At 65.9% G+C, this 57,055-nt stretch carries 50 protein-coding genes (2 of these 50 cut by a window edge); 20 read left to right on the forward strand and 30 right to left on the reverse strand.

What is annotated here, in order from left to right; translation table 11 throughout:
• Window positions 1–556, forward strand: the 3' portion of a protein-coding gene (locus QW868_RS06685; RefSeq protein WP_315736825.1) for a hypothetical protein. The gene continues 89 nt to the left of window position 1, outside the view; the window shows 556 of its 645 coding nt (coding positions 90–645); its start codon lies off the left edge, out of view; it ends in the stop codon at window positions 554–556.
• 83 nt (window positions 557–639) lie between these two features.
• On the opposite strand, the gene QW868_RS06690 is transcribed toward QW868_RS06685, so the two are convergent.
• Window positions 640–813 carry a DUF1328 domain-containing protein gene (locus QW868_RS06690; RefSeq protein WP_006614063.1) on the reverse strand — a complete coding sequence of 58 codons (174 nt, stop codon included), beginning with the start codon at window positions 811–813 and terminating at the stop codon, window positions 640–642.
• A gap of 291 nt (window positions 814–1,104) precedes the next feature.
• Between QW868_RS06690 and QW868_RS06695 the strand changes: the two genes are divergently transcribed.
• The 6 genes from QW868_RS06695 to QW868_RS06720 all read left to right on the forward strand — a co-directional run bounded on the left by QW868_RS06695 (window position 1,105) and on the right by QW868_RS06720 (window position 7,364).
• Window positions 1,105–3,675, forward strand: a complete 2,571-nt coding sequence (locus QW868_RS06695; protein ID WP_316230175.1) for an ATP-dependent helicase — start codon at window positions 1,105–1,107, stop codon at window positions 3,673–3,675.
• Window positions 3,676–3,789: 114 nt separating this feature from the next.
• Window positions 3,790–4,206 carry a hypothetical protein gene (locus QW868_RS06700; RefSeq protein ID WP_315736821.1) on the forward strand — a complete coding sequence of 139 codons (417 nt, stop codon included), beginning with the start codon at window positions 3,790–3,792 and terminating at the stop codon, window positions 4,204–4,206.
• Window positions 4,206–4,877, forward strand: coding sequence for an OmpA family protein (locus QW868_RS06705; RefSeq protein ID WP_316230176.1), 672 nt, complete (start codon window positions 4,206–4,208; stop codon window positions 4,875–4,877). The genes QW868_RS06700 and QW868_RS06705 overlap by 1 nt, the downstream gene beginning before the upstream one ends.
• 244 nt (window positions 4,878–5,121) lie before the next feature.
• Window positions 5,122–5,673, forward strand: a complete 552-nt coding sequence (locus QW868_RS06710; protein WP_315778758.1) for an Mpo1-like protein — start codon at window positions 5,122–5,124, stop codon at window positions 5,671–5,673.
• The gene (locus QW868_RS06715) at window positions 5,674–6,699 is read left to right on the forward strand and encodes an NAD-dependent epimerase/dehydratase family protein (RefSeq protein ID WP_315796305.1); all 1,026 of its coding nucleotides are present in this window, start codon (window positions 5,674–5,676) and stop codon (window positions 6,697–6,699) included.
• A gap of 41 nt (window positions 6,700–6,740) precedes the next feature.
• A complete protein-coding gene (locus tag QW868_RS06720; RefSeq protein ID WP_315796304.1) occupies window positions 6,741–7,364 on the forward strand; it encodes an isoprenylcysteine carboxylmethyltransferase family protein in 624 nt (207 codons plus the stop codon).
• Between the two features lie 5 nt (window positions 7,365–7,369).
• Here the strand turns inward: QW868_RS06720 and QW868_RS06725 are convergent, their stop codons facing one another.
• Together QW868_RS06725 and QW868_RS06730 are read right to left on the reverse strand one after the other, a co-directional pair.
• Window positions 7,370–8,416: an alpha/beta fold hydrolase gene (locus QW868_RS06725; protein WP_315736815.1), complete on the reverse strand. Its 1,047-nt coding sequence runs from the start codon at window positions 8,414–8,416 to the stop codon at window positions 7,370–7,372.
• A gap of 120 nt (window positions 8,417–8,536) precedes the next feature.
• On the reverse strand, window positions 8,537–9,271 hold the full coding sequence (locus QW868_RS06730) for a hypothetical protein (RefSeq protein WP_316230177.1): 735 nt from the start codon (window positions 9,269–9,271) through the stop codon (window positions 8,537–8,539).
• Between the two features lie 290 nt (window positions 9,272–9,561).
• On the opposite strand from QW868_RS06730, the gene QW868_RS06735 reads away from it, so the two are divergent.
• Window positions 9,562–10,482: an ABC transporter ATP-binding protein gene (locus QW868_RS06735; protein ID WP_315755102.1), complete on the forward strand. Its 921-nt coding sequence runs from the start codon at window positions 9,562–9,564 to the stop codon at window positions 10,480–10,482.
• Window positions 10,479–11,240: an ABC transporter permease gene (locus QW868_RS06740; protein ID WP_315736810.1), complete on the forward strand. Its 762-nt coding sequence runs from the start codon at window positions 10,479–10,481 to the stop codon at window positions 11,238–11,240. Before QW868_RS06735 ends, QW868_RS06740 begins: the two co-directional genes overlap by 4 nt.
• Window positions 11,241–11,266: 26 nt before the next feature.
• On the opposite strand, the gene QW868_RS06745 is transcribed toward QW868_RS06740, so the two are convergent.
• Window positions 11,267–11,617: a hypothetical protein gene (locus QW868_RS06745; RefSeq protein ID WP_315736808.1), complete on the reverse strand. Its 351-nt coding sequence runs from the start codon at window positions 11,615–11,617 to the stop codon at window positions 11,267–11,269.
• A 318-nt stretch (window positions 11,618–11,935) separates the two neighbouring features.
• Between QW868_RS06745 and QW868_RS06750 the strand changes: the two genes are divergently transcribed.
• Window positions 11,936–12,724, forward strand: coding sequence for a L,D-transpeptidase (locus tag QW868_RS06750; RefSeq protein ID WP_315755100.1), 789 nt, complete (start codon window positions 11,936–11,938; stop codon window positions 12,722–12,724).
• Window positions 12,725–12,777: 53 nt separating this feature from the next.
• Here the strand turns inward: QW868_RS06750 and QW868_RS06755 are convergent, their stop codons facing one another.
• From QW868_RS06755 to QW868_RS06770, 4 genes are all read right to left on the reverse strand, one after another.
• Complete coding sequence (locus tag QW868_RS06755; protein ID WP_315755099.1) at window positions 12,778–13,803, reverse strand: ABC transporter permease; 1,026 nt, start codon at window positions 13,801–13,803, stop codon at window positions 12,778–12,780.
• Between the two features lie 12 nt (window positions 13,804–13,815).
• The gene (locus QW868_RS06760; protein WP_316230178.1) at window positions 13,816–15,318 is read right to left on the reverse strand and encodes a sugar ABC transporter ATP-binding protein; all 1,503 of its coding nucleotides are present in this window, start codon (window positions 15,316–15,318) and stop codon (window positions 13,816–13,818) included.
• A 13-nt stretch (window positions 15,319–15,331) separates the two neighbouring features.
• Window positions 15,332–16,285, reverse strand: coding sequence for a sugar-binding protein (locus QW868_RS06765; RefSeq protein WP_316178606.1), 954 nt, complete (start codon window positions 16,283–16,285; stop codon window positions 15,332–15,334).
• A 497-nt stretch (window positions 16,286–16,782) separates the two neighbouring features.
• Window positions 16,783–19,062: a fused MFS/spermidine synthase gene (locus QW868_RS06770; RefSeq protein ID WP_316230179.1), complete on the reverse strand. Its 2,280-nt coding sequence runs from the start codon at window positions 19,060–19,062 to the stop codon at window positions 16,783–16,785.
• 200 nt (window positions 19,063–19,262) lie between these two features.
• On the opposite strand from QW868_RS06770, the gene QW868_RS06775 reads away from it, so the two are divergent.
• Window positions 19,263–20,864 (forward strand): NAD(P)/FAD-dependent oxidoreductase, encoded by a 1,602-nt coding sequence (locus QW868_RS06775; protein WP_316230180.1) that lies wholly within the window; start codon window positions 19,263–19,265, stop codon window positions 20,862–20,864.
• Between the two features lie 108 nt (window positions 20,865–20,972).
• Here QW868_RS06775 and QW868_RS06780 read toward each other — a convergent pair whose 3' ends face one another.
• Complete coding sequence (locus QW868_RS06780; protein ID WP_316230181.1) at window positions 20,973–21,860, reverse strand: IS1 family transposase; 888 nt, start codon at window positions 21,858–21,860, stop codon at window positions 20,973–20,975.
• 152 nt (window positions 21,861–22,012) lie between these two features.
• On the opposite strand from QW868_RS06780, the gene QW868_RS06785 reads away from it, so the two are divergent.
• Both QW868_RS06785 and QW868_RS06790 read left to right on the forward strand, forming a co-directional pair.
• Entirely contained in the window at window positions 22,013–22,609 is a 597-nt protein-coding gene (locus tag QW868_RS06785; protein WP_316230182.1) for a hypothetical protein, read from the forward strand.
• Complete coding sequence (locus QW868_RS06790; RefSeq protein WP_316230183.1) at window positions 22,609–23,697, forward strand: XRE family transcriptional regulator; 1,089 nt, start codon at window positions 22,609–22,611, stop codon at window positions 23,695–23,697. The genes QW868_RS06785 and QW868_RS06790 overlap by 1 nt, the downstream gene beginning before the upstream one ends.
• Here the strand turns inward: QW868_RS06790 and QW868_RS06795 are convergent, their stop codons facing one another.
• Window positions 23,698–23,928 carry an RNA-binding protein gene (locus QW868_RS06795; protein ID WP_316230184.1) on the reverse strand — a complete coding sequence of 77 codons (231 nt, stop codon included), beginning with the start codon at window positions 23,926–23,928 and terminating at the stop codon, window positions 23,698–23,700. It lies immediately after the preceding gene.
• A 259-nt stretch (window positions 23,929–24,187) separates the two neighbouring features.
• Here QW868_RS06795 and QW868_RS06800 point away from each other — a divergent pair, with 259 nt between their 5' ends.
• A complete protein-coding gene (locus QW868_RS06800; protein WP_316230185.1) occupies window positions 24,188–24,454 on the forward strand; it encodes a hypothetical protein in 267 nt (88 codons plus the stop codon).
• Window positions 24,455–24,546: 92 nt separating this feature from the next.
• Here the strand turns inward: QW868_RS06800 and QW868_RS06805 are convergent, their stop codons facing one another.
• Window positions 24,547–24,711 (reverse strand): Flp family type IVb pilin, encoded by a 165-nt coding sequence (locus QW868_RS06805; RefSeq protein ID WP_315736801.1) that lies wholly within the window; start codon window positions 24,709–24,711, stop codon window positions 24,547–24,549.
• Window positions 24,712–24,979: 268 nt separating this feature from the next.
• Between QW868_RS06805 and QW868_RS06810 the strand changes: the two genes are divergently transcribed.
• The 3 genes from QW868_RS06810 (at window position 24,980) to QW868_RS06820 (ending at window position 29,576) form a co-directional block, all read left to right on the forward strand.
• Window positions 24,980–25,876, forward strand: a complete 897-nt coding sequence (locus tag QW868_RS06810) for a 50S ribosomal protein L11 methyltransferase (protein ID WP_316230186.1) — start codon at window positions 24,980–24,982, stop codon at window positions 25,874–25,876.
• Window positions 25,877–26,355: 479 nt separating this feature from the next.
• Complete coding sequence (locus tag QW868_RS06815) at window positions 26,356–28,179, forward strand: aminopeptidase P family protein (protein ID WP_316178599.1); 1,824 nt, start codon at window positions 26,356–26,358, stop codon at window positions 28,177–28,179.
• 119 nt (window positions 28,180–28,298) lie between these two features.
• Window positions 28,299–29,576: a multidrug effflux MFS transporter gene (locus QW868_RS06820; RefSeq protein WP_316230187.1), complete on the forward strand. Its 1,278-nt coding sequence runs from the start codon at window positions 28,299–28,301 to the stop codon at window positions 29,574–29,576.
• A gap of 192 nt (window positions 29,577–29,768) precedes the next feature.
• Here the strand turns inward: QW868_RS06820 and ligA are convergent, their stop codons facing one another.
• From ligA to murC, 10 genes are all read right to left on the reverse strand, one after another.
• Window positions 29,769–31,916 (reverse strand): NAD-dependent DNA ligase LigA, encoded by a 2,148-nt coding sequence (ligA, locus tag QW868_RS06825; protein WP_315736794.1) that lies wholly within the window; start codon window positions 31,914–31,916, stop codon window positions 29,769–29,771.
• Window positions 31,917–32,025: 109 nt separating this feature from the next.
• Window positions 32,026–33,699, reverse strand: coding sequence for a DNA repair protein RecN (gene recN, locus QW868_RS06830; RefSeq protein WP_316230188.1), 1,674 nt, complete (start codon window positions 33,697–33,699; stop codon window positions 32,026–32,028).
• 125 nt (window positions 33,700–33,824) lie between these two features.
• On the reverse strand, window positions 33,825–34,715 hold the full coding sequence (locus QW868_RS06835; protein ID WP_315755090.1) for an outer membrane protein assembly factor BamD: 891 nt from the start codon (window positions 34,713–34,715) through the stop codon (window positions 33,825–33,827).
• A gap of 401 nt (window positions 34,716–35,116) precedes the next feature.
• A complete protein-coding gene (lpxC, locus tag QW868_RS06840) occupies window positions 35,117–36,076 on the reverse strand; it encodes a UDP-3-O-acyl-N-acetylglucosamine deacetylase (RefSeq protein WP_316227361.1) in 960 nt (319 codons plus the stop codon).
• Between the two features lie 345 nt (window positions 36,077–36,421).
• Window positions 36,422–38,260, reverse strand: a complete 1,839-nt coding sequence (gene ftsZ, locus QW868_RS06845) for a cell division protein FtsZ (protein WP_316230189.1) — start codon at window positions 38,258–38,260, stop codon at window positions 36,422–36,424.
• Window positions 38,261–38,350: 90 nt separating this feature from the next.
• Window positions 38,351–39,670, reverse strand: coding sequence for a cell division protein FtsA (ftsA, locus tag QW868_RS06850; RefSeq protein WP_315736788.1), 1,320 nt, complete (start codon window positions 39,668–39,670; stop codon window positions 38,351–38,353).
• Window positions 39,667–40,722, reverse strand: a complete 1,056-nt coding sequence (locus tag QW868_RS06855; protein ID WP_315771403.1) for a cell division protein FtsQ/DivIB — start codon at window positions 40,720–40,722, stop codon at window positions 39,667–39,669. The genes ftsA and QW868_RS06855 overlap by 4 nt, the downstream gene beginning before the upstream one ends.
• A gap of 273 nt (window positions 40,723–40,995) precedes the next feature.
• Window positions 40,996–41,997 (reverse strand): D-alanine--D-alanine ligase, encoded by a 1,002-nt coding sequence (locus tag QW868_RS06860; RefSeq protein ID WP_316230190.1) that lies wholly within the window; start codon window positions 41,995–41,997, stop codon window positions 40,996–40,998.
• A gap of 70 nt (window positions 41,998–42,067) precedes the next feature.
• Entirely contained in the window at window positions 42,068–42,991 is a 924-nt protein-coding gene (gene murB / locus QW868_RS06865; protein ID WP_316230191.1) for a UDP-N-acetylmuramate dehydrogenase, read from the reverse strand.
• 204 nt (window positions 42,992–43,195) lie between these two features.
• Complete coding sequence (gene murC / locus QW868_RS06870) at window positions 43,196–44,599, reverse strand: UDP-N-acetylmuramate--L-alanine ligase (RefSeq protein WP_316230192.1); 1,404 nt, start codon at window positions 44,597–44,599, stop codon at window positions 43,196–43,198.
• 67 nt (window positions 44,600–44,666) lie between these two features.
• Here murC and QW868_RS06875 point away from each other — a divergent pair, with 67 nt between their 5' ends.
• Window positions 44,667–44,900: a hypothetical protein gene (locus QW868_RS06875; protein ID WP_316230193.1), complete on the forward strand. Its 234-nt coding sequence runs from the start codon at window positions 44,667–44,669 to the stop codon at window positions 44,898–44,900.
• Window positions 44,901–44,958: 58 nt separating this feature from the next.
• A complete protein-coding gene (locus QW868_RS06880; protein WP_316230194.1) occupies window positions 44,959–45,696 on the forward strand; it encodes a carbonic anhydrase in 738 nt (245 codons plus the stop codon).
• A 4-nt stretch (window positions 45,697–45,700) separates the two neighbouring features.
• Here QW868_RS06880 and QW868_RS06885 read toward each other — a convergent pair whose 3' ends face one another.
• Window positions 45,701–46,360 (reverse strand): helix-turn-helix domain-containing protein, encoded by a 660-nt coding sequence (locus tag QW868_RS06885; RefSeq protein ID WP_316230195.1) that lies wholly within the window; start codon window positions 46,358–46,360, stop codon window positions 45,701–45,703.
• Window positions 46,361–46,375: 15 nt separating this feature from the next.
• Between QW868_RS06885 and QW868_RS06890 the strand changes: the two genes are divergently transcribed.
• Window positions 46,376–46,588, forward strand: a complete 213-nt coding sequence (locus tag QW868_RS06890; protein ID WP_315771391.1) for a hypothetical protein — start codon at window positions 46,376–46,378, stop codon at window positions 46,586–46,588.
• Here QW868_RS06890 and murG read toward each other — a convergent pair.
• The 8 genes from murG to QW868_RS06930 all read right to left on the reverse strand — a co-directional run.
• On the reverse strand, window positions 46,585–47,688 hold the full coding sequence (gene murG / locus QW868_RS06895; protein ID WP_316230196.1) for an undecaprenyldiphospho-muramoylpentapeptide beta-N-acetylglucosaminyltransferase: 1,104 nt from the start codon (window positions 47,686–47,688) through the stop codon (window positions 46,585–46,587). The genes QW868_RS06890 and murG overlap by 4 nt on opposite strands.
• A 44-nt stretch (window positions 47,689–47,732) precedes the next feature.
• On the reverse strand, window positions 47,733–48,884 hold the full coding sequence (ftsW, locus tag QW868_RS06900; protein WP_316230197.1) for a putative lipid II flippase FtsW: 1,152 nt from the start codon (window positions 48,882–48,884) through the stop codon (window positions 47,733–47,735).
• Between the two features lie 344 nt (window positions 48,885–49,228).
• Window positions 49,229–50,629 carry a UDP-N-acetylmuramoyl-L-alanine--D-glutamate ligase gene (gene murD, locus QW868_RS06905; RefSeq protein WP_316230198.1) on the reverse strand — a complete coding sequence of 467 codons (1,401 nt, stop codon included), beginning with the start codon at window positions 50,627–50,629 and terminating at the stop codon, window positions 49,229–49,231.
• A 109-nt stretch (window positions 50,630–50,738) separates the two neighbouring features.
• Window positions 50,739–51,845 (reverse strand): phospho-N-acetylmuramoyl-pentapeptide-transferase, encoded by a 1,107-nt coding sequence (mraY, locus tag QW868_RS06910; protein ID WP_315755076.1) that lies wholly within the window; start codon window positions 51,843–51,845, stop codon window positions 50,739–50,741.
• 196 nt (window positions 51,846–52,041) lie between these two features.
• Window positions 52,042–53,418, reverse strand: a complete 1,377-nt coding sequence (murF, locus tag QW868_RS06915) for a UDP-N-acetylmuramoyl-tripeptide--D-alanyl-D-alanine ligase (protein ID WP_316230199.1) — start codon at window positions 53,416–53,418, stop codon at window positions 52,042–52,044.
• On the reverse strand, window positions 53,415–54,875 hold the full coding sequence (locus tag QW868_RS06920; RefSeq protein ID WP_315796273.1) for a UDP-N-acetylmuramoyl-L-alanyl-D-glutamate--2,6-diaminopimelate ligase: 1,461 nt from the start codon (window positions 54,873–54,875) through the stop codon (window positions 53,415–53,417). The genes murF and QW868_RS06920 overlap by 4 nt, the downstream gene beginning before the upstream one ends.
• Before the next feature lie 70 nt (window positions 54,876–54,945).
• On the reverse strand, window positions 54,946–56,694 hold the full coding sequence (locus tag QW868_RS06925) for a penicillin-binding protein 2 (RefSeq protein ID WP_315778788.1): 1,749 nt from the start codon (window positions 56,692–56,694) through the stop codon (window positions 54,946–54,948).
• Window positions 56,691–57,055, reverse strand: the 3' portion of a protein-coding gene (locus tag QW868_RS06930) for a hypothetical protein (protein ID WP_315713444.1). 28 nt of this gene lie beyond the right edge of the window; the window shows 365 of its 393 coding nt (coding positions 29–393); the start codon falls outside the window, past its right edge; the stop codon is at window positions 56,691–56,693. Before QW868_RS06930 ends, QW868_RS06925 begins: the two co-directional genes overlap by 4 nt.

A 57,055-nucleotide genomic window follows, 5' to 3' on the forward strand; every position in this document is an offset into this window, starting at 1 on the left:
GTCCCGCGAGCTGTTGCGGCGGCAGGTGCAAATACAGGCGGCCAGCCTCGACCAGTTGCAAGAGCAGAGCAGCCACGACGCCATCGAGCGGGAGACCAGCCTGCGCAGCGCGATCGAGGATGTGCTGGCGCCGCTGGTCGAGCGTGAGCGTATCTCGCTGGATCTGGCGCAGCTCGCGAGCCGGCCCGGCCGGCGCCGCGAGCTGGTGCCGCTGCTCGACCGCATCGCCGAAGTCGGCCGCTTCCAGACCGTGCTGCTCACCAACGAGGAAGGCCTGCCGCTTGCGGCCAATACGACTGCCCACCGCACCGAGCAGCTTGCGGCAGCGGCGACGCGGCTTGCGCTGGTGGCGGAGAAGATCGCCGACGAGACCCACATCGCGCCGTTGTCGGTGATGCTGCGCGACGCCTCCGAGGCGACGACGCTGTGCCGGATCTTCCGCGTGCAGGACCAGACGCTCACTCTGACCGCGCTCTCCAACGATGCGCGCCTCGCCTCCGTTGCGCTCGATCCCGCGCTCGCCAAGGTGCAGGTCGCGCTGACTGCGCCGGCCTGACACCTCCCCAGAACGCAAAGGGCGCAGCACCTCTTGCGAGGCACTGCGCCCTTCGCCGACCTCATTGTCAGGGATGAGGCCGACTACACGCGGCTGCGGCCGCGGGCGAGGCCCACGACGGCCGAAACCAGAAACAGCACGATGGCGATGAAGAAGATGATCTTGGCGATCTCGATCGACGCACCAGCGATGCCGCCGAAGCCGAGGATGCCGGCGATCAATGCGATAACCAGGAAGGTGACAACCCAGCCTAACATGACACGACCTCTGTCTCTCGATTGCGGTTCAAAGCGACGCGGAGCTTGCGCCGTTGCCAGGACAATCGTGGCTCGGAACAAAGGTTCCGGGCGCGCGGGCCGCTAAAAATTCGCGATTGGCCGGAACAAACGCCCATGGAGGCTGGAGCGGCGTCCGTCTGCCCCGATTTAGGGCTGTAAAACGCCCCCGCCGGCCCCATATAGCCGTCAATCCCTGCTATGAGGGCTCCTTCCTGCAGACCTCGTGATGCCGTCGTATGATGCCATCAGAGGGACGAGACTGATTCGCTGATGACCGAGCCCAACCGCGTGAGCCCTTTTCCTGCGCCCGACCACCAGCCCGTCGCCGGCGGCATCGCCGCGCGCGCCCGCGCCGCCGCGACCGGTGGGGCGCGCTATCTGGCCGGCCTCAATCCGGAGCAGCGCGAGGCGGTCGAAACGCTCGATGGCCCGGTGCTCGTGCTCGCCGGCGCAGGCACCGGCAAGACCCGTGTGCTGACCACGCGCATCGCGCATATCCTGAGCCAAGGCCGCGCCCGGCCGAGCGAGATCCTGTCGGTGACCTTCACCAACAAGGCCGCACGCGAGATGAAGACGCGGCTTGCCGAGATGCTCGGACAGGCGGTCGAGGGCATGCCCTGGCTCGGCACCTTCCACTCGATCTCCGGCCGCATCCTGCGCAGCCATGCCGAGCTGGTGCAGCTCAAGTCCAATTTCACCGTGCTCGACGTCGACGACCAGATCCGTCTGCTGAAACAGTTGCTGCAGGCCGAGAACGTCGACGACAAGCGCTGGCCGGCGCGCATGCTGGCCGGCCTGATCGACGGCTGGAAGAACCGCGGCCTGGCGCCATCCCAGGTGCCCTCGGGCGAGGCCGCCGTGTTCGCCAATGGCAAGGGCGGCAAGCTCTATGCGAGCTATCAGGAACGGCTGAAGATCCTCAACGCCGCCGATTTCGGCGACCTGCTGCTGGAGAGCATCCGGCTGTTCCGCGAGAACCCGGACGTGCTGCGGCAGTACCAGAGTCGGTTCAAGTTCATCTTGGTCGACGAGTATCAGGACACCAACGTCGCGCAATATCTGTGGCTGCGGCTGCTGTCGCAGGCGCCGTCGTCCTCTGGTTCGTCATTGCCGGGCTCGACCCGGCAATCCATCGCGTCTTCGGAAGAAGATGGATCACCGGGTCACGACGCTGCGCGTCGGCCCGGTGATGACGAGACGGGTGTTGCTGCGCCCAGCCCCGCGTCTCCTCCCAAAAACATTTGCTGCGTCGGCGACGACGATCAGTCGATCTATGGCTGGCGCGGCGCCGAGGTCGACAACATCCTGCGCTTCGAGCACGACTTCCCCGGCGCCAAGGTCATTCGCCTGGAGCGCAACTACCGCTCCACGGGGCACATCCTCGCCGCCGCCTCGCACCTGATCACGCACAACGAAGGCCGGCTCGGCAAGACCTTGCACACCGAGGACGTCGAGGGCGAGAAGGTCACCGTCACTGGCGCCTGGGATTCCGAGGAGGAAGCGCGCGGCATCGGCGAGGAGATCGAGGAGCTGCAGCGCAAGGGCGAGCATCTCAACGATATCGCGATCCTGGTGCGCGCCTCCTACCAGATGCGCGAGTTCGAGGACCGCTTCGTCACGCTCGGCCTGCCCTATCGCGTCATCGGCGGCCCGCGCTTCTACGAGCGCGCCGAGATCCGCGATGCGCTGGCTTACTTGCGCGTCATCAACTCGCCGGCCGACGATCTCGCCTTCGAGCGCATCGTCAACGTGCCGAAGCGCGGGCTCGGCGACGCCACCGTGCAGATGCTGCACGACCACGCGCGCAAGCGCCGCATCCCGCTGTTCGAGGCGGCGCGCGCGGTGGTCGAGACCGACGAGCTGAAGCCGAAGGCACGCGGCTCGCTGCGCGGGCTGATCCTGCAGTTCGAGCGCTGGCGCGCCCAGCGGGAGGTCACGTCGCACACCGAGCTCGCCGAGATCGTGCTCGACGAGAGCGGCTACACCGAGATGTGGCAGAAGGACCGCTCGGCCGATGCGGCCGGGCGGCTGGACAACCTCAAGGAGCTCGTCCGCTCGATGGAGGAGTTCGAGAACCTGCACGGCTTCCTCGAGCACATCTCGCTGGTGATGGACCGCGAGGGCGCCGCCGACGAGGAAGCGGTGTCGCTGATGACCTTGCACTCGGCGAAGGGGCTGGAATTCGACAACGTGTTCCTGCCGGGCTGGGAGGAAGGGCTGTTCCCGAGCCAGCGTACGCTCGACGAGCAGGGCCGCGCCGGGCTGGAAGAGGAGCGCCGCCTCGCCCATGTCGGCCTGACCCGCGCGCGGCGTCGGGCAAAAATCTATTTCGCCACCAACCGCCGCATCCACGGCACCTGGACCACCACGATCCCGTCGCGCTTTCTCGACGAGCTGCCCGCGGCGAGCGTCGAGATCACCGAATCGAAGGGGGGCTCGGGCTGGGGCGGTGCGGGCGGCTACGGCCCGTCGCGCTTCGACAACGTGGAATCGTTCGGATCGAGCTATTCCACGCCGGGCTGGCAGCGCGCGCAGGCACGTCGGCCGGGCGCAGCGCGCGGTTCGTCGGAGGGCGGCTTCAAGGAAGAACCATCGCCGTTCTCAGGCCGTGATCCGTTCGGCGGTCATTTCGGCCGCGGCAAGCGCGGACCGATGACCATCGAGGGCGAGCTGGTGGCGAAATCCACCGGCACGACGTCGGAATTCACGCTCGACGACCGCGTCTTCCATCAGAAGTTCGGCTATGGCCGCGTCGTCAAGATCGACGGCAACAAGCTGACCATCGCCTTCGACAAGGCCGGCGAGAAGCACGTCGTCGACAGCTTCGTCCAGCGGGCGTGATCTGGCGCGACGGCCGCGCCGCCGGGCGGCCGTTGCCGCGCGTCGCAATCGAGCTTCACACTTCGCCGTTGTTTGGCCTTGACCATGGCAGCGTGCATCGTATGAGATGCAATCATGGTCCGAGGATACATTCTGTTGAGTGTTGCGGTCGCGCTGTGTGTGCCCTCGCTGGCGGCGGCGCAGACGATGAGCTTTGGCGACTCCGCGGGGCTGATCGCGTCCAGTTGCGGCGCTGACATCACCGCCAATTGCCGCGGCGTCAACCTCGACTCCAACCGCCTCAAGGAATGCCTCTCGCGCAACCAGGACGTGGTCTCCGCGCAGTGCAAGGCAACCTATTTCAAGGCGTTCGAGGCGATCCAGAAGCGCATCGCCGCGCGGGTCACGGTCGCCAATGCCTGCCAGCGCGAGATCGTCAAGCTGTGCGGCGGCTCCACGAAGGAGACCAGCAAATCGATCCCGTGCCTGATGACGACCAACGGTGTGAGCGCGCGGTGTCAGCAGGCGATGGGCGAAGCGGGGTATCGCTGATGCGGCGGGCAGCGAGATCACTGCTGTCAGGGCTGATCGCGGCTTCGCTGGCGGCCGCGAGCGCGCCCGTATGGTCGCAGGAGGTGAGTCGCGAGGACATCGTGCGCCAGCTCGGCCGCTTCGAAACCGCGCCCGCGCTGGATCTGCCGGCGCTGAAGCAGCAGACCCAGGAGCGCTCCAGGATGCGCGGGCGCAACGAGCCACCGCCGCAGAAGCGTCCGCCGATCGTGCCGGAGCTGATGAATCTGCCGGCCTTGAACGTCGACATCCAATTCGACGTGGACACGCCGATCGTGCGTCCGGAATCATACCAAGCCGTCGGGCGGATCGCCGATGCGATGGTGTATTCCGACCTCCTGCCCTACACGTTCCTGATCGTCGGCCATGTCGAAGCCAACGGCAAGCGCGAGTCGAATGTCATCCTGAGCCAGCGCCGAGCCGACGCGATCCGCGACATCCTGGCGAACACCTTCAAGATCTCGGTCAAGCGGCTGCAATCGATCGGACTTGGCGAGGAGCAGTTGCTTGACCCGTCCAAGCCGACCGCCGCCGTCAATCAGCAGATCCAGATCATTCCGATCGCAAAAACCGTCGAAGAGGCCGCAGCGCCACCTCCGCCCCCTGCTCCGGCGACGCCCAGCAGGCAGGGCCCCCGCAAGCATCGCAATTGACGCAATTGGGCCCTGCGCGGAGGCCATGAACCCGGAGCGCTGCCGGTGCGACTGTTGTTTCAGCAGGTTGCCGGTGCGCTCTCCGGCCGGCGCGAATGGAACCCGTTTTCAAGTCGGCGCTCTGCCCGGCGATGCGGCCGGGCCGCGATTGCCGGGTTTGTCGATGCAGCCGCTTGATGGTATAGCCCCCTCTTTGCGGCCGTCGATTGAGCGGCGGTCGATCTCATTGACGAGCGAGCCAGCCATGAACGCCATGTTCCGACGCCAGATGGTCGACTACGTCGAATATCATCGGGATCCGCGCAACGGCCTAATGCATGTGTTCGGGATCATCCTGTTGTTCCTGGGCGCCGTGCTGCCCCTGAGCTTGTGGCATTTCGACGCGCTCGGCATCCGGATCGGCCTCGGCGCCGTGCTGGCGCTGCCCGTCCTGCTCTACTGGCTGCTGCTCGATGCCGCACTCGGGGCCGGCATCCTCGCCTTCGCCGTGCTGTTCCTTGCTGCGGCCATGATGATCGCCGATCACGTCCATGGTGTCGCCTTCTGGGCGCTGTTTGCCGCGCTCATCATCTTCGGTTTCGTCTCGCAGGCCGTGGGCCACAAGGTGTTCGAGCGCAACAATCCATCTCTGCTGGATCATCCGGCGCATCTCTTTCTCGGTCCGATGTTCGTGATGGCGAAATTGTACATGGCGTTGGGTCTGCGGCCTTCGGTGGCCGACCTCATCGCGCCGAACTGGTCGCCGGATCGGCTCGCATCGGACCGGCTTCAAGGCGATCAGCACTCGCGTCCCTAAATGAAAGTCCTCGTCACCGGCGGCAGCGGTTTCATCGGCCATCACCTCGTCTCTGCGCTGACGACGCGGGGCGCCGAGGTGCGTGTGCTCGACATTCGCTGCCCCAGCCACATGATCGCTGACGTCGAGTACATCGAAGGCTCGGTGCTCGATGCGGGCCTGGTGAAGCAGGCGGTCGCCGGCGCGGATCAGGTCTATCATCTGGCCGGACTGCCCGGCATGTGGATGCCGGACCGCGAGGACTTCTTTCGCGTCAACTGCGTCGGCACCGAGACAGTGCTGGCGGCGGCGCGTGCCGGCCGGGTGCGCCGGTTCCTGCACTGCTCGACGGAATCGATCCTGTTCGACTATCCGGGCTCGACCGGCGCCGCCTCGGCGCCGACCGCACCTCCGGCCGACGCGATGCCGGGCGCCTATACGCGCTCGAAGGCGCTCGCCGAGGCTCGCGCCATGGCAGCCGCCGCGGACGGCTTCCCCGTCGTCGTGGGCACGCCGACGATGCCGATCGGCCCGCATGACAGCAACCTGACACCACCGTCGCAGATGCTGCGCCTCTTCCTGGACAGCCGGGTCCAGCTCTACCTCGACTTCATCGTCAACCTGGTCGACGTCCGCGACGTCGCGGCGGGCCTGATCCTGGCGATGGAGCGCGGCAGGGTCGGCGGCCGCTACGTGTTCGGCGGCGAGAGCCTGCGCCTCAGCCGCATCCTCGATCTGATGGCGACGATCAGCGGCCGCAAGCATGTCGCGGTCGCCGTGCCCGGCCGGCTGGCCGAGCTGTCGGCGGGCATGCTCGAGTTCGTTTCCGATCACCTCACCAAGCGCTGCCCGTCCGGCACCGCCGAGGGGGTGCGGATCGCCCGCGCGGCCTCGGATCTGTCGATCGACAGGGCCAAGCGCGAGCTCGGCTACGCCCCGCGCCCGATCGAGCCGAGCTTGCGCGAGACGATCGCCTTTCTGCTCGATTCCGAGCCGCGAAGGCGGCTCGACGACAAACAACACCCTTTTCGCACCGCGGCCGAATAGCTAAGAGCAGCCGGTCCCAGGTCTCACAACGGTTCCAAGACATGTCCGGCGATGCCAGCCCCATCTCGTCGTTTGCGTTCAGCGGATGGACCACCACTTGGCCCACCTCGCTGCTCGCCATCATCTGGCTGATCTGGCTCGCGAGCTGGGTCGGCGCCTCGTTCTGGTCGGGGCAGACCCGCAAGCATGTGACGGTGATCAAGACCAGCCGCTATCACGCGCTGATCGTGCTCGGCGGCATCCTGTTCACGCCGTGGACCTCGCGCCTGCTCGGCGAGAAGCCGTTCTGGAATCCCGGCGAGACCGGCGTCTACCTGCTGACCGTCGTGACCCTGGCCGGCATCGCCTTCACCTGGTGGGCGCGCATCCATCTCGGCCGCTTCTGGTCCAACGCGATCACCCACAAGGAAGGCCACAAGGTGATCGATACCGGCCCCTACGGCATGGTCCGTCACCCCATCTATACCGGGCTGATCCTCGGCATGATCGCCACCGGCATCGCGGTGGGCACGGTGACCGCCGTGCTGGGCGCCGTCCTGATCTCGCTCGGGATGGCCTGGAAGGCGAAGATGGAAGAGGTCTTCCTCGGTCAGGAGCTCGGGCCGGATTACGTCACCTACCGGCAGCGCGTGCCGATGATCATTCCGTTCCTGCCGCCGGGCTGAAGCGCTCAGCGCCTGACTTGGGCTTCTGACGGTAGCTGCGGCGGCTGGCTTGCCACCTGCGGCAGCAGATGGCGCGGCAGGATGATGCGCTGGCCGGGGACCAGCGGCTGGGCGGCGAGGCCGCGATTGGACTGCTGCAGAGCCCAGAGCGGAACGCGATAATTGGTGGCGATCTGGTCCAAGGTCTCGCCCGGCCGCACCGCCAGTGCAGTGCCGCTGTCCCACAACTCCACGGAGGCTTTCGGCGGCACCAAGTAGCGCAGCGGCACCGGGTCGGCCTCGGCAGTGGCCGAGGTCTGCGACAATTGGCTGATCATGGTGACCAATTGGGCGTGCACATCCTCCATCTTGTCGATGTTGATGTGCGTGACCTCGTCATGATCCTTCATGTCGAAGCTCGCATAATGACCGCGAAAGCCGGGCTCGGGCTTGACGTCGCCGCCGCCGAGAATGTTGTCGGACAGGAACAGGTTGATGAAGCGCTGCACGTTGGGCGGCACGCTCTTGGTCGCATGCGCCGGATCGACGGTGACGACGAGGGCAACCGGGATGTTCTGCTCCTGCAGCGTGATCGCGATGCGGACGCTGCACAGCCCGCCCATCGAATGGCCGATCAGCACGATCGGGCCCGGCTCCTGGCGGTAGTTCTTGGCCACCTGGAGCGCGATCAGGTCGCACAGCGTGAATTCATAGACACTGGCCCGGTAGCCGGCCTGCTCGATCTTTTCGGCCAGACGGTCCATCCCGGTCGAGAACAGCGGCCCGAGCGCGCCGCGGAACAGGTACACCCGCGGCGGCGGCAGCGGCTGGCTGATCTCGGGCGGCGCGGGGGGTACCGCGCGGATCGCCGCGGGGGTTGCTGCCGGGGATGCCTTGGCTGATCTGGTCGGCGCGGGGGCGGAAGCTGCACCGGGCTGGGCGGCCTGCGAGATGCTCGAGGCGGCAAGTCCGGCGAGGAGAGGTGCGGTAACGAGGATCGCGAGCAATCTCCTGCCGGCAGCCGCCTTGGCTGGGCCGAGCCACCGCCTCGCGATTCGCGCCACGCTGGTCATTCGCGCTCCCGGGAAAGCTCTCAAGCTCAGATCAAGCAGGGTCGTCTCCCCCCCTGCCATACCGCTTGTCGCCGCCGAATGGGAGCATTTTGGGGCGCGCGCCGGTGGCGCGGCCGCCTATTACCGGTAACCGGTGACGTTGGCAGCCCGCTGCGGGGCGGCCATGCGGGTCGGCGGCGCCGCCGCCGGGCGGCCCCGACCGCCGAACACCACCCCGTCGATGGCACCGATCACCTTCTGCTGCATAATCTGGTTCTTTTCGATCGTGACGTGGCCGACACCCGGAACCGACTGAACGTCGACATTCTCGAGCTTGCCGCGGAAGCCGTCGTCGCGGCGGACCGGCTCACCGGCGCCGCTGGCGATGTAGAAATTGATGTAGCGCTCGGCGTTGCCGCCGACGAGCTTGGTCTTGAACACCGAGTCGAGCCCGATCGCGAGCTTCACGGGCACGCCGAGCTGGCCGAGCTTGTTGATCATGTCAGGCAGCGCCGTCGCGCCCGAGGAATGGCCCACCAGGATGATGGTCTTGATCCGGCCGGCGCGATAGGCGGCCGCCGCCTCGTCGGCGAGCGACGACCACGACACGAAATTGGCGACCGTGTTCGGAATGCCCTGCGAATCCAGCTTGGCGGCGATGTCGTCGAGCCCGAGCGAGAAGATGTTGAGCACGCCGCGCAGCAGATAGACATGCGTGGTGCTGGCGGCACTCGCGGCCGCCGGGCTCGGCGCCGCCCGCACCGATCCGGTACCGAGCGGCAGAGCCAGCGCAACGGCCAGCGCCGCCATGCCAAAGCAGCGCGCCGAGAGGCTGCGCTTGCAGGTGGGTCGAACGGTGCTGGCGCGTGGCGTCATCGGTCCTTCTCCGCAGCGGAAATGTCGAGACGGCGCGACCGTACCCAAGATGCTCGCGGACGCAACATCGTCGGACATTGCGGGGCGCGTTCCTCCCCCAGACGTGGCTGCGCAGCAACACTCACCGGCGTCGGCCACGGAAAAGCCCAACAAGCGACACGATCGAGAGCGGCGCGCGCGATTGCGGTAGCGCACCGCCGTTCCTATCTGAGCGCTTCGCCCGCGCCTGCGCCCCCTCCTTCGCGCAGCTCCCTGCCCTTTTCGAATCCCTCGGATCGAATTCCCTCGTGATGCCTCCCGTCATTTCCGTTACCGGCCTGTCGAAGACCTATTCCTCGGGCTTCACCTCACTCAACAATGTCGATCTCGCGATCGAGCGGGGCGAGATCTTCGCGCTGCTCGGGCCCAACGGCGCCGGCAAGACGACGCTGATCAGCATCATCTGCGGCATCGTCAATGCGTCTACGGGCAAGGTCGCGGTCGGCGGCCACGATATCAACCGCGACTATCGCGCCGCGCGGGCGCTGATCGGGCTGGTGCCGCAGGAGCTGCACACTGATTCGTTCGAGACCGTATGGGCCACGGTCAGCTTCAGCCGGGGACTGTTCGGCAAGCCCAACAACCCCGCCCTGATCGAGAAGATCCTCAAGGACCTGTCGCTCTGGGACAAGAAGGACGCCAAGATCATCACGCTGTCCGGCGGCATGAAGCGCCGCGTGATGATTGCGAAAGCGCTATCGCATGAGCCGCAGGTGCTGTTCCTGGACGAGCCGACCGCCGGCGTCGACGTCGAGCTGCGCAAGGGCATGTGGGACGTCGTGCGCGAGCTCAAGGCCGCCGGCGTCACCATCATTCTCACCACGCACTACATCGAGGAAGCCGAGGAAATGGCCGATCGCGTCGGCGTCATCAACAAGGGCGAGATCGTCCTGGTCGAGGACAAGGCCAAGCTGATGGCAAAGCTCGGCCGGAAGCGGCTGAGCCTGCATCTGCAGCACCGGATCGAAGCCGTCCCCGAGGCGCTCGCGCCCTATGATCTCGCGCTGTCGGACGACGGCTGGCGGCTCGCCTATGACTACGATACCAAGGGCGAGCGCACCGGCATCACCAGCCTGCTCGGCGATCTCAGGACCGCTGGCATCCGCTTCGTCGATCTCGAGACCAAGCAATCATCCCTGGAAGACATCTTCGTGAGCCTGGTGCGGCAATGAATTTTCGCGCGGTCGCCGCAATCTACAAGTTCGAAATGGCACGCACCTGGCGCACGCTGCTGCAGAGCATCGTGTCGCCCGTCGTGTCGACCTCGCTCTACTTCGTCGTGTTCGGCGCCGCGATCGGCTCGCGCATCAGCCAGGTCGAGGGCGTCAGCTACGGCACCTTCATCGTGCCCGGCCTCGTGATGCTGTCGGTGCTGACCCAGAGCATCTCCAACGCCTCGTTCGGAATCTACTTCCCGAAATTCATCGGCACGATCTACGAGATCCTTTCGGCGCCAATCTCGCATTTCGAGATCGTGCTCGGCTATGTCGGCGCGGCCGCGACGAAATCCATCATTCTCGGGCTGATCATCCTCGCCACCGCCGGCCTGTTCGTGCCGCTGCACATCCAGCACCCGGTGTGGATGCTGGCGTTCCTGGTGCTGACGGCCGTGACCTTCAGCCTGTTCGGGTTCATCATCGGCATCTGGGCCGACGGCTTCGAGAAGCTGCAGATGGTCCCGATGCTGGTGGTGACGCCGCTGACCTTCCTCGGCGGCAGCTTCTACTCGGTGAACATGCTGCCGCCGACATGGCATTCGATCGCGCTGCTCAACCCGGTGGTCTACCTGATCTCTGGCTTTCGCTGGAGCTTCTACGAGATCGCCGACGTCAGGGTGGAAATCAGCGTCGGCGTGACGCTGCTGTTCCTGGCGATCTGCATGGCGATCATCTGGTGGATCTTCAAGACCGGATACCGGCTCAAGCATTGAGCCGGCATCGGGGGCGGCGTTCCAGCTCAGCGGTAGCAGTGGAAGCGGCCGTAGCCATCGCGGTATCCCCGGCAGTGATAGTGCCGGTGGTAATAGGAGCGGTGTGGAATGCCGAGCACGCCCTCGACGGCGCCCACGGCTCCGCCGACACCCGCACCGACCGCGCCTCCGACGACGCCGCCGACCGGGCCGGCGATGCGGTTGCCTTCGTGGGCCCCTTCATGGGCGCCACGGATGATGCCCTGGGCATGGGCGAATTGCGGCAGCGCCAGCCAGGCCAGCGCCAGGATGACCAGTGCGAGCGCGGCGAGCAGATAGGTCAGCTTCTGCGGCGCGCGATCGTCGAGCACCGCCGTCTTGGCCTTCATCGTCAGCATTTTGAATCCTGGAAACCGCATGGAGGAATCCTTGAAACGCGGATGCGGCCAAAAAGTTGCGCGGTCGTGACGAATTGGACCGATTAGAGAGGTCCTAAGCGCCGGAATGAAAGGCCATCCGCGGGTCGCGAAAATGTCAGCGCCGATGAACGCGGGGAGCCTTTGTCCGGTCCCTGCCCGCCATTAAGGTTGAGGGGCCCTCGGCTGGAACAAAGCCCGCAATTCCGACATAGTGCAGGCCGAGGCGATGACCTGGGCGTTGTCGAAGTCCCGTTTGAGGTCTCTCCACAGTCGAGGGCCCTGGAGGCCAGAGGTTAGATGCGTACCATCCTTTTTGCAGTTGCCGGCTTCGCCTTTCTGTCGGCCACGCCAGCTCTGGCCAAGATCGACATCACCGTCGACAAGAACAACCAGATCATGACGGTCGCCGTCGATGGCGTCGAGCGCTACCGGTGGCCGGTCTCGACCGGCATTCCCTCGCGCGAAACGCCCAATGGCTCGTTCCGCGCCTTCCGCATGGAAGCGGATCATTTTTCCAAGGAGTTCGACGACGCGCCGATGCCGCACTCAATCTTCTTCACCAAGGTCGGCCACGCCATTCACGGCACCGATTCGGAGGGCCGGCTCGGCACCCCCGCGTCTCACGGCTGCGTCCGGCTGTCGAAGGCGAATGCCACGACGCTCTACGACCTGGTGCAAAAGGACGGCGTGCTCAACACCACGGTGACCCTGACCGGCTCGGCCGAGGTGGCGCTGGCGCGCAATCCACGCCGCGGCACCGCTGTTGCCCGCCGCGACGTGCCGCAGCAGTATGACGACAGTGGCGAGCCGGTCGTGCTGACGCCGCAGCCACAGATGCTGCCGGGACGCCAGGTCGTTCCGCAGCAGCGGCCCGATGACGGCTACATCTATCCCGCCGACGGCAGCGACAACGGCGTGCGCTATCCGGCGCCGCGCGGCACGGCACGGCGCGTCTACGACGCTCAGGCCTATCCGCAGCAGCAGCAGTACGATTACCAAAACGGCAATCCGAGCTATGCGCAGCCGCGCTATTACCAGCCGCGCTCTTATTATCAGCCGCGCGGCTACTACACCTATCAGGACTGATCGCGCATTGATCCTCGCGGCCGGGCGCTGTTACGCAGCGCATCGGCGCCTCCTCACTCGGCGTTGACCCGCTCGAGCGAGGCGGACGCGCGATCGGCGCTGGCCTGCCCGCGGGCCGTCGGCATGCGCGTGCGCCGCTGCACGAAATACTGATCGGCCAGCACGCCGATCAGGATCACCGTGCCCATCACGGCGAAATTGAGCGAGCTCGGGATGCCCAGCAGATTGACCAGGTTCTGCAGCATCTGCAGCAGGATCGTGCCGAGCACGACGCCGATGACCGAGCCCTCGCCGCCGCGCAGCGAACAGCCCCCGAGCACCGCCGCGGCGATCGCATAGAGCTCGTAGAACGAGCCGTGCACCGCCGGCGAGATCGAGCGGGTGTACATCGCGAGCAGGACCGCGGCCAGCGCTGTCAGCCCGCCGCAGATCACATAGGCCGCGATCGTGACCCGATCGGACCGGATGCCGGAGTAGCGCGCCGCCTCCTCGTTCTTGCCGACCGCGTAGAAATAACGGCCGTACACCGAGCGGTGCAGCACCAACCAGGCGATGCCGGCCACGATGACGAGCGCCACGACGCTATGCGGCAGCGGAAAGCCGAGGACATCGGTGCGGCCGGCGGCCAGCCATTCCAGCGCCGGGAAGCTTGCGCCATAGCCGAAGCCGGCGGTGGCATCCTCGGTGTAGTAGCGCGCCGCGCCGCGATAGATCAGCAGCCCGCACAAGGTCACCACGAAGGGCTGGATGCGCATCTTGGTGACCAGCGTGCCATGGACCAAGCCGATGGCGATGCCGCCGGCGAGGATGAGGAACAAGGCAGCGATCCAGTCGACGTCCCGGTTGACGATGAGGTCGATGAACAGCACGCCAAGCAACGCGATCACCGAGCCGACGGCGAGCTCGATGCCGCCGACGATGATGACGAAGGCCTCCGCGATCGAGAAAATCCCGAACATGCCGACCTGGTTGGCGGTATTGGAGAGGTTGCCGACCAGCAGGAAGCGCGGGTTGATGAAGGCCACGACGGCGCCGACCACCAGGATCAGGATCAGCAGGCTGAGATCTTTCTTCTGCACGGGCGCCCTCGCTCAGACGGTATGGCCGACGGCGAGCTGAAGCACGTTGTGCTCGCTGAACTCGTTGCGGGCCAGGAAGCCCGAAATCATGCCTTCATGCATCACTGCGATCCGGTCGCTCACCCCGATCACCTCCTCCATGTCACTCGAGATCATCAGGATCGCGACGCCGGAATCCGCCAGACGCCGCAGCATGTCGTAGATCTCCTGTTTGGCGCCGACATCGATGCCCCGGGTCGGCTCGTCGAAGATCAGGACCTTTGGCCGCATCGACAGCCATTTGGCGAGCACGACCTTCTGCTGGTTGCCGCCGGACAAGGTGCCGACCGAGACCTTGACGTCGGACGCCCGGATCTTGAGCCGTTCGCGCTGCCGATCGGCATTCTCGGTCTCACGCCTGATGTCGACAAGTCCAAAGCTGAGATAGGAGGCGAGATCCGGCAGCGAGATGTTCTCGGCGATCGACAGGTCGAGCAGCAGGCCGCAAGCCTTGCGGTCTTCCGGAATGAGATAGATGCCGCGATCGATCGCCGCGCGCGGCGTCGAGATGCGGATCGGCTCGCCCTCCAGGCTGATGCCCCCGGCCAGCAGCGGCTCGACGCCGAAGATGCCGCGCGCGAGCTCGGTGCGGCCGGAGCCGACGAGACCTGCAAGCCCGAGGATCTCGCCGCGCCGGAGCTGCAGGCTGACGGCCTGGTTGGGATAGGTCGCGGTCACGGCCTCCACCACGTCGAGCACGGCTTCGCCGGGCGGCGCGGCCGGCGGCACGTAGAGCGACCGCAGGTCCCGGCCGATCATCAGCCTGATCATCGCGGCAGGACTGAGCTCGTCTTGCGCAAGCGCGCCGACCATGCGGCCGTCGCGCAGCACAATGGCGCGATCGGCGCATTGCATGACTTCGTTCAGGCGATGCGTGATGAAGATGACGCTGACCCCGTCCGCCTTCAGGCCGGCGATGACCTGCATCAGCCGCTCGGTTTCCGACAGCGTCAGGCTGGAGGTCGGCTCGTCCATGATGACGCAGCGCGCGTCGAGCGACAAAGCCTTGATGATCTCGACCAGCTGGCGCTGCGCCAAGGACAGCTCGGCGAGCGGCGTATCCGGCTCGAAATCAGCGGCGAGGCGCGCGATCAGCGGACGCACCTTGGCCCGCAGCGTCTTGCGGTCGATCAGCCGCAGCGGGCCGCCATAGACCGGCTCGCGGCCGATGAAGACGTTGCCTGCGACATCGAGATTGTCGAACAGGTTCAGCTCCTGGTGGACGAAGGCGATGCCGGACGCGATCGCGTCCGCCACCGTGTAGCTGGTCCGCGCCACGCCATCGATCCGGATCGTGCCGCTGCTCGGCTCCACCACGCCGCCGAGCACGCGCATCAAGGTCGACTTGCCGGCGCCGTTCTCGCCGACCAGGGCGATCACCTCGCCGGGCGCGACCGACAGGCTGGCGTGGTCGAGCGCGACCACGCCAGGATAGGTCTTGCCGATGTCGATCAGCTCAAGGAAGGGCTCGCGCACGCCGGCCGTCGCGTCACTTCTTCAGCATCTGCTTCATCTGCGCCATGAAATCGTCGACGTTCGACTTCTCGATCACCTTGCCGGGTACGATGATGATGCCGTTGGCCGGAACGCCGGACTTGTCGCCCTGCACGACCTTCGCCATCAGCTTCATGCCCTGATAGCCCCACTCGAACGGCTGCTGCACCACCGTGCCCTCGATCGCGCCGTCCTTCACGCCGCCAAGCGTGATCGGATCCTCGTCGAAGCCGATGACCTTGATCTTGCCGAGCTTGCCGGCCTCCTTCAGCACCTCGTAGATGCGCGGCGTGTTGTAGGAATAGAAGCCGACCAGGCAGCTGACGTCCGGCATCGCCGCCAGGATGTCCTCGACATTGCGCTTGGCCCGGGTCTGGTCGATCTCGTCGCCGCGCACGTCCACCAGCTCGACCTTCGATCCCTTGATGGTCGCCTTCACGCCTTCGATGCGCTCGCGGGCGTTGTCAGCCCCGAGCAGGCCGACGAAACCGACGCACTTGCCGCCATTCGGCAGCGCCTTCAGCATCAGCTTGCCGGCATCCTTGCCGAGCTCGGTATTGGAGGAGCCGATATAGGCGATGCGCTTCGATTGCGGAGCGTCGCTGTCGGTGGTGAAGAGCACCGTCTGTGCGGCAATCTTGTTGAGGTGCTCAGTCTGGTTCTTCGGATCGACGGCGCTCACCATGATTCCGGCAGCCCCGGCCGCGACGAGGTCATCCAGCATCCGCTGCTGCACGGCGGCTGCCGCCTGCTCGGGATATTTGAGCTGCAGGTTGTAGTTGGGCAGCTCGCCTTGCGCCTTCTTGACGCCAGCTTCGGCGATCTTCCAGAAGTCGGACGCGCCGTTGACGACGAAGGCGAGGACCTTCTTGTCCGCGGCTCCCGCGGAGCCGAGACCGAGCGCCATCGACAACAAGGCAGACGCACCGGCAATCCAAAGACGCTTCATTGAACCCCTCCCATGTGAAGCCGGCCTGCTTTGATGCGGCCGGCATTTTGTAGTCGAACGATATCTAGTCGCGAACTCGTCCGAACCGCTGGCTCCGCCCGGACGAACAGCACCTCGATCTGGACAGCGTCCGCGCGATCGTTCGCTCAGGGCGAGACGACCAGACCGGTCCCTCACCGCTCAGTTTGCGATCCAGCTCGACTGCGCGTGCGTGCCCCAACCCACCCATTCGAAGACGCGCAAAGTACCGACTTCAAATGAGGGGCGCACCTCAAGGTAGCATGGTCATGACGGGCACGCAACAGAGGCCCACGCAGAAAGCGCGTAACCACTGCGTTTTGCGATGCGGTACAGCAAAGTCGGCGATCAGACGCTCGAGAAATCGATGCGGCAATGCAACCGAGGCCCGCCACTGACGAGGCGCGCACCTCTTTGGGCGCAGACGCCATCATCGCGGCGATCCGGGCCCGGCGACGTCGAACGGCGGCAGTGCCCTGTTACTCGCCGTCGCGCAGCCGCCGATACACGGCGCCGAGAATGTTCGAATAATCGTCGGTCCAGACCCGCTCGCCGTCGGTCGGCTCGGTTTCGGTCCACTTGTCCGAGGAGGCCAGCTTGCCGACGTCGGCGTCCTCGCGCGCGCTGATGACGACGTCGGTGGAGAAGATGTACTCGTCGTCGCGGCCGGAGTCCTCGTTGTAGACCCAGCTCTTCAGGTCGTTGGCGTCGGCGATGCCGACGACGACGCTCTCCAACTCCAGATGCCGATTGGAGACGTGCATCACGACGGCGCCCTGCGGCGCCAGCTTCGCCTTGTAGATCGCCATCGCCTCCTCCGTCGCCAGATGGATCGGAATCGCATCCGAGGAATAGGCATCGACGATGATGAGATCGTAGGCGCCGTCCGGCTCCTTGGCGAAGGTCAGCCTGGCATCGCCGATGACAGGCTTGAAGTCCGGCGCGCAGTTCCTGATGTAGCTGAAATATTTCGGGTCGCTGGCGGTATCGACCATGGTCTGGTCGATCTCGAAGAAATTCCAGCTCTCGCCGGGCTCGGCTGCGCAAGTGAGCGTGCCGGCGCCAACGCCGATCACGGCGACCTTGAGCGGCGCGCCCTTGCGCTCGCGGATCGCGGTGATGGCGCGGCCGATGCCGCCGTCCTTGTGATAGTAGGTGATCGGCTCGGGCCGCCCCGTCACCTTGGAGCCGTCGGCGTTGAGATATTTCTGCGCGCCGTGGATGGTCGTGCCATGCATCAGCACGTGATAGTGCCCGTCGGAGGTCACCACGATCTTGTGCACGCCGAAGAAGCTGCGCACCGTCTCGACGCGGCCGTCATCGGCCGGATAGGCGCGGATCAGGACGAGCGCGAGCGCGGCCGTCGCGAACACCTTCCAGCGGCCACCGTTCAGCAGCAGAGCGAGCAGCACGGCGAGCACGCCCACGGCGCCCGCGACATAGACGCGGTGGTCCTCGAGATAGGTCGTGAGCTTGCCGGTCATTCCGGCGGGCACCAGCAGCGCGAGGGCAATGACCGCGAGCAGGAGCCAGTACCAGCGCGTGATCCGTGGCAAGCGCTCATTGGCCGCCGGCCGGCACAGCGCCGCGAGCGCCAGCAGGATCGGATATTCGGCAACCCATGAGAAGGTGAAGGGGGCGATCAGGCCGGCGAACAGGCCGCCGACCATGCCGCCGAACGACAGCGCGACATAGAAGCCGGTGAGATACTTGGCCGGCGGGCGCGTGCGCGCGAGCTCGCCATGGCAGGCCATGGCGATGATGAAGAAGCAGAGCTGATGGCCGCCGAGCGTGAGCGCGAGATTCTGCTCGCCGCCAAAAGCGAGCAGGACGACGACGCCGGCGATCGCAAGCGGCTGCAGCGCCAGCATCCATTTGTGCGGCAGCAGCGGCCGCGACTGGAACACCAGCACCCAGGTCAACAGATAGAGCGACAGCGGCAGCACCCATAGCAAGGGCGCGGCCGCGACGTCGGTGGAGATATGCGCCGTCACCGCAATCAGCAGGCCGGAGGGCACCGCGGCCAGGAAGATCCAGCGCAGACGCAGCAGCCAGCGTGGCGCCGGGGCATTGCTGTCCCCGGTGTGCAGCAGGCTCGTGACGATCACCGGCGACCGCAGCAGCAGGACGCCGCAGCCGGCGATCAGCGCGATCAGGAGGCCATAGCCGCCGGTCCAGATCAGGTTCTGCACGCGCAGGCTGAAGATCGGCTCGATCAGCAGAGGATAGGACAACAGCGCCAGGAAGCTGCCGATGTTCGACGATGCATAGAGGAAATACGGGTCGGGCGCGGCCGGATGACCTGAGCGCACGAACCACGCCTGCAGCAGCGGATTGTTGGCAGCGAGCGCGAAGAACGGCAGGCCGATCGACACGGTGAACAGGCCGAGCAGCCAAAGCCCGTAACCGGAGCTGGGCGGGTCGCCCCAGCTGCTCGCGATCGACAGCGGCAACGTCAGGATGGCGAAACCGAGCAGCAGCAGATGAATCGCGATCGGGAGCACCCGGCTGGGCAGCTGGGTGAGAAAATGCGCATAGGCATAACCCGCGAGCAGCAAGGTCTGGAAGAACACCATTGCCACCGACCACACCGCCGGCGAGCCGCCGAGCCGCGGCAGCACCATCTTGGTGAACAGTGGCTGCACCGAGAACAGCAGCAGCGCGCTGACGAAAATTGCGGCGGTATAGACGACGAGCACCAGCCGGTTGCGTGCGGCAGAGGGCTGAGCGACGGCGGCGGGCGAGGCGATTGAGGTCATGACAACTCCGGCAGCGGCGCGGCCGGCATCAGATGCCAAGACCGGACCGCGATGAGCAGACGAGACATAGCGGATCGCAGGGCGGTATGGCGAGGAGCTGAGGCAAAATGGAGTTCCCCTTGACGTCGCAGCCGTCCGGCGCGACAGCACCAGCCGAGGTTCCCGGTGCGGGTCATTGAACAGGGCTTTTTGAAGCTGACATGAATGAAACCGAGGTCATCATCATCGGTGCCGGCCATAATGGCCTGACCTGTGCGGCCTACCTCGCGATGGCGGGCCTGCGCGTGCATGTGGTCGAGCGCCGCAAGGTGGTCGGCGGCGCCGCGGTCACCGAGGAGTTTCATCCGGGCTTCCGCAACTCCGTCGCGTCCTACACCGTGAGCCTGCTCAATTCGCGCGTCATCTCCGACCTGAAGCTGCACGAGCACGGGCTGGAGATCGTCGAGCGCCGGGCGCAGAACTTCCTGCCCTCGCCCGACGGCCGCTATCTGCTGACGGGCGAGGGTCGCACGCTGGCTTCGGTTGCGCGGCTGAGCCAGCGCGACGCCGACGCGATCGGCCCGTTCTCGGCACGGCTCGAGGCCATCGCGGACGTGCTGCGCAGCCTCGTGCTGCGGGCGCCACCGAACCTGGTCGCCCAGTTCGGGCTGTCGGCGATCCGCGAGGCCTTCAACGCGCTCGGCACCGCCAACACCCTGCGCGCACTGTCGCTGGAGCAGCAGCGCGATCTGCTCGACCTGTTCACGCGCTCCGCCGGCGAGATGCTCGACGAGATCTTCGAAACCGACCTGGTGAAGGCGCTGTTCGGCTTCGATGCCATCGTCGGCAACTATGCCAGCCCCTACGCCGCCGGCTCGGCCTATGTGATGTTGCATCACGCCTTCGGCGAGGTGAACGGCAAGAAGGGGGTCTGGGGCCATGCGATCGGCGGGATGGGCGCGATCACGCAGGCGATGGCCGGGCGCCTGAAAGAGCTGGGAACGCTGGTCGAGGTCGAGGCCGGCGTGCGCGAGGTGATCGTCGAGCGCGACCGCGCGGTCGGCGTCGTGCTCGAGGATGGCCGCACCATCCGCGCCCGCCATGTCGTCGCCAACGTGAACCCGAAGCTGCTCTATACGCGCCTGGTGCCGGCCGGCGCCGTGCCCGCGCCGTTCCTGAGCCGCATCAGGAACTGGCGGTGCGGTTCGGGCACGTTCCGCATGAACGTGGCGCTCGACCGGCTGCCCTCGTTCAGCGCGCTGCCGGGCGACGGCGACCATCTGTCCGCCGGGATCATCCTCGGCCCGAGCCTCGGCTACATGGACCAGGCCTATCTCGACGCGCGGGCGCATGGCTGGAGCCGCGATCCCGTGGTCGAGCTGCTGATTCCCTCCACCCTCGACCCGACGCTGGCGCCCGCAGGGCAGCACGTCGCCAGCCTGTTCTGCCAGCATGTCGCGCCCGAGCTGCCGGACGGCCGTTCCTGGGACAATCATCGCGACGAGGTCGCCGACCTCATGATCGCGACCGTGGACCGTTATGCACCGGGCTTTGCGGCCAGCGTGCTCGGCCGGCAGGTGCTGTCGCCGCTCGACCTCGAACGCGAGTTCGGGCTGATCGGGGGCGACATCTTCCACGGCGCGCTGACCCTGAACCAGTTGTTCTCGGCCCGCCCCATGCTCGGTCACGCCGATTATCGCTCGCCGCTGAAAGGGCTCTACCATTGCGGCTCGGGCAGCCACCCCGGCGGCGGCGTCACCGGCGCCCCCGGCCACAATGCGGCCCAGGCGATCCTGGCGGACCATCGCGCTTTGTTCGGCTGAGGATAAGGGGTGGAAAGGCGCGGCACACCCGTGTGGACAAGCGGTGGATCAACCGCCAAAGAAGCAGTGCACGGCCGTGTGGATATGCTGTGGACCCGGGGTAGTGTCTCAGTTTGAAATTTCTTCGGTTTCGCGCTTCTTGTAGGGACCGCGAACGGCCGGGACCGGGTTGGCCGCGTCGACCAGCGCAACCACGTCCGTCATCTTCATGACGCGGTCGATCAGGCCAGCGGCCATTGCCGGAGTAGCGCCAAGCGTCTTGTGGACGCGGCAGAAATTGTAGAACACGAAGTACAGCGCCAGCGCATGGCAGTGGTTTTCGAACTTCTTGCTGAACGCATTGGTGAGGCGGGTAAACCGGCGCATCGACATGCGCATGGTCAGGTTCTGGCGCTCGGCAAACGACGTGTTGATAAGGTCCGGGTCCGGCTCGCCCATGATCGCCTGCTTGACGGCGCCGATGCAATTTGGCGGGCTATAGCGGCCAGCGCCAGCGTAGTCCGTAGCGAAAATCTTGTTCAACATCGCATAGTCGGCATCAAAATCGACGGCTGCCACGGCCTTCAAATAGGCCTTGTGGCCGTCCGTAGTGAGCTGGACGCGGTTGGCAAGTCTGGCCTTCAAGTCCCCCATGAAGGCGATGCCAGTGTGCTGGCTGCGGTCACCAACGTGCCACGACACGATCAGCTTGGAGTCGGCATCGATGGCCGTCCACGTCCAGACGTCGCCAGCCTCCTCAGGGGCGGCCTTGGCGAACTTGACGTTCTTCTGCTTGGCATAGGCAAACGACCAAATCTCGTCGCACTGGACGGCCTTGGCCGCCACGCCGCGCACCGTCTTGTCGTGGAAGGCGGCGCAAGCCAGCCCGGCGTCGATCAGCAGCTTGGAAACCGTGTTGATCGACACGCCAGTCGCCCACGAAACCGAACGCATGGACGAACCTTCGCAGAGCACCTGGAGGATTTGAACGCGGGTCTGGACGGGCAGCTTGTTCATGCCTCGATTATCTGAACTTTTATGCTTAGCGTCAAGAATATTTTTCAGGATAAAGTACCTGTTTTTATAGGCTTGGATAAGATCATGAAAAAAATACGTAGACAATGTCGTCTCAGTTCCCTATACGATGGGTGCGCTGAGAAAGGTGTCTTATGACGACAGAAGACGACGCCAGGAAAGTGCTTACGGCGGAGCGCGCCGCCAGGGTCTACCGGGCCGTCCGGCAGGCGTGGGATGACGTGCAGCAAGACATCGCTCGTTATCCGCATTGGCCTCGAACCCGGGCTGGAATGGTCTTCGAGCGCCTCAAGATCAGGCTGCAGGAGCAGTTCGCCACAGATACCGGCGTCCACTTCACATTTGCGGATGAGACCATGAAGATGGTCTTCGACGGCAAGTTGGTGGCGCGGTGTAAGAAGGCTGACAGTCGGGGACTTGGCCACAACGTTCCCACCGGCGCGAACGATCTGTTCCTCGATCAGCAGACGTCGCTTTTCGACCCTCAGGACAAAATTGAGATCGTCTACGTCCTGAACTTGTATGCCACCGACATCAAGCAGATCTTGGTCCAAGCTCGCGATGGCGACGTTCGCCTGTGGGCTTACGAGATCGACGACGCGGCACTCGGCACGTCGGCGCCGGTTACACCGCTGCCCACGCCGCCCGCGCCGCCGTCAACGTCGGCTGACGATCTTGTGCAGCCGCGCGTTAAACCGATCGTTAAAGACGAATCAGATAAGAACCAGTAATGGCCGAATATGTGAACAGCGGGCTGCTGCGCGTCGCGCGGCAGCGATTGGGATTCTCGCAAGGAGAAGCCGCAGACCGGCTGGCCGTGCCGCAGGTTACGCTGTCGCGTTATGAAAATGCCGTGGCGTCTCCGCCCGATGAATTCATCGCCCGGGCGGCATCGATTTACGGAATGCCAATCGAATTCTTCCGCCAACCCGACGCGGTCTTCGGACCGCCCGTCAGCGTGCATCCGATGTGGCGGAAAAAGGCCGACGTCACGGTGCGCGACATCGACAAGATCATCGCAGAGATCAATATTCGAGCACTTCAGATCCGGCGCCTTTTGAGTGCGGTCGAGTACACTCCGCAATCGGATATCCCCCGTCTCGATCTTGATGATTACGACGGAGATATCGAACGGATTGCCGGATTGGTGCGCGCTCACTGGCTCTTGCCGAATGGCCCAATTGAGAATCTGACCGCCGCTGTGGAGCGCGCTGGCGCCGTCGTCATATATTCCTCCATGGGTGGATCGTCCGTCAGTGGCGTCACGGTGTCCGTGCCGGGCCTCCTGCCGGTGATTGTGCTCAACCGAGATCAGACAGGCGACCGCCAGCGCTTTACGTTGGCCCATGAACTTGGGCATCTCGTCATGCACAAGTTTCCCAGCCCGGACATGGAGACGGAGGCCAACAACTTCGCCAGCGCGCTTTTGATGCCGAAAAATGAGATCACGCTGGCTTTTCGCAGCCGAAAGATTGATATGGCCAGACTCGCGGCGCTCAAGCCAGAATGGCGCGTATCAATGCAGGCGCTGCTGTACCGCGCTCAGTCACTTGGTCTGATTGAAAAGCCTGCCGCCGGTTGGCTTTGGCGAAAATTCGCTATGGACCGGACAAAAACACGCGAACCATCTCACCTGGATTTTCCGCCCGAGCAGCCCGGTGTAATAAATCGAATGATCCGGCTGCACCTCGACAATTTTGGGTATTCAACTGGCGAATTGGCCAAGATCATTCACGCGAACGACAATATGCTGAACGAGTATTATGACCTGACGGCCGGATCGCCAGTGCAGGGGATGAAGCTTCGCGTCGTTCGGTGATTACTTCTTCCAGCGCTTGGCAGCGGCCTTCTTGGCGATCTCGGAGCGTTTCTCAGCCGACATACCCTCAGCGCGCTTCCTGCCGCCGATGCGCCCCAGCGCCACAGCGGCGGCATTCTTGCCGTCCTCCGTGGTGATGTCATCAATCTCGCCGGTGGCGATCTTGGCGATCATGATGGCGTTGCCGATGGCGTCGGCGGGACGCTTCTCGCCCTTAGGGCCTCGTGGCATTCGGCATCTGCTTTCGAATATACGCGTTAGCCCATAGCAGGCTTGAATTGGCTCGTTCCCACATTCCGATGGTGCTGCCGGTCGCATTCGTACCGCCGTTCATAATGGCGTCACTTCAGCACAGCAATTGACCGTCGATTCAACAACAGCCTGCGTTGATTGGCCTTCAGAATAGATTTTGCCAAAGACATGGGAACTTCGTCGATAGCGCCCCTTAAATATGATAATGCTTAGCGGTAAGCTTCGCAAGGGAGGGGGCATGCGTTTCAATTACGAACTAGCAGCGAATATCACGGACTTGATTGTATTCACGATGCAGTTTGTATCAGCCGTTATGGCTAGCAGAGCTGCGATTACATGGTATCACGCCTCCATAGTCGAATTGCCCGTCAAGCAAGCGGAATGGAACGCTAAAGCTGCCAAAGCAGCCGCTACCTCCGCATCGTTACAGGGGACCGCGCTACTACTGAGCGTTCTTCAGCGAATGTTTCAATATGGCGCGCTCCGCCACGCGATTTCAAACTGAGACACTTCCGGACCCGGCGTTCGATACGCCCTCTCAAAGCAGAAAAACCGGGCGCTGAGGCCCGGTTCTTCGAGAACGCCGTGTCAGGCGGATTACTTCAGCGACGTGTTGATCGACTCGAACTTGCTGCTGAGCGAGCTGCCCAGGCCGTTGACTGCGGCAATGATGGCCAGCGAGATGCCGGCTGCGATCAGGCCGTATTCGATGGCGGTGGCGCCAGATTCATCACGCAAGAACTTCAGCAGAGTGGTCTTCATCTGAACCTCGTTTCCCAACCCAGGAACCGAGGATCATCCGGTTCCCATGACGAGAAAATTAGGCGGCCAGAACCTAAAGTTGAGATAAGGCGCTCTGTTCAAGTTGCAGAGATTCTTTGCGGGAATTGAATCACAACTTTTACGCCGCCCCGCCAGCGGCAAGATACAACCGTTGAATGTTCCAACCTGGCAGATTTCCGGTCCTATCGCTTGCGTTGGCAGACAAATCCCTTAACCACGCCGTCAAATCTCGCCAGGATCCACCTTGATGACCTCAACGACCACGCCCGCCACCCACAAGGCCAGCTTCACCGTTGCCGATGAAGCGACCGCGCGCCCGGCCGTCGACGTCCTGACCGAGGTGTTCTTCGAAGGTGATGCCGCGGTCGCGGCCTTCGAGCGGCCGGACGGCCGCTGGGACGTGACGGTTCATTTCGCCGATCCGCCGGATCAGGCGCTGGTGCGGGAGCTCGTCGGCGGGGCGGCGGGCCCCAACGTAGCCCAGACCCTGGCATTCGAAGTCGTCGAGGCCAAGGACTGGGTCAAGGCCAGCCTGGACGACCTCGTCCCGGTGCCGGCCGGCCGCTTCATGGTCCATGGCAGCCATGACCGGCAGCGGGTGCCCGGCAACAAGCTCGGGATCGAGATCGAGGCGGCGCTCGCCTTCGGCACCGGTCACCACGGCACCACGCGCGGCTGCCTGCTGCTGCTCGATCACGTGCTCAAGACCCGCGCGCCGCGACGGGTGCTCGACCTCGGCACCGGCACCGGCGTGCTCGCGATTGCCGCCGCCAAGGCAACGCACCGGTCCGTGCTGGCGAGCGACATCGATGCGCCCTCGGTCATGGTGGCGCGGCAGAACGCCCGGCTCAACGGCGCAGGCCCCCTGGTCCGGGTCATCCGAGCTACCGGCTTCGCCGCCGCGGACTTTGCCCGGTGCGGCCCGTTCGATTTGGTGCTGGCGAATATCCTGGCCAACCCGCTGCGCCAGCTGACCGCGCCGATGCAGCGCCACCTCGCGCCCGGGGCCTTCGTGATCCTGTCGGGCCTGTTGACCCCGCAGGCACGCGCCGTCTGCGCCGCCTATCGTGCCCGCGGCCTGGTTCCGGTCCGGCATTTGAGAATCGAGGGGTGGAGCAGCCTGTTGCTGCAAAAGCAGCAGTGAGGCGGATCAGCTCATGGCATGGATCGAACCTGCACGCTGGGTGCGGCAAGCTCGCGATTACGTCTTCGGCTGGCTCTGCTGGGAGGTGGAGTCGGACTGACTACGAGAGGCACGTCGAACGCGCGGCGCGACGAGACGATTGACGAGGTCCGCCAGCGCGCTGCGCGGCTTCTCGGCCGGTGCGGGCGCCGGTCCACTTGGCGCGGGCGCCGATAGTTTTTCGAAGGTAAAAGCAGGCATCGTGCATCCCCTCGCCGTTGAGTTGAGGCACTCCCCGGATCATGCGACCGTGGATGATCTTTACGATCGTGGTCGTCACGTCCATACGTTTCCTCGCCGCATCTCTTTCGGATGACCGGCATGCGACAGCAAATCTTTTTGCACAGGCGAATGCAAGGAGATTCTTCGTGCACTGCACTGTCTGCTGGAGGAGTATTCGTCGCCGACGCGGCAAGATCCACTTCTAAAGTATGAGACCGATGTTCGAAGCTCTGTTCCAGACGTTCGAAGAACCCGAAACCGGCGTGGCGCTGACCGCGCGGCTGGCTGCTCTCCGCGAGGAGCTGGCACGGCGCAAGCTGACCGGCTTCATCGTGCCGCGGGCCGACCAGCAGCAGAACGAGTATGTGCCACCGTCGGAGGAAAGGCTGGCGTGGCTCACCGGCTTCACCGGATCGGCCGGCCTTGCGATCGTGCTGCCGCAGGCCGCCGCGATCTTCGTCGACGGCCGCTATACGCTGCAGGCCGGCAAGCAGGTCGACGGCAAGGCCTGGACCGTGGAATCGCTGATCGAGCCGCCGCCCGAGAGTTGGTTGACGCGACACCTGCAGAGCGGTGACCGCGTCGGCTTCGATCCGTGGCTGCATACGACGGCCGCGGCCGAACGACTGGCCGCCGCCTGTGCCAAGGCCGGCGCGGAGCTGGTGCCGGTCGAGAGCAACCCGGTCGACAGCATCTGGACCGAACGCCCGCTGCCGCCGCTCGGCGCCGTATCCATCCACGGCGCCGAATTATCCGGCGAGAGCGAGGCGGACAAGCTCGGCCGGATCCGCCAGGAGATCGAGCGGCTCGGCGTCGAGGCGCTGGTGCTGTCCGATTCCCACAACGTCGCCTGGACCTTCAACATCCGCGGCGCCGACGTCTCGCACACGCCGCTGCCGCTGTCCTATGCGCTGGTGCCGAAGACCGGACGTCCGACCATCTTCATCGATTCCCGCAAGCTCTCGAACCTGACACGCGATCATCTCGAGCAGAGCGCCGAGGTGGCGGAGCCGGACGTGCTGACACCGCGCCTGACCGAGCTCGCGCAATCCGGCGCAGCCATCGCGCTCGACAGCGCCACGGCAGCCGATGCCCTGACGCGCCTGATCCAGGGCGCCGGCGGCAAGGCGGTGCGCGGCGCCGATCCGGTCAGCCTGCTCAAGGCCGCCAAGAACGCGGTGGAGATCGACGGCACGCGGCGCGCCCATCAGCGCGATGCGGTCGCGCTGGCGCGCTTTCTGGCCTTCATCGATCGCGAGGCGCCGAAGGGCACGTTGACGGAGATCGATGCGGTCGAGGCGCTGGAGAGCTTTCGCCGCGACACCGGCGCGCTCAAGGACGTGTCGTTCCCGACCATCTCGGGTACCGGTCCCAACGGCGCGATCGTGCATTATCGCGTCACCCGCAAGAGCAACCGCCGCATCATGCCGGGCGATCTGCTGCTGATCGATTCCGGCGCGCAATATCAGGACGGCACCACCGACGTCACCCGCACGATCGCCGTGGGCGCGCCGACTGAGGAGATGCGCGACCGCTTCACCCGCGTGCTGCGCGGCCACCTCGCAATCGCACGTGCGATCTTCCCCGACGGCGCTACCGGCGCCCAGCTCGACACCCTGGCGCGGCAGTTCCTGTGGCAGGCGGGCATCGATTTCGAGCACGGCACCGGTCACGGCGTCGGCAGTTATCTGTCGGTGCACGAGGGACCCGCGCGCATCTCGAAGCTCGGCACGACGCCGCTGAAGCGCGGCATGATCCTGTCCAACGAGCCCGGCTACTACAAGACCGACGCGTTCGGCATCCGCATCGAGAACCTCGAGCTCGTGGTGGCGAAGGACGTCGCGGGCGCGGAGAAGCCGATGAACGGCTTCGAGGCGCTGACCCTGGCGCCGATCGACCGCCGCCTGATCGACTTCGCCATGCTGACCGCCGAGGAACGGGCATGGCTCGACGCCTATCATGCCCGGGTCAGGGAAACCGTCCGTGCAGCGCTCGACGAGAACGACCAGCGCTGGCTCGATCAGGCGACTGCGCCACTGTAGCGATCCGCGCGCCCTGCTACCAACTGTCCCGCTGCCCGCATGGGCGCATGCCGAAACAGGCATTTCCGCGAAGCGGAAGGCCGCTACAGTCAGGGCGTTCACCTGATTTGAGCGGCACCATGCATGGAATGATCAGCAGACCGCCCGGGGCGGCGCCACCGCGCGCCGTCCCCTCGCGCACCGTGCTGGTCCTCCTGGTCGTCATGACCGGGCTGGCGCCGATCTCGCTTTACCTGCTGGTGCCGGCCCTGCCGCTGCTCGCGACCACGTTCGGGCGCGACGCCTCCGTCGTGCAGATGACGGTGTCGTTCTACATGGCCGGCATCGCGATCTCGCAGCTGCTGCTCGGGCCGCTCTCCGACCGCTTCGGCCGCCGCCCCGTGATGCTTGCAGGGCTCGCGCTGTCGATCGTCGCAAGCGTCAGTTGCATCTTCGCCGACACCCTGCCCCAGCTGATCGCGGCGCGCTTCTTCCAGGCGCTCGGCGGCGCCAGCGGCATGGTGATCAGCCGCGCCATCATCCGCGATCTCTATCCGCGCGAGCGCATCGGCGCGATGATCAGCCTCGTCGTCGCGGTCATGATGATCGCGCAGATGCTGTCGCCGCTGACCGGCGGCCTGATCGAGATCGCGTTCGGCTGGCACGCCATCTTCTACGTCGTCGCCGCGCTGTCGATCGTGACCGCGATCGCCGTGACCTTGACCCTGCCGGAAACGCGCCCTGCCCGCATCGAAGGCGCGAGCTTCCGCCACGACGTCGCCATGCTCGTCAGGAGCCGCGCCTTCCTCGGCTACATGCTCTGCCAGGTGCTGGCGTCGCAGATCATCTTCGCCTTCGCCGGCGGCGGGCCGTACATCGTCGAGGTGCAGATGGGCCGCTCATCGGCGGAGTATGGCGCGTGGTTTGCGACCACGGGCTTCGCCTATTTCGTCGGCAACCTGTTCTGCGTGCGCTACGCGCCGCGCCATTCGCTCGATCGGCTGATCTGGTTCGGATTGGGACTGCAGCTCACCAGTGCCGCGCTGAACTTCACGTGGAGCCTGTTCGGTTTCAACCAGGTGCCATCAGTGCTGTTCGGCACGCAGATGCTGCTGATGTTCGCCAATGCCGCCGTGATGGCGAATTCCGCAGCCGGTGCCATCAGCGTCCGGCCGGGCGCAGCCGGCACCGCTTCCGGCGCGATGGGATTCCTGCAAATGGGCGTGGGCGCGCTGACGTCGCAGCTCGGCGCCTGGCTCGGCGGCCATTTCAGCAGCACGCTGCCGCTGACATCGGCGATGCTCGCCCTGTCCCTCGCCTGCGCCTGCAGCATGATCTTCCTGGTCCCGCGCACGCAGATGAAGGTGACGAAGGAGCTGATCGAGACGGCGGAAGAGGACGAAGCCGGGGTAATGTGAGGGAGGTGCGAGAGCGACTGCACGACCGCGCGTCACTTTCGGCGTCATACCCGCGCAGGCGGGTATCCAGTAGGCCAAGGCGTCTCGGCCCTATGACAAATGCCTCTGGAATACTGGATCATCCGCTTTCGCGGATGATGACAACTGTTGGTGTCGCATCCAGCGTCTGTCGCAACCAACACTGCGGAGCAGCTACTCCCCGATCAGCTGCAGCCACTCGTCCTCGGTGAGCACCTGCACGCCGTGCTTTTGCGCGTCCTTCAGCTTTGAGCCTGCCCCCGGACCGGCGACGACGTAGTCCGTCTTCTTCGACACCGATCCCGACACTTTCGCACCGAGCCGCTCGGCAGTCGCCTTGGCCTCATCGCGCGTCATCTTTTCCAGCGTGCCTGTGAACACGACAGTCTTGGCGGCGATCGGCGAATTGCGCTTCGGCCTCTCCGCGTCGAGGATCTTGACCTCTTTCGTCAGCCGCTCGACGATGCCGCGGTTGTGGTCCTCGCCGAAATAGGCGGCGACGCTCTTGATCACGGTGTCGCCGATCTGGTCGAGCGCATCCATCTCCGCGATCGCCTCCTCGTCGCCATTGGCGACCTTGAGACAGGCCTCATGGAACGCCTCCCATGAGCCATAGCCCCGCGCCAGCGCCAGCGCCGTGGTCTCGCCGACATGGCGCATGCCGAGCGCAAAGATGAAGCGCTCCAGCGCGATCTCGCGCCGCGCGTCGATGGCATTGAAGAGATTGCGCACCGAGGTCTCGCCATAGCCCTCGATCTCCTCGAGCTTCAGCTTGCTGTTGCGTGCGGCCAGCGTGAAGATGTCGGCGGGCTCCTTGACCCAGCCCTGGTCGAAGAAGAATTGGATCTGCTTCTCGCCGAGACCATCGATGTCGAAAGCGCGGCGCGAGGCGAACAGCTTGAGGTGCTCGATCTTCTGGAATGGACAGGCGAACTCGCCGGTGCAGCGGGCGCGCGAGCCCTCCTCGCCGGTCGCAATCTCCTCACGCACGACGTCGGTATGCAGCGGACAAGGGCACGTCTTCGGGAAGTGGAATTCCTTGGCGTGCTCCGGCCGTTTGTCGATGAGGACGTCGACCACTTGGGGGATGACGTCGCCGGCGCGCTGGATCACGACGGTGTCGCCGATCCGGATGTCACGGCCCTCGCGCAGCACCTCGCCCTTGTTGCCGATCCCCTTGATGTAGTCCTCATTGTGCAGCGTTACGTTCTGCACGATGACGCCTCCGACACCGACCGGCTCAAGCTTGCCGACCGGCGTGAACGAGCCGGTGCGGCCGACCTGGATCTCGATGTCCTTGAGCACGGTCATGGCGCGCTCCGCCGGGAACTTGTGCGCGATGCCCCAGCGCGGCGTGCGCGACACGAATCCGAGCCGCTCCTGCCAGTCGATGCGGTCGACCTTGTAGACGACGCCGTCGATATCGTAGTCGAGCTCGGCGCGCTGCTCCTCGATGTGATGATGGAACGCGATCAGCTCCTCCACCGAGTGGCAGAGCCTCGTGAGCGGATTGGTGGTGAAGCCGCAGCGCTCGAACCATTTGATCATGCCGCTCTGCGTCTCCGCCGGCATCGCGCTCATTTCGCCCCAGGCATAGGCGAAGAAGCCGAGGGGACGCGAGGCGGTGATGGCCGGATCCTTCTGCCGCAGCGAACCTGCGGCGGAGTTGCGCGGGTTGGCGAAGATGGTGTCGCCCGCTTCCTTCTGGCGCTCGTTGAGCGCGAGGAAGGCCTGCTTGGTCATGTAGACCTCGCCGCGCACTTCGCAGATGTCGGGCAGGTTGCGGCCGTGCAGCTTGTGCGGCACGTCCTTCAGGGTGCGGATGTTGGCGGTGACATCCTCGCCCTCGGCGCCGTCACCGCGGGTCGCGGCGGTGACCAGCTCGCCGCCTTCATAGCGTAGCGACATCGACAGCCCGTCGATCTTCGGCTCGGCCGAGAAATCGATGCGATCGTCGGCAAGCTTGAGGAAGCGCGCGATGCGGCCGACGAAGTCGCGCACGTCCTCCTCGGCGAAGGCGTTGTCGAGCGACAGCATCGGCACCGCGTGCCGCACTTTCTTGAACCGGCCGGAGGGAGCCGCGCCGACCTTCTGTGACGGAGACTCGCTGCTGACGAGCTCAGGGAAACGCTTCTCGATCGCATTGAAACGGCGACGCAGCTCGTCATAGGCGGCGTCCGAGATCTTCGGCGCGTCATCCTGATAATAGAGCCTGTCGTGGGTCTCGAGCTCCAGCGCCAGCCGCTTCCATTCCACCTTGGCCTGGGCCTTGGTGAGATCGGCAACGTCGACGGGCTGCTTCGGTTTTGCTGTCTTGGGCATGCTGCGTACTGTCTGCTCGTCATGGCGGGACGGCCCGAAGGCCGCCCCGAAACGACGGTTTACACAATGCGCACGCCGGAGCCAAAAGCGTTCGGCCCGATCCCTCGGCTTACGCCGCCGCAGCCTCCAGCAGCCGGTCGGCGGCGGCACGGGCTTCGGCGGTGACCTCGGCGCCGGCCAGCATGCGGGCGATCTCCTCGCGGCGGTGCAGGGTGGCGAGCGTGTTGACCCGGGTGACGACACGCCTGCCGCGATCCAGCGCATCCTTGGAAATCAGGAGGTGCTGGTCCGCCCTGGCCGCGACCTGGGGCGCATGGGTCACGGCCATCACCTGAACCCCGTGCGCGAGCCGCGCCAGCCGGGCGCCGATGGCATCGGCGACCGCGCCGCCAACGCCGGTATCGATCTCGTCGAACACCAAGGTCGGCGCCGAGCCGCGGTCGGACAGCACGACCTTGAGCGCCAGCAGGAACCGCGACAGCTCGCCGCCCGAGGCGACCTTCATCATCGGGCCCGGCCGCGTGCCCGGGTTGGTCTGGACCCAGAACTCGACCCGGTCGATACCTTCCGGCCCCGGCGCTTCGGCGTCGCTGTCGACCTGGGTCATGAACTTGGCGCGTTCGAGCTTGAGCGGAGCGAGCTCGGCATGGACGGCCCGGTTCAGCTTCTCCGCCGACTTGGTCCGCGCCGCCGACAGCTTGGCCGCCGCCGCGGCATAGCGCGCATCGGCCGCCGCCGCCGCCGCTTCCAGCTTCTTCAACTGCTCGGCGCCGGCATCGATCAGGATCACATCGGCGGCATATTTGGCAGCCAAAGCAGCCAGACCGTCCACCGGCGTCGAATATTTGCGCGCGGCCGCGCGCAGCGCGAACAGCCGCTCCTCGATGCGCTCCAGCTCCAGCGGATCGAAATCGGTGGCCGCGAGCGCCACCGTCAGATGCTGATCGGCCTCCTCCAGGGCGTTGATCGCCGAATCGATCGCCTTCACCGCTGGATCGACCAGCGCGGGCGAGCTGACCGCGCGTCGCTCCAGCCGGCGGACCGCCGCAGCCAGCGCGGCAATCGGCGACTGGTTGCCGCTGACGGCATCCTGCGCGTCACGCAGATCGCCTGCGATCTTCTCGCCCTGCATCATGGCGGTGCGGCGGGCGGCGAGCTGCGTCTCCTCGCCCTCCTTTGGCGCCAGCTTCTTCAGCTCGTCCGAGGCATGCCGCAGATAATCGGCCTCGCGGGCCGCGCGCTCCATGCTCGCACGATGCTCATCGAGCGCCGTGACCGCGGTCCGGCGGGCCGCCCAGAGCGCCTCGACCGCGGCGACATCCTTCTCCAGGCCCGCAAAGGCATCCAGCAGCCGGCGGTGGGTGGCGGCATCGACCAGCGCACGTTCGTCATGCTGGCCGTGGATCTCGACCAGGGTGGCGCCGATCGCTTTCAGCGTCTGCACGCTGACCGACTGGTCGTTGATGAAGGCGCGGGTGCGGCCGTCGCCGTATTGAACGCGGCGCAGGATCATCTCGCCATCGGCATCCAGGCCGTTGGCGGCGAGGATCCTGGCGGCGGGATGATCCTTGCCAATCTCGAACACGGCCGTGACCTGCCCCTGGTCGGCGCCGTGGCGCACCAGGCTGGCGTCGCCGCGGCCGCCGAGAGCGAGAGCAAAGGCGTCGAGCAGGATCGACTTGCCGGCACCGGTCTCGCCGGTCAGCACCGCAAGTCCATGGGAAAATTCGAGATCGAGTCGTTCGATCAGGACGATGTCACGGATCGACAGTCGCGCCAGCATGGAACCGAAGTCCTTCGTAACGGGGCGGAACGCCCCTGAGCGAACGACTCGATGCTAGCAGCAAATAGAGAACAAAACAAGAATACAGAACAAAGCCAGACCGACGAGCCGATCTGGCCGACCGCTCAGCCCAGGCCCAGCTTCTTGAAGGCCCGGGAGATGTAGGAGCCCTTGTTCTCCTCGGGCTCGACGCCGCCCGACTTCACGAGATTGTAGGCGTCCTTATACCACTTGCTGTCGGGGAAATTGTGCCCGAGCACAGCCGCCGCGGTCTGGGCCTCGCCGACGATGCCGATCGTCATGTAGGCCTCGGTCAGGCGATACAGTGCTTCCTCGACGTGCCGCGTGGTCTGATACTGCGTCACCACCGCCTTGAAGCGGTTGATGGCGGCCGTGTAGTCGCGCTTCTGCATGTAATAGCGGCCGACATCCATCTCCTTGCCGGCGAGCTGGTCGCGGGCGCCCTCCATCTTGGCCTTCGCATTGGTGGCGTATTCGGAGGTCGGATATTTGCGTACCACCTCTTCGAGTGAGGCAATGGCCTTCTCGGTGCGGCCCTGATCGCGGCTGATGTCCGGGATCTGGTCGTAATGCGACGCGGCGATCAGGTATTGCGCATAGGCCGCGTCCGGGCTGCCCGGATGCAACGTCACGTAACGGGTGGCAGCGCCGATGCAGCCGTCGTAGTCGCCGGCCTGATAGGACGCGTAGGCCGACATCAGCAGCGACTTGCGGGCCCAGTCGGAATAAGGATGCTGGCGATCGACCTCCTCGAACTTCTTGGTCGCGCCTTTGACGTCCTTCTTCTCGTTCATCAGGAACAAGCCCTCATTGTAGAGCTTGTCCGCGGGCTCATCGACGAAGGTGTCGTCCTTGGCCAGGAATTTGTCCCAGAGTCCGCCGGTGCCGCAGCCGCTCAACGGCAGCGCCAGCAGGATCAGCGACGCGGCGAGGCGGAGCCGGCCGATGCTTGCTGCGGGATGACGGAGGTCGCGCGTGAGACGCTGTATCGACATGCTTCTTTGGAACCCGATGCCTGTGATCTGATCTACGCCGCGCACCATGAAGGTCGCTTCATGACCGCGAAGGAAGAGCCCCGCCAGTGGCACGCATCACGCGGCCCCGGCCTCTCTAGCCGAAAACACTTCATCAACCAACCGCATAGGAAGCCAATCCGCCCGGATTAAGGCAAGATCGAGGCTGCCGCCGTGCATCATGGTTATCGCTGAAGAAGCCGCGGGAAAACATCGAAATGCCGACAGCCCGTCCATGAGGAAGGATGCGGTCGGCAACAATCAATGACAAAAAATTCAGCGTACGAGATCTGCAGCCGAGCAAATACCGACAGCAGAATCGTGTTGCCCCATTGCGCCCCACGAGGGACGCTATCCGTTCGCTCGAGCCTCGCAGCAGGCGCTCAGGACACGTCCGGACCGTAGGCCGGGGCGACCATGCCACCGACCATGCCACCGACGGCGTCCGCGGCCACGCGGGGACGCCGCACGGTCTCGCCTTCGACGATCCGCCAGGCGGTGCGATCGGCCATCAGAGCGGTCAAGACCGCGTGGTTGAGCTTGTGACCGCCACGGACCGAACGATAGGTTCCGAGCATCGGCAGGCCGGCCAGCGCCAGATCACCGATCGCGTCCAGCACCTTGTGGCGGACGCATTCGTCCGCGTAGCGCAGACCTTCGGGATTGAGCAGACGGTCCTCGTCGAACACCAGCGTGTTATCGAAGGAGGAGCCGAGCGCGAAACCGGCGCTCCACAGCCGCGACACGTCGCTCATGCAGCCGAAGGTACGGGCGCGGGCGATCTCGCGGCGGAAGCGCTCGGGATTGAGTTCGAAATGATAGGCTTGGCGGCCGATCACGGGATTGGTGAAATCGATCTCGGCTTCGACCCGGAAGCCGGAGTTGTTGGGACGCAGCTCGCCCGTCGAGGCACCCATGGTCACCTGGACCGGCTTGAGCACCTGAATGTAACGCCGTGGAGCCGACTGATTGACGATCCCCGCCTGGTCGATGGCAGCGACGAACGGCGCAGCGCTACCGTCCATGATCGGTACCTCGGGGCCGTCGACCTCGATCAGGGCGTTGTCGACACCCATGCCGCGCAGCGCGGCGAGAACATGCTCGGCGGTCGAGACCAGCGGGCCGGTGCGGTCACCGAGCACCGTCGCGAGCTCGGTCGCGATCACTGAACCGAAGGAGGCCTGGACCTCGCGGTCGGCCCCATCGAGGCCGGTGCGGAGAAACACGATCCCTGCATCGATCGGCGCCGGGCCAATCGTCAGGCTGACAGGCGCACCAGAGTGGACGCCTACACCGGTGACGGTGGCTTGCGAACGAAGCGTTGTTTGCCGGCTGAATTTCATCGACGATCGCCCAAGACCCCGCCTGACCCTTCATCGGTCGCCCCTCGCGAACCGACTCACTTTCAGGCATCCCCAAGTCACGGCAGAACTTAACGAGAGCCCCAAAGAGCGCCAACTCACGCTTCTTTACGGATTGTTACCCCATCTCTGCCGTATTCGCGCCAACCCTTAACCAAACTGGAACGTGGCCTTAACCCTCCTGGTTCCCGATCTAAACACCGAAAGAATAATTAATCATTTAAAATCAGTTAGTTGAATGGCGATCGGCGCGCACCGGGAGGCCAAGGAAAAGGCCCGGCTCTCGCGAGCCGGGCCTGTTCAGCACCGTCAGGGCTGTAACAATTCTCAGGTTGCCTGCCGGCGGAGGAAGGCTGGGATATCCAAATGGTCGTCTCCCTGTGGCGCCGGGGACACAGGCGCGGGACGGCCATGGACATCCAGCCCCTGCGGCGCGGGACGGCGGGCATACTCCGAGACGGGCGATTCGTGGCTCGCAACCTGCTGAGCAACGTTCCGCTGCGGCTTCCGTTCCGGCAGGGGCGGCATCTGCGGCATGGCAGGACCCGCGGTCCGCACCGGCAGCAGAGGTTCGGCGTCCTCCTCCCGGCGGCCGAGACCGACATTTGCGAGACGCTGCAGCAGCGACATCCGGGTCTTCTGCGGATGCTCGTCGCCCTCGTCGCCCCTCGCCTGACGAATCTCGGCCTGGGCCGGCATCGGCAGGTCCTCGAACTTCGGCATGCGCGGCGCGCGAACCGGAACCCGCTCGGCGGCCTGCGGAATGAAGGTCTCGGGCAAGGCCGCCGGCTCGATCGGAGCCGCGCGCTGCGCCTCGGGCTCCGGGAACAGCGACGGCTTCTGTGCAATCGGGCGCACCGTCACATCGCCATAGGACGCTGCCTGCGCCGGGGCGGCCGACGGACCGGGCTCGCTTGCCATCGCGGCCGCGACGGCGGCCAGCGTATCGCGCTCGAGATTCGGCGCCGGACGCGGCGCAGGCGCCATCGGCGCGGGTGCCGGAGCGGCGACGGCCGGAGCCTGCGACGCCTGCTGCTCGAGCTTGGCGGCGCGTTCGGCCAGGCGCTGATTGTCGGCGCGCAGCCGTGCGGTCAGATCGGCGAGGCGGCTTTCAGGAAGACCCGCAACAGCGGTCGGGGCGGCGGCAATCGGAGCGACAGCCGCCGCCGGCTGTGAGGTCGTAACGTTCCGGTTGAACTGCGCCTGCTCGATGCCGGTGGCAACCACCGACACCCGGATCAGGCCGTCCAGCGATTCGTCGAAGGTGGCGCCGACGATGATGTTGGCGTCCTGGTCGACCTCCTCGCGGATGCGGGTCGCAGCTTCGTCGACCTCGAACAGCGTGAGGTCCTTGCCGCCGGTGATCGAGATCAGGAGACCACGCGCGCCCTTCATCGAGGAATCGTCGATCAGCGGGTTGGCGATCGCGGCTTCGGCCGCGGTCAGCGCGCGCTTGTCGCCGGAAGCCTCGCCGGTGCCCATCATCGCCTTGCCCATCTCACGCATGACGGCGCGGACGTCGGCGAAGTCGAGGTTGATCAGGCCTTCCTTGACCATCAGGTCGGTAATGCAGGCGACGCCGGAATAGAGCACTTGGTCGGCCATCGCGAAGGCGTCCGCGAAGGTGGTCTTCTCGTTGGCGACCCGGAACAGGTTCTGGTTCGGGATGATCAGCAGCGTGTCGACGACCTTGTGCAGCTCCGAGATGCCCGATTCTGCGGTGCGCATGCGGCGCGCGCCTTCGAAGTGGAACGGCTTGGTGACGACGCCCACGGTGAGGATGTTCATCTCGCGCGCGGTCTTGGCGATGACCGGAGCTGCACCGGTGCCGGTTCCGCCGCCCATGCCGGCGGTCACGAACACCATGTTGGCGCCCGAGAGGTGATCGCGGATCTCGTCGATCACCTCCTGTGCGGCGGCGGCGCCGACATCCGGCTGCGAGCCGGCGCCGAGGCCCTGGGTCACCTGCGTGCCCATCTGGATGATGCGCTGCGCCTTGGACATGGTCAGCGCCTGCGCGTCAGTATTGGCGACGACGAAGTCGACGCCCTGAAGGCCGGCCGTGATCATGTTGTTGACGGCGTTGCCGCCCGCGCCGCCGACCCCGAACACGGTGATCCGGGGCTTCAGCTCGTGGATATCAGGAGGGGTAATAGTGAGTGCCATGATTGCCTCTCGATCACGCGCGGGTGGGTTCGCCCCGGCCGCCGGCCGCGGTTGGTGTTGTTGGAAATCGCATGGGATGGGAACCGGTCATCAGAAGCCCTCGCGTAGCCATCGTCCGACCTTTCCGAAGTAGCCGTCGGTTCCTGTCCCGACCTGCCGCGTATGCCGCGGTTCGACATGTTCGAGGTGCGCGTATTGCGGATAGACCAGCAGCCCCGTCGGCACCGCGAAGGCGGCGTTCTTGGCCTCGTTGGGAAGACGGCCGAAGCCAAGCGGGCGGCCGACACGCACCGGGCGGTCGAGGATCCGGGTCGCAAGCTCGACCAGCCCCGTCAGCTGGGAGGCGCCTCCGCTGAGGACGACGCGCGCCTTGGGTTCTGCCGCAAAGGGCGAATCCTTCAGCCGGTCGCGGACCATTTCAAAAATCTCCTCTGCGCGGTGCCTGACGATGTTCGCGATGGTGGCGCGGGACACGATCTGCGGAACATCCCGCTCGTTGTCACCGGCCGTCGGAACAGACATCAACTCACGCGCGTCGGACCCGCCAGTCAGCACCGTGCCATATAACGTCTTGATTCGCTCGGCATCTGCAATGCACGCTGATAGTCCGCGCGCAAGATCCATGGTCACGTGGTGCCCGCCGAGCGCAAAACCGGAGGCATGGACGAAGCGGCCGCCGGAATAGATCGCGATCGTCGTGGTGCCCGCCCCCATCTCGACCACGGCAGCGCCGAGATCGGCCTCGTCGTCGGTCAGCACCGACAACCCGGCAACATACGGGCTTGCCGCCATGGCCTCGACGTTGAGATGGCAACGCTCCACCACGAGCATCAGGTTCTTGGCCACGGTGGCGTCGGTCGTGACCACGTTCATGTCGACGCCGAACTGCCGCGCCAGCATGCCGCGGGGGTCGCGGATGCCCTTCACGCCATCGAGCGTGTAGCCGACGGGCAAGGCATGCAGCACCGCGCGCCCGTCGCCGGTGGCGTGATGCATGCCGGTTGAGGTCACGCGGCTGACATCGGCCTGGGTCACGGCGCCGCCGCGAATGTCCGAGGTGGCCTCGATCAGATGGCCCATGACGCGGCCGCCGGCGACCGGCAGCAGCACGGACTCGACCCGCACCCTGGCCATGCGCTCGGCCAGCGCGACCGCCTGCCGCACGGCCTGCTCGCATTCGACGGGATCGACGACGGCGCCGGCCTTGACGCCGCGCGACTGGATCTGGCTGTAGCCGATCAGCTCGACCGTGTGGGTGCGGCCGCGCAGCGCGTCGCTCGGCGGCGCCGGCTTCAGCCGCGCGATCATGCAGGCGATCTTGCTGGTGCCGACATCGAGAGAGGCCACAAGCGCGGTGCGCTTCTGGCCCATCGGGCGCGTCTTCGGAGTCTGGCGATCGAAGCCGGTCATGCGTCACCGGCCTTCTTCTTGGACTTCTTGTCCTTGAACAGCTCGTCGTGCGCCTTCGCTGCGTCCTCGGACAGTTGCACCGTCAGGCGGTCCGGCAGCCGCAAGTCGATGGCGACGATGTCGCGTGAGAACAGCCGATCGTCCTGATCGAGCTGGGTCAGGGTGGCGAGCGCGTTGCCGACATCGTGCTCGGGCAGGCGAATGTCGAGGCCGTCCTTGGTACGCAGGTTCCAGCGCCGCTCGCCGACGAACACGGCGGCCTTGGTGACGGCGCGCACCTGCGGGTAACGGGCGAGCAGCGCCAGGAAATCGCGCGCGCGGCTCTCGGCCCCCTTGCCGACCACCAACGGCAGCGTCAGGAAACGGCGCGAGACGTATTGCTCGAGCACGGCGCCGTCATCGGCGATGACCGAGAGGCGGCCCTCCTGCTGCCAGAGCGCGAACGCCTTGCGCTCGACGACGTCGATCTGCAGCTGGTTCGGAAAGAACTTCTGCACCGTGGCGTCGGCGATCCAGGGGTTGGCCTTGAGCCTGTCGCGCACGGCGGCGGCATCGAGGAACAGCAGCGAGGAGCGGCCGGTGACGCCGCCGACGGCGAGGATCTCGTCCTGGGTGAGCTGCCTGCGGCCATTGATCGCCACGGCCGTGATGCGGAAGCCGGCCGCATTGGCCAGCGCATTGCGGGTGTCGGACAGGGCCGCGCTGACGTCCTGGGCGTGGCCGCCCTTGACGATGCCGAGCCAGACGCTGCCGAACAAGAGCACCACGGTCGCCACGGTGCCGAGCCGGCGCGGCAGATAGCGCTCGACGAGCTCGACCACGCGCGGCGGCGCCTCACGCTCGACCATCGGCGCGAGCGCGGCCTGCATCGGCGCAAGATCTCTTCGGGTCGACCGCCGGCCCAGAGGTTGCTTCGTGTATCCCCGCGCGAAGCGGACACGCGGAAGGCGGGCCGAGACATACTCGCGCAGCAGGATTGCCGCGCCAAGGGCAGCGGCTTTCAGGTTCGCTTGAGGCCTCTGCGATCGAGCGAGGCGTCCTGCACCATCCATTGCACGAGCTCATCAAACTGTTGCGCCCGCAGATACTCGCGGACCCGCGCCTGCGCTCCCGGCCGGCCGGACACTGGTGACGTCACGACCCGGCAGCCGAGCACCACTGAGGCGCCAGCGTTAACCTTCGGACGTCCTGGTAAACAAAAAGTAAAATCGGTCCGGGGAGACGATTTTTTTCTCCGATTTATGAGGACCTTGCCTGGAATTCTTAAGCATTTTACGGGTTACAGGAACCACCGGGGGACGCCGGGCCGGGTTCCTGCGGGGCGACTACCGAACGCCGAATCGACGGCTGCGCCCCTCCGCCAAGGCGATCTGCTGATTGAGGAAATCGACAAAAGCGATCCCGTGCGCCGCGAGCGCCTTGGGGTACAGCGAGGCCGCGGTCAGCCCGGGCAGCGTATTGGTCTCCAGATAAACGGGACCATTGGACGAGACGATGAAGTCGGTGCGCGAATAGCCACCGCAGGACAGCGCGCGATGCGCCTTGATCGCCTCCGTCTGCAGCGCGGCCGTCACCTCCGGACTGAAGCGGCCGGGACAGATCTCCTTCGTCGCCGCGGCGAGGTACTTCGCGAAATAGTCGAAGGCGCCGTCTGCGGGGAGGATCTCGATCGGCGGCAGCGCGATCAGCGCGCCATCGGATTGTTCGAGCACGCCGCAGGTCGCCTCCGTCCCGGTGACGAAGGGCTCGATCAGATACTCCTCGGTCGCGGCTGCCGCTTTGACGGCAACGAGGTCCTGGCTGGCGTTGACGAAGATCAGCCCGAAGCTCGATCCATCCTTCACCGGCTTGGCGATCAGCCTGCCGTAGCGCGCCAGCGCCGCTTCGGCGTCATCGAGCGCGACGCCCTCGGCCGCCGTCACCCCGCCGAGCACGGCGAAGCGCTTCGCCGCGACCTTGTCGAAGGCGAGGTGCGAGGCGGCCGAGCTCGAGCCGGTGAACGGCACGCCGCGAAGCTCGCACATCAGTTGAAGCTCGCCATTCTCCGCCCGGCCACCGTGGAGACCGAGCACCAGAACCCGATCCTCGGCCCTGGCGCGATCGAGAGCCTCGGCGAGCGTCCCGATCCGGGGGCCATCGGCGGTGAACGGCTCCTCGAACGGCTTCGCATGCGCCACCAGCGCCGTGCCGCTCGCCTGATGCACCGTGTCGTCGGCCTCCCAGAACCAGAGGTCAGCCTCGGGCAGCGCGGCGTGCAGGGCCTTCGCGCTGGCCACCGAGACCAGTCGCTCCTTGTTGGAGCCGCCGAACAAAATCGTGGTGCGCATCAATGTCTTCTCGGTTGATCTCACAACCGCAGTCGCGATTGCGCTGACGTCACTTGAGCAGGCGGGGCGATCAGCTCGCCTTGACTCCGATCCGCTTGATCTCCCACTGCAGCTCGATGCCCGAACTCGCCTTGACCCGCGCACGCACGGTCTCGCCGAGCGTCTCGATGTCCTCGGCCGTGGCATCGCCGGTGTTGATCAGGAAGTTGCAGTGCATTTCAGAAACCAGGGCGCCGCCGACCTTGAGGCCGCGGCAGCCCGCGGAATCGACCAGCTTCCAGGCAGAATGTCCGGGCGGATTCTTGAAGGTCGAGCCGCCGGTCTTCTCGCGGATCGGCTGCGCCGTCTCACGATGCGCCTGCACCTCGGCCATGCGCGCCCGGATCGCCTCCGGCGCCGACGGCGTGCCGCGGAAGCGCGCTGCCGTGAAGATCAGCGACGGATCGACGCCGCTCGCGCGATAGGTGAACTTCATCTCAGCATTGTTGAAGAGACGGGTCTCCCCGCTGCGGTCGATCGCAATCGCCTCGACCAGGATGTCCTTGGTCTCGCCGCCATTGGCGCCGGCATTCATCCGCAACGCGCCGCCGATCGTGCCGGGGATGCCGAACAGGAATTCGAGGCCGGCGAGATTGGCGGAGGCTGCGACCTCGGCCACGCGCTTGTCGAGCGCAGCCGTCCCGGCCGTGACGATGTCGCCTTCCGCCTTGACCTCACCGAACGCGCGCGGCGCCAAGCGGATGACGATGCCGGGCACCCCGCCGTCGCGCACGATGAGGTTGGAACCGACGCCGATGACGGTGACCGGCAGATCGGCTGGAAGCCGCCTCAGGAAATAAGCGAGGTCGTTGGCATCGGCCGGCGTGAACAACACCTGCGCCGGACCGCCGACGCGAAACCATGTGAGCGGCGCCAGGCTCTCATTGGCCAGCAGCCGCCCGCGCAGCTCCGGCATGGCCGCTTTGAGCTCGGGCGTGATGTCGGGGAAGGTCAAGGCGCGTCTCTCAGTTGCTGCCCGGCTTGGTCAGGGTCGACGCGGCCTCTCTGTTCCCTCCCCCCTTGTGGGGGAGGGTCAGGGAGAGGGGCGAGCCACAAGCGCCGGCGCGCGTGGTCCCCCCCCTCTCCACCTCTCCCCCACAAGGGGAGAGAGAGCAGAGCGTGCCGTGTGGCAGGGACCCGCTTCGTCAAGCTCACCTGGTCACCCCAGCGCCTTGAGCTCGTTGGGAAGCGCGTAGGCCCATTGCGTGATGTTGCCGGCGCCGAGGCAGACGACGAGATCGCCCGGCTTGGCGAGGCCCTTGACGATGCCGGCGAGGTCCGCGGCCTTCGGCAGCGGCACCACGTCGCGATGGCCGTGGGCGCGCAGGCCGAGCACGAAATGGTCGCGATCGACGCCCTCGATCGGCACCTCACCAGCCGGATAGACATCAGCGACGACGACGGCGTCGGCGTCGTTGAAGCAGGTGCAGAACTCCTCGAACAGCGACTGCAGCCTTGTGTAGCGATGCGGCTGCACCACGGCGACGATCTTGCCGTTGGTGGATTCGCGCGCCGCCTTCAGCACGGCCGCGATCTCGACCGGGTGATGGCCGTAATCGTCGATCACGGTCACGCCATTCCATTCGCCGGTGCGGGTGAAGCGGCGCTTGACGCCGCCGAAGCCGGCAATCGCCTTGCGGATGGCCTCGTCGGACAGGCCGAGCTCCCGCGCGACCGCGATGGCCGCCGTTGCATTCGAGGCGTTGTGCCGGCCGGGCATCGGCAGCGCGATGTCGGCAATCTCGTGCGTCGCGCCGCTCTTGCGATTGCGGAACACCACCTTGAAGCGGGAGCCGCCGCCCATCGGCGTGAGATCGACGAGGCGCACATCGGCCTGCGGGTTGACGCCGTAGGTGATGATCCGGCGGTCCTCGATCTTGCCGACCAGCGTTTGCACCACCGGGTGATCGATGCACATCACGGCAAAGCCGTAGAACGGCACGTTCTCGACGAAGGTGCGGAACGCCTCCTGCACGGCGTCGAAGGTCTTGAAGTGATCGAGATGCTCGGGATCGACATTGGTGACGATGGCGACATCCGCCGGCAGCTTCAGGAAGGTGCCGTCGCTCTCGTCCGCCTCGACCACCATCCACTCGCCGCCGCCGAGCCGCGCATTGGTGCCGTAGGCATTGATGATGCCGCCATTGATGACGGTCGGGTCGAGCCCGCCGGCATCGAGCAGCGCCGCGACCATCGAGGTGGTCGTGGTCTTGCCGTGGGTGCCGGCGATCGCGACGCAGCTCTTCAGCCGCATCAACTCGGCCAGCATCTCGGCGCGGCGGACGACGGGGATGCGCTGGGCGCGCGCCGCCATCAGCTCCGGATTGTCGCGCTTGATCGCAGTGGAGACGACGACCACATCCGCGCCGGCGACGTTCTCGGCCTTGTGCCCGACGCTGACGGTGATGCCCTTCTCGCGCAGGCGTGCGACGTTCGCATTATCCGAGGCGTCCGAACCCTGCACCGTATAGCCGAGATTGCACAGCACCTCGGCGATGCCGCTCATGCCGATGCCGCCGATCCCGACGAAGTGGATGGGTCCGATCTCGCGCGGCAGTCTCATGGGGCGTCTCGTCTCAAGGGTTCCGGGCGCCCGGCGGAGGGGCGCGACCGCGAATCATCAGCCCTTCTTGCAAGACATGACCGGCCTGGACAAGTCCGCCCGGGCCGTAAACATCGCCAAATTCGCAGGCGCCCGCCCGATTTTGGCCGATTTTGGCAGCCCCGCCGCCGCGATGGGCGAGCAGTTCCCGCCGGGGATGACCCCTTCACAAATTGTTAAGCGCGATCCCACGCAAACCCGTCCCAACGGGATACCTGCAATTTTTGCGCGTTCACCGCGTCAGTTCGCGTGGCATGGGTAGTGCCGCGGCCGGCGTGCCGGGCGCGCATCTTTCAACTCTTGATGGAGACACCCCGCCGATGTGCTCGCTGTGTGAACCGCAATCCCCCGTGTTGTCCCGTCGCCGGCTGCTCGGCGGCGGCGCAGTGCTGGCCGCCGCGGCGGTCGGCGCGCTTCCGGCCTTTGCGAAGGAAGCCAAGCAGACGAGCGACATCGCGACAGCCCCCAACGCGATCTCGCCGGACGACGCGATGAAGCGCATCGTCGATGGCAACGCGCGCTACGTCGCCGGCAATCTCGACAACAAGGATTTCTCGGCCGGCCGCGCGGCCCGCGCCGCGGCACAGTACCCGATCGCCGCGATCGTGAGCTGCGCCGATGCACGGGTCGCGCCGGAGCTGGTGTTCGATCAGGGGCCTGGTGAGCTGTTCGTGGTCCGGGTCGCCGGCAATTTCGTCAACGACGACGGTCTCGCCAGCCTCGAATATGGCGTCAAGTTCCTCGGCACGCCTCTCGTGCTGGTGCTTGGTCACAGCGGCTGCGGCGCCATCGATGCCACGATCAAGGTGCTCAAGGACGGCACCAAGCTGCCTGGCCACCTGCCCGCCCTGATCAATGCGCTCAAACCCGGCGTCGAGGCCGCGATCGCGAAGAAGCCGCAGGACCTGCTGGCCGAGGCCACCGCGGAGAACGTGCGCAACAATGTCCGGCGCCTGTCGACCGCCAAGCCGATCGTCGGCCGCATGGTCGCCGAGGGCAAGGTGAAGATCGTCGGCGGCATCTATGACATCGGCTCCGGCCGGGTCACGATGATCTGACGCGTCAAGCTGGCCGCAGCGCGCGATCCGCACGCGCGGCTGCGGCCGCGAGCCAGCACACCTGGTGGCAGAACCAGGCCTCCACGGAAGCCACGAAATCCGGCATCAGCGTCAGATGCCGGCGCCCGTCGCCAAAGCGCAGCAGACCGCGCTCCTCCATTGTCGCCAGCAGATTGCGGATATGGGAGCTCGAGACGCCCAGCGAGGTCGCAAGCTCCGCCGTCGAAATCTCGACGGCCTCGCGCCCAGCGGCGGAACGGGCGACGAGTGTCAGCGCCAGATGGATGCCGGTGTCGTGCTCGTCGGTCCAGGCGAGATCGGGAAATCCCGTCAGGGGCCGGTTGTCGCGGCAGAGCCAGCTCGCACATTGCCGGATCGTCTCCGCGTAGAACGCGGCGTCGTCCTGCAGACGAAGGCTCAGTCCGTCGGCATGCGTCAACCGCGCGTGGCAATCCAGATGCATGGCAAGCCAGCCTCGCAGACCCTCGAGGATGACGGCGCCTGGCACCAGATAGCGGATGCGGGCGTCCCCGGGATCGCGCTCGACGGTCACCAGCGACAGACCGCGCAACAGCGCGACGAACGCCGCCGTCTGCCGCGGTCCCGGCAGCCGCATCTGCAGGCGCGTCAGGGTCGGCCGCTCGGCCGGTTTGCGCGCCGACATGTGCATCATCACGATGTGCGCAGCAATTTCCGTCGGGGCGCGCTGACCGAACAGCTTGATCATCAGGCGCTGACCGCGCAGGGGCGCAATCAGCTGATCGCAAAATCCGACGAACACGGACACGAAGGACGGATGGCGTCGCAAACGCATCGGATGATCATCCGCCGCGATGGCGCCCTGGTCAGCGCTCCGGTTCGTCATCGCATCACCGCGCACTCGATCAACTAGAGCGCCGCCGTCCTGATCACGAGGTCGGCCAGCCGCTCGGCGGCATCGAGCCGCCCGGCCGCGCGCGCAGCTTGGGCCATCGCTGCGAGACGCGTGGGCTCGGCGGCGAGCGCCGAGATCTCGGAGGCCAGCCGGTCGGAGGTGAATTCGCTCTGCACGATCCGGATCGCGGCGTTCGCATCCGACAGCACGCCGGCATTGGCAAACTGGTCCTGGTCGATGGCGCCCGGCAGCGGCACCAGGATCGAAGGGCGGCCGATCGCGGCGAGCTCGGCGACGGTACCGGCGCCGGACCGCGAAATCACGAGGTGATTGGCAGCAAGCCGTGCCGGCAGATCGGTGAAGAAGGATTGCAGGTCGGCATTGATCTTGAGCCGGTCATAGACCGTGCGCACCCGCGCCATGTCTTCCGGCCGCACCTGCTGGGACAGCACCAGCCGTCCCCATAGCGCCGGCTCCAGCCGCTCGATCGCGCCGGGCACGATGTCGCTCATCACGCGCGCGCCCTGGCTGCCGCCGACCACGAGCAGCCGAAGCGGCCCGGCGGTCTCCGGCGCGACATAGGGCACGCTCGCGGCTTCGAGGATTGCAGGTCGCATCGGGGTGCCGACCGTGGTCGTCTTGCCGGCAAGCGCGGGATCGCGGTCGAGCACGCCCGGCAACGAGGTCGCGATCGCCTTCACATGCGCGGACAGGAAACGGTTGGCGCGGCCGAGCACGGCGTTGGCGTCGTGGATCAGGCTGGGCACGCCGGCGAGCCGCGCCGCCAGCAGCGGCGGCACGGTCGGATAGCCGCCGAAGCCGATCACGGCCGCGGGCTTGAGCCGCCGCATCAGGTTGAAGGCCGCGATGGTGCCGCTGCCGAGCAGCAGCGCGGTGCGCGCCAGCGCCAACGGCGAACGGCTGCGCACGGTCTCGCTCGGCACCACGTCGATCATGTCCGGGGTGAACAGGCCGCTGTATCGCAGCGCGCGCTCATCGGTGACGAGACGGACGCGATAGCCGCGCCTGATCAGCTCGACACCGAGCGCTTCAGCAGGAAACAGATGGCCGCCGGTGCCGCCGGCCGCGAGCAGAATGAGAGGCGCGGTTGAGGTCATGCGCTTGTTTACAGGCAATGTGCGGTCATTGCGAGCCAGGCGGCCTAGGCGTAATTGCGCAGCGCGCCGGCTGCGTCGCCGGCCTCGACCTCCATCCGCGGCCGCTGCCGCGTCAGCGCCAGCATCATGCCGACGCCATAGGCCAGCGACACGATCGAGGAGCCACCGTAGGAGATGAAGGGCAAGGTCATGCCCTTGGCCGGGATCAGCTGCAGGTTGACGGAGATGTTGATGGCCGCCTGGATGCCGAACAGAATCGCCAGACCCGAGGCCGCGAAGCGCGCAAAGCCGTCCTCGGTCGTATAGGCGCGCGACAGCGTGCGGATCACGATGAAGGCGAACAGCGCGACCAGCGCCAGACAGAGGATGATGCCGAACTCCTCGGCGGCGACCGCGAACACGAAATCGGTGTGGCTGTCCGGCAGGCTGCGCTTGGCGATGCCCTCGCCCGGCCCCAGCCCGAACCAGCCGCCGTTGGAGAACGCCTCCATCGCGGTGTCGACCTGGAAGGTGTCGCCCGATGCCGGGTTCATGAAGCGCTTGATGCGGCCGGCGACGTGCGGGACCAGCAGATAGGCGCCGAACAGACCAGCGGCCGCGGCGCCGGCGAGGCCCGCGACCCAGATCATGCGCATGCCGGCGATGAAGAACAGCGAGCCCCAGACCATCAGGACCAGCATGGTCTGGCCGAAATCCGGCTCCATCACCAAGAGCGACACGAGCATCATCAGCAGCACCAGCGCCATCGTGGTCGCCGGCATGTCGGGCCGCCGCGCCGATTCCGAGAACAGCCAGGCGGAAACCACGACGAAGGCCGGCTTCGCGGCCTCGGACGCCTGGATGTTGACGCCGATCAGCGTGATCCAACGCCGCGAGCCCTTCACCTCCGGCCCGATCGCGAGCGTCAGCACGATCAGCACGATGGCGACCGCGAACACCACCAGCGCACTGCGCCGGATCTGACGCGGCGACAGGAAGGAGACGCCGATCAGCACGATGAAGGACGGCAGCAGGAACAGGACGTGGCGGTTGAAGAAGTGGAACGGGTCGAGCCCGATCCGGGTCGCCACCGGAGGACTGGCCGCCAACGACAGGATCACCCCGCACAGCATCAAGGCGAGGATGGCGCCGAGCAGCGGGCGGTCCACCGTCCACCACCAGTCGGACAGCGGATTGCGTTCTTCACGTGAGAGCATCGGGCGTCCACCTGAGGCCTTATGAAATCAGCCCATTGGCGCCCAGGATGGTTATTGAAGGGTTAAGGATTCCTCCGCTGTCGTCCCGGACAAGCCGTGACGCGCCAGCGCGTCACGGCTTGTCCGGGACCCATACGCCGCGGCCATCGTGAACGGACAAAATGCCAACGACCCGCGTGCCTCAAACCGCTTCATGGGGGTATGGGTCCCGGCGTTCGCCGGGACGACACCGGTGTGTGCTGCTGCAGATGCGCGTCGTATCGTTCAAGCGTCCGGCCTGCTGAGCAAACACCGTCATCCTCCGCGCAGAGGAGAATCCAACACACCGTACCGTCGCGATGAAGCTACGCCACCGGCTTCACGCCCGGCAGAGCCTGCACCAGCTCGCGGAACCGCGTGCCGCGGATCTCGAAGTTGCGGAATTGGTCGAACGAAGCGCAGGCCGGCGACAGCAGGACCACGGCCTCCTTCAGGCCAGAGGCTTCAGCGTCTGCAGCCGCCTGCGCCACCGCGATCTCCAGCGTGCCGGACATCTCGTGCGCCACCTTGTCACCGAGCGTGCCGGCGAACTCCATAGCCGCCTCGCCGATCAGATAGGCCTTGCGGATGCGCGGGAAGAAGCCCGCGAGGCTGGTGATGCCGCCGGCCTTCGGCTTGCCGCCGGCGATCCAGAAGATGTCGGCGAAGGACGACAGCGCATGCGCGGTCGCATCCGCGTTGGTGCCCTTGGAGTCGTTGACGAACAGCACGTTGGCTCGGCGGCCGACCTGCTCCATGCGATGCGCCAGGCCGGGAAAGCTGCGCAGCCCCTGCTGCAGGACGTCCTCCTTGACACCGAGCGCGAGCGCAGTCGCCGCCGCGCAGGCCGCATTCTGCGCATTGTGCTGGCCGCGCAGCGAGCCGATGCCACCGAGCCGCACAACCTCGCTGCGCGCCCCGCCAGCGCTGCGCAGGATGGCCTCGTGCTCGACATACAGCCCGTCAGCCAGCGGATTTTTGACCGAGATGCGCACGACGCGCTTGCCGGCCTGGTCGAGCCGGTCGGCGATCGCGCGCGAAAAACCGTCGTCGACGCCGACAATCGCGGTGCCTTGCGGCTTCACGCCGGCGACAAGGCGCTCCTTCACGGCCGCGTAGTTCTCGATCGTGCCGTGACGGTCGAGATGGTCCTCGCTGACGTTGATGAGGATGCCGACGCTCGGATCGAGCGAGGGCGTCAGGTCGATCTGGTAGGATGACATCTCGATGACGTGGACGCGGCCCATGCGCGGCGGCTCCAGCGACAGGATCGCGGTGCCGATATTGCCGCCCATCTGGGTGTCGTAGCCGGCAACCCGCATCAGATGCGCGATCAGCGCGGTCGTGGTCGACTTGCCGTTGGTGCCGGTGATGGCGACGAACGGCGCATCCGGCGCGTGCCGCCTGCGCTCGCGACAGAACAGCTCGATGTCGCCGATCACCTCGACGCCGGCCTCGCGTGCCCTGAGCACGCTCCAATGCGGCACGGGATGGGTCAGCGGCACGCCCGGCGCCAGCACCAGCGCGGCGAAGTTCGCCCAGGAGACGGTGCGCAGATCGGCGGTGATGAAACCCGCCTTCGCCGCTTCCGTCATCCGATCGGCGCCGTCGTCGGCCGCGATCACTTCGGCGCCGCCGGCCCGCAGGGCATGACACGAAGCCAGCCCCGAGCCGCCGAGTCCGAACACGGCGACGGTCCTGCCGGCGAATGAGGTGACGGGGATCATGGGAAGAACTCCGTCGTTCCGGACACCGCGCAGCGCTGATCCGCAATCTCGGGATTCCGGGTTCGCGCTGCGCGCGCCCCGGAATGACAATCCATGGCATACGGACCCATCAGCGCAGCTTCAGCGTCGAGAGACCGACCAGCGCCAGCATCACCGAGATGATCCAGAACCGGATCACGATCTGCGGCTCGGTCCAGCCGAGCTGTTCGAAATGGTGATGGATCGGCGCCATCTTGAAGATGCGCTTCCCGGTCAGCTTGAACGAGGCCACCTGCACGATCACCGACACGGCCTCCAGCACGAACAGGCCGCCGATGACAGCCAGCACGATCTCGTGCTTCACCGCGACCGCGATCGAGCCGAGCATGCCGCCAAGTGCCAATGAGCCGGTGTCACCCATGAAGATCGAGGCCGGCGGGGCGTTGAACCAGAGGAATCCGAGCCCGGCGCCGAGCACCGCGCCGCACAGCACGGCAAGCTCGCCGGTGCCCGCGACATAATGGATCTGCAGATAGTCGGAGAACACGGCATTGCCGACGAGGTAGGCGATCAGACCGAAGCTCGCCGAGGCAATCATCACCGGCACGATCGCAAGGCCGTCGAGGCCATCGGTCAGGTTGACGGCATTGCCTGCGCCGACGATGACGAAGGCGCCAAAGATGACATAGAGCCAGCCGAACTTGAAGACGAGGTCCTTGAAGAAGGGAATCGCCAGCCCTGTCGAGGATGGATCGCGGCCGAGGCGAACCAGCGCATAACAGGCGACCAGCGCGATTGCAGCCTCGATCAGCAACCTGAGGCGGCCAGCGAAGCCCGAATGCGACTGCTTGGTGACCTTCAGATAGTCGTCATAGAAGCCGACGAAGCCGAAGCCGAGCGTGACCGCGAGCACGATCCAGACATAGGGATTGAGCGGATTGGCCCACAGCACAGTGGAGACGACGAGCCCCGAGAGGATCATCAGCCCGCCCATCGTGGGCGTACCCTTCTTGCTGATGATATGCGATTGCGGGCCGTCGGTGCGGATCGGCTGGCCTTTGCCTTGACGCAGCCTGAGATGATCAATGATCCAGGGGCCGAACAGGAACACGAACAGCGCGCCGGTGACGACGGCGCCGCCGGTCCGGAAGGTGATGTAACGGAACACGTTCAAGAGCCCGCGAAACACCGAAAGGCTCGGAAACGTATTCGTCAGCTCGATCAACCAGTAGAACATCCAACCCGCCTATGCCGCCTCACCGAGACTAAGCCACGCCAACACGGTTGCTCGTGCGCGAATCCGGTCCAGTCTCTTTTAACCATGAACGGGGCCGGGTGCGAATCGTAGCCCGACGGGAATGATCCGTCCGGCATGACCGCTTCGGCCACCAGTGGAAAACTATCCTTCTGCCGCGCCGCGATATCGCCCGATTTCAACCGACGCCCTGCAGCGCCGCGGCGAGCTTCGACACGAACTTGTTGACCCAGAAGATCTTCTTGCTGCCCTTGATGACGACGACGTCGCCCGGCGCAAGCAGCGCCGCGACCCGACCGGGATCCAACGTCACCGGATCCTCGTGCCAGCCGAGCCGCTTCGCTTGCGGCAGGTTGTCGAACAGGTGACGCATCAGCGGACCGACGCAATAGACGCCGTCGACCCCGGCGAGATGAGCGACCATCCCCTGATGATAGGCCGGCGCCTCGTCGCCGAGTTCAAGCATGTCGCCGATGATGGCAATGCGCCGCCCCCGCACCGGCCGCGCCTGCAGGCTGTCGAGCGCCGCCGCCATGCTGGCCGGATTGCCGTTGAAGCTGTCGTCGATCAGAACGATGCCGCCGACGGTCTGCTCGACGCCGCGTCCGGTCATGATGCCGACCTGGCCCAGCTCCTGCGCCAGCAGCGCCGGATCGAGCCCGGCCGCCGCGATGGAGGCGAGCGCCGCCAGCGCATTGTGCAGGCGATGCGGCGCCCCCGGCGTCACCGTGAAGGCGACGCGGCGACCGGCGATGTCTGCCGACACATCCCAGCTGTCGCCGCGCGAGGTGTGCGAGAGCTCGCGCACGTCAGTGCCGCCACCGAAGCGGATCACTTTGCCCGTCCATTCCGGCGCCGCGAGATCGGCCGGCAGCACGAGAACGCCGTCAGCCGGCAGCCCGCACGCGATCGAGACTTTCTCTTTCCTGATCGCTTCCAGGCTGCCGAGCTTCTCCAGGTGCACCGGCTGCACGTTGACGACGAGAGCCACCGTCGGCTGCGACAGCTCCGTCAGCCGCGCGATCTCGCCTTTTTGATTCATGCCCATCTCGACGACCCAGACCGAAGCGCCCGGATCGGCATTGCACAGCGTCAGCGGCACGCCCCAGAAATTGTTGAAGCTCGACGGGCTGGCTGACGCTCCGGGATAGGCGGCGATGAACTCCTTGGTCGAGGTCTTGCCGGCGCTGCCGGTGAGCCCGATCACCGGGCCATGAAAGCGCGCCCTTGCAGCGCGCGCGAGCGTCCACAATCCATCGATCAGCGTGTCGTGCACCACGAGCTGCGGCACGGTGATGCCGTCGATCCTGTGCGGCACGATCATCGCGACGGCGCCGGCCGCTTCGGCGTTGGCCGCAAACTCCCAGCCGTCGCGGCTGGAGGCGAAGCTCGACACGAAGCCACCGCTCGGCGTGCCGCTCAGCGCAACGAACAGGCTGCCGGGCTTCACGGCACGGCTGTCCTGCGTCACGAAATCGATCGGGCTCTCCGGATAGTCACCGGCGAGGCCGAGCGCGCGCGCCGCCTCCGCCACGGTCCACAGCGCCTTCGTCATGGTGTCCTCGATGCCAACGCGTCCGCGACCGCTTCGTGATCGCTGAAATGCAGAACATTGCTGCCGATGATCTGTCCGGTCTCGTGGCCCTTGCCGGCGATCACGAGCGCATCGCCGGGCTGCAGCTCGCCAATCGCGACCTCGATCGCCTCCGCCCGATCGCCGATCTCGCGCGCACCGGGTGCGGCGGCCAGGATCGCGGCGCGGATCGCAGCCGGATCCTCGCTGCGCGGATTGTCGTCGGTGACGATGACGCTGTCGGCCCCTTCAGCGGCGATCGCGCCCATCAAAGGGCGCTTGCCGGTGTCACGGTCGCCGCCGGCGCCGAACACGACGACGAGTTTTCGCGCAGCATAGGGCCGCAGCGCGTGCAGCGCCTTGGCAAGCGCGTCCGGCTTGTGCGCGTAGTCGATGAAGATGGGTGCACCATTGTGCTCGCCGACCAGCTCGAGCCGGCCCCTGGCGCCCTCGAGCTGCTCGAGAGATTCGAACACGGCTTGCGGATCGCTACCGGTGCCGATCGCAAGGCCCGCCGCGACCAGCGCATTCTCGATCTGAAACGCGCCGACCAACGGCAGGCGGACCGCATGCATGCGGCCGCAATGCTGGATTTGGAGCTGCTGAGCAAAGCCGTCGATTGCAGTGGCCACCAGCCGGATGCCCTCTCCAGCGCCGTCCCCATGCGTTCCCACCGTCATCAGGCGAAGACCGCGTGTCTGCGCCGCGGCGATGACCTCCGGCGAGCACTCATGATCGGCCGAGATCACGGCAGGGCCGCCCGGCGGCACGAGATCGCGGAACAGCCTCAGCTTGGCGTTGAGGTAGTGCGTGATATCAGGATGATAGTCCATGTGGTCGCGCGACAGGTTCGTGAACCCGCCGGCCGAGACCCTGACACCATCGAGCCTGAATTGATCGAGCCCATGCGACGAGGCCTCGAACGCCAGATGGGTGACGCCATCCTGCGTGATCTCGTCGATCTGCCGATGCAGCGCGATCGGATCCGGCGTCGTCAGCGAGCCGTAGACGGTGCGCTTGTCCGACACCAGCCCGACGGTGCCGATGCTGGCCGAACTGTGGCCGAGGCGCTGCCATATCTGGCGCGTGAAGGCGGCGACCGACGTCTTGCCGCTGGTGCCGGTGACGGCGGCAATGGTCGCCGGCTGGCGCGGATAGAACCGAGATGAAGCGAGCGCGAGCGCCCGCCGAGGGTTTGGCAGCGCGATGAATGGCACGGCCAGCTCCGTTCCAGGGCCCGCCGCGCCGGCCACGGCGACCGCGCCGGCCGAGATCGCCGCCGCGATGAAGCGGGCGCCATCGGTCTTGGTGCCGGACAGAGCAAAAAACAGGTCGCCGGGCCGCACGGCGCGGCTGTCCACCGCGAGGCCGGAGATCTCGACAGCGGCGATGCGGGCGTCGAGCGTCGCCTGATCGCCCAGGAGGTCCTGAAGTTTCATCCTGGTTCCGTGCCAGTCCTGGCCCCGCCCCGGGCGGCGGCGGCTCCAAAGCCCGCGATTCGACGACGGCTTACTGTGTCAGCCGCGATGCTGCAAGAATTTGGCGGTCGGACGGCGGCAGATCGAAACGGGGCTCAATTCCCAGCAGCGGCCCGATCCGGGAGATCACGGCACCAGCCGTCGGCGCGGCATTCCAGCCGGAGGTGATGAAGCCATAGGTTTCCTTCAATGACTGCGGCTCGTCCAGCATGATCAGGAGCTGGTATTTTGGCTTGTCTGCCGGGATCACGGCGGTGAAGAGGGTCAGCACCTTCTTCTTGGCGTAGCGGCCGTTGATGACCTTCTCGGCGGTGCCGGTCTTGCCGCCGATGTAATAGCCCTTCACGTCGGCCTTGCGCGCGGTGCCGACCTCGGCGTTCAGACGCATCAGGTAGCGCATCTTCTCCGAGGTCTCCGGCTTGATCACGCGCTTGGCGACCTGCATCGCCTCTGCCTCGGTGCGCTTCATGAAAGTCGGCGGGATCAGATAGCCACCATTGACCAGCGCGCTGACACCCATCACGCCCTGCAGCGGCGCCACCGCCATGCCGTGACCGAACGCGATCGTGACCGTGTTCAACTCGGCCCAGCGCTTGGGCAGGATCGGCGAGGCGCTCTCCGGCAACTCGGTGCGCAACCGGTCGAACTGGCCCATCTTGCGCAGGAACGCCTTGTGCGCGTCCACGCCCTGCGCCAACGCGATCCTGGCAGCACCGACGTTGGACGAGAAGTAGAACACTTCCCGCATGTTGAGGAAGCGGCCCTTTGGTTCGTCGTCGTGAATCGTAAACTTGCCGTAGTGCAGCGGTCCGCGCGCATCCCACAGCGAGTTGAGATCATACTTGCCGCTGTCGAGCGCCATCGCCAGGGTGAAGGCCTTGAAGGTCGAACCCATTTCGTACACGCCCGTGGTCAGGCGGTTGATCCGATCGGGATCGTGCGCTTCCTTCGGGTTGTTCGGATCAAAATCCGGCAGCGAGACCATGGCGATGATCTCGCCGGTCCTGACATTGACGACGAGACCGGAAGCCGCCTTGGCCTTGAACTTGTCCTTGGCCTTGAGCAGCTCGTCGCGCAGCGCGTGCTCGACGCGCAGATCGACCGAGAGCTCGATCGGGCGCTGCAGGCGATCGGTGGCGAAGCCGGCGCGATGGAGGTCGGCGAGGCCCTGATTGTCGAGCCACTTCTCCATACCGGCGATGCCCTGGTTGTCGATGTTCACCAGGCCGATCAGATGGGCGACCTCGTTGCCGGTCGGATAGACGCGCTTGTTCTCGCGCAGGAAGCCGATGCCCGGCAGGCCGAGGCGATGAATGTCCTGCTGCTGCTTCGGTGTCATCTCGCGCTTCAACCAGACGAAGCCCTTGCGCGACAGCAGCCGGTCGCGGACCTCGCCCGTATCGAGATCCGGCAAGGTCGCCGTCAGAAGCTCGATCGCCTCGTCCTTGTCGATGAGGCGGCGCGGCTCGGCGAACAGGCTCGGCGTCTTGACGTCGGTTGCGAGAACGGCACCGTTGCGGTCGACGATGTCGGGCCGCGCGGTGGCGATGGCGTCCTGCTGCGCGGCACGCCGCGCGCTCGGACCATCCGAGCCGATCGCGAACATCACGAGGCGGCCGCCGATGATCGCGTAGACCGCGGCAAAGGCGACGATCGCGAGGCCGACGCGCACGCGCGCCTTGGCAGTGCGATCGACATCGCGCCCATACAGCAGCGTGCGCACCAGTCGCTGCCGCCAGGGCTCCTGCGGCTTGACGTGAGGCCGAGGCTGATCGCTCATTGCTGATCCTCCGGGCGACGCACCGATCCGGTCACGGGGGGTTCTTCGTTGATCGCGTCGATCGCATCGATCATCGATCCGATCGGATCCGGATTGTCCGGTCGCGCAAATCGCGGCGGCCGCTCCGGCAGATTCTTCAGGCTGTCGTATTGTGTGGCGTTGAGCGGCTTCAGCGGCAGATGCCGTTCGACCAGCCCTTGCAGCCGCAGCGGCGCGTCGAGCTTGGCCCATTCCGCGCGCAACACTGCGATGGCCTCGCGCTGCTCGCGGATCTCAGCGCGCAATTGCAGCACGCGCTCGACCCGTGCCGTCGAGTCCATCTTGATGCGATAGACATAGGCCGCCGCGAAGATCAGCGAGC

The sequence above is a fragment of the Bradyrhizobium sp. SZCCHNR1051 genome, from assembly GCF_032489615.1.
GTDB lineage: Bacteria > Pseudomonadota > Alphaproteobacteria > Rhizobiales > Xanthobacteraceae > Bradyrhizobium.

What these genes read in the sequence shown, in the direction of transcription:
- QW868_RS06690 (WP_006614063.1), bottom strand. Translation starts at nt 813, where the DNA reads ATGTTAGGCTGGGTTGTCACCTTCCTGGTTATCGCATTGATCGCCGGC.
- QW868_RS06695 (WP_316230175.1), top strand. Translation starts at nt 1,105, where the DNA reads ATGACCGAGCCCAACCGCGTGAGCCCTTTTCCTGCGCCCGACCACCAG.
- QW868_RS06700 (WP_315736821.1), top strand. Translation starts at nt 3,790, where the DNA reads ATGGTCCGAGGATACATTCTGTTGAGTGTTGCGGTCGCGCTGTGTGTG.
- QW868_RS06705 (WP_316230176.1), top strand. Translation starts at nt 4,206, where the DNA reads ATGCGGCGGGCAGCGAGATCACTGCTGTCAGGGCTGATCGCGGCTTCG.
- QW868_RS06710 (WP_315778758.1), top strand. Translation starts at nt 5,122, where the DNA reads ATGAACGCCATGTTCCGACGCCAGATGGTCGACTACGTCGAATATCAT.
- QW868_RS06715 (WP_315796305.1), top strand. Translation starts at nt 5,674, where the DNA reads ATGAAAGTCCTCGTCACCGGCGGCAGCGGTTTCATCGGCCATCACCTC.
- QW868_RS06720 (WP_315796304.1), top strand. Translation starts at nt 6,741, where the DNA reads ATGTCCGGCGATGCCAGCCCCATCTCGTCGTTTGCGTTCAGCGGATGG.
- QW868_RS06725 (WP_315736815.1), bottom strand. Translation starts at nt 8,416, where the DNA reads ATGACCAGCGTGGCGCGAATCGCGAGGCGGTGGCTCGGCCCAGCCAAG.
- QW868_RS06730 (WP_316230177.1), bottom strand. Translation starts at nt 9,271, where the DNA reads ATGACGCCACGCGCCAGCACCGTTCGACCCACCTGCAAGCGCAGCCTC.
- QW868_RS06735 (WP_315755102.1), top strand. Translation starts at nt 9,562, where the DNA reads ATGCCTCCCGTCATTTCCGTTACCGGCCTGTCGAAGACCTATTCCTCG.
- QW868_RS06740 (WP_315736810.1), top strand. Translation starts at nt 10,479, where the DNA reads ATGAATTTTCGCGCGGTCGCCGCAATCTACAAGTTCGAAATGGCACGC.
- QW868_RS06745 (WP_315736808.1), bottom strand. Translation starts at nt 11,617, where the DNA reads ATGCTGACGATGAAGGCCAAGACGGCGGTGCTCGACGATCGCGCGCCG.
- QW868_RS06750 (WP_315755100.1), top strand. Translation starts at nt 11,936, where the DNA reads ATGCGTACCATCCTTTTTGCAGTTGCCGGCTTCGCCTTTCTGTCGGCC.
- QW868_RS06765 (WP_316178606.1), bottom strand. Translation starts at nt 16,285, where the DNA reads ATGAAGCGTCTTTGGATTGCCGGTGCGTCTGCCTTGTTGTCGATGGCG.
- QW868_RS06770 (WP_316230179.1), bottom strand. Translation starts at nt 19,062, where the DNA reads ATGACCTCAATCGCCTCGCCCGCCGCCGTCGCTCAGCCCTCTGCCGCA.
- QW868_RS06775 (WP_316230180.1), top strand. Translation starts at nt 19,263, where the DNA reads ATGAATGAAACCGAGGTCATCATCATCGGTGCCGGCCATAATGGCCTG.
- QW868_RS06780 (WP_316230181.1), bottom strand. Translation starts at nt 21,860, where the DNA reads ATGAACAAGCTGCCCGTCCAGACCCGCGTTCAAATCCTCCAGGTGCTC.
- QW868_RS06785 (WP_316230182.1), top strand. Translation starts at nt 22,013, where the DNA reads ATGACGACAGAAGACGACGCCAGGAAAGTGCTTACGGCGGAGCGCGCC.
- QW868_RS06790 (WP_316230183.1), top strand. Translation starts at nt 22,609, where the DNA reads ATGGCCGAATATGTGAACAGCGGGCTGCTGCGCGTCGCGCGGCAGCGA.
- QW868_RS06795 (WP_316230184.1), bottom strand. Translation starts at nt 23,928, where the DNA reads ATGCCACGAGGCCCTAAGGGCGAGAAGCGTCCCGCCGACGCCATCGGC.
- QW868_RS06800 (WP_316230185.1), top strand. Translation starts at nt 24,188, where the DNA reads ATGCGTTTCAATTACGAACTAGCAGCGAATATCACGGACTTGATTGTA.
- QW868_RS06805 (WP_315736801.1), bottom strand. Translation starts at nt 24,711, where the DNA reads ATGAAGACCACTCTGCTGAAGTTCTTGCGTGATGAATCTGGCGCCACC.
- QW868_RS06810 (WP_316230186.1), top strand. Translation starts at nt 24,980, where the DNA reads ATGACCTCAACGACCACGCCCGCCACCCACAAGGCCAGCTTCACCGTT.
- QW868_RS06815 (WP_316178599.1), top strand. Translation starts at nt 26,356, where the DNA reads ATGTTCGAAGCTCTGTTCCAGACGTTCGAAGAACCCGAAACCGGCGTG.
- QW868_RS06820 (WP_316230187.1), top strand. Translation starts at nt 28,299, where the DNA reads ATGCATGGAATGATCAGCAGACCGCCCGGGGCGGCGCCACCGCGCGCC.
- ligA (WP_315736794.1), bottom strand. Translation starts at nt 31,916, where the DNA reads ATGCCCAAGACAGCAAAACCGAAGCAGCCCGTCGACGTTGCCGATCTC.
- recN (WP_316230188.1), bottom strand. Translation starts at nt 33,699, where the DNA reads ATGCTGGCGCGACTGTCGATCCGTGACATCGTCCTGATCGAACGACTC.
- QW868_RS06835 (WP_315755090.1), bottom strand. Translation starts at nt 34,715, where the DNA reads ATGTCGATACAGCGTCTCACGCGCGACCTCCGTCATCCCGCAGCAAGC.
- lpxC (WP_316227361.1), bottom strand. Translation starts at nt 36,076, where the DNA reads ATGAAATTCAGCCGGCAAACAACGCTTCGTTCGCAAGCCACCGTCACC.
- ftsZ (WP_316230189.1), bottom strand. Translation starts at nt 38,260, where the DNA reads ATGGCACTCACTATTACCCCTCCTGATATCCACGAGCTGAAGCCCCGG.
- ftsA (WP_315736788.1), bottom strand. Translation starts at nt 39,670, where the DNA reads ATGACCGGCTTCGATCGCCAGACTCCGAAGACGCGCCCGATGGGCCAG.
- QW868_RS06855 (WP_315771403.1), bottom strand. Translation starts at nt 40,722, where the DNA reads ATGGATGGTGCAGGACGCCTCGCTCGATCGCAGAGGCCTCAAGCGAAC.
- QW868_RS06860 (WP_316230190.1), bottom strand. Translation starts at nt 41,997, where the DNA reads ATGCGCACCACGATTTTGTTCGGCGGCTCCAACAAGGAGCGACTGGTC.
- murC (WP_316230192.1), bottom strand. Translation starts at nt 44,599, where the DNA reads ATGAGACTGCCGCGCGAGATCGGACCCATCCACTTCGTCGGGATCGGC.
- QW868_RS06880 (WP_316230194.1), top strand. Translation starts at nt 44,959, where the DNA reads ATGTGCTCGCTGTGTGAACCGCAATCCCCCGTGTTGTCCCGTCGCCGG.
- QW868_RS06885 (WP_316230195.1), bottom strand. Translation starts at nt 46,360, where the DNA reads ATGTCGGCGCGCAAACCGGCCGAGCGGCCGACCCTGACGCGCCTGCAG.
- murG (WP_316230196.1), bottom strand. Translation starts at nt 47,688, where the DNA reads ATGACCTCAACCGCGCCTCTCATTCTGCTCGCGGCCGGCGGCACCGGC.
- ftsW (WP_316230197.1), bottom strand. Translation starts at nt 48,884, where the DNA reads ATGCTCTCACGTGAAGAACGCAATCCGCTGTCCGACTGGTGGTGGACG.
- murD (WP_316230198.1), bottom strand. Translation starts at nt 50,629, where the DNA reads ATGATCCCCGTCACCTCATTCGCCGGCAGGACCGTCGCCGTGTTCGGA.
- mraY (WP_315755076.1), bottom strand. Translation starts at nt 51,845, where the DNA reads ATGTTCTACTGGTTGATCGAGCTGACGAATACGTTTCCGAGCCTTTCG.
- murF (WP_316230199.1), bottom strand. Translation starts at nt 53,418, where the DNA reads ATGACGAAGGCGCTGTGGACCGTGGCGGAGGCGGCGCGCGCGCTCGGC.
- QW868_RS06920 (WP_315796273.1), bottom strand. Translation starts at nt 54,875, where the DNA reads ATGAAACTTCAGGACCTCCTGGGCGATCAGGCGACGCTCGACGCCCGC.
- QW868_RS06925 (WP_315778788.1), bottom strand. Translation starts at nt 56,694, where the DNA reads ATGAGCGATCAGCCTCGGCCTCACGTCAAGCCGCAGGAGCCCTGGCGG.